45 protein-coding genes, 1 pseudogene and 1 riboswitch are annotated in these 51,186 nt (G+C 68.0%); of the genes and pseudogenes, 23 read left to right on the forward strand and 23 right to left on the reverse strand.

Annotation, left to right across the window (positions count from 1 at the left end; translation table 11 throughout):
- Positions 1–624, forward strand: a pseudogene (locus JHC79_RS08605) (primosomal protein); the annotation flags it as partial.
- A 68-nt stretch (positions 625–692) separates the two neighbouring features.
- Here JHC79_RS08605 and JHC79_RS08610 read toward each other — a convergent pair.
- From JHC79_RS08610 to JHC79_RS08620, 3 genes are read right to left on the reverse strand one after another with little or no spacing between them, the layout of a single operon-like run.
- Positions 693–1,820 carry an adenosine deaminase gene (locus tag JHC79_RS08610; protein WP_296389746.1) on the reverse strand — a complete coding sequence of 376 codons (1,128 nt, stop codon included), beginning with the start codon at positions 1,818–1,820 and terminating at the stop codon, positions 693–695.
- Positions 1,817–3,133 carry a thymidine phosphorylase gene (locus JHC79_RS08615; protein ID WP_296389747.1) on the reverse strand — a complete coding sequence of 439 codons (1,317 nt, stop codon included), beginning with the start codon at positions 3,131–3,133 and terminating at the stop codon, positions 1,817–1,819. The genes JHC79_RS08610 and JHC79_RS08615 overlap by 4 nt, the downstream gene beginning before the upstream one ends.
- Positions 3,130–3,543: a cytidine deaminase gene (locus tag JHC79_RS08620; protein ID WP_296389748.1), complete on the reverse strand. Its 414-nt coding sequence runs from the start codon at positions 3,541–3,543 to the stop codon at positions 3,130–3,132. The genes JHC79_RS08615 and JHC79_RS08620 overlap by 4 nt, the downstream gene beginning before the upstream one ends.
- Positions 3,544–3,763: 220 nt before the next feature.
- On the opposite strand from JHC79_RS08620, the gene sdhC reads away from it, so the two are divergent.
- The 4 genes from sdhC to JHC79_RS08640 are packed head-to-tail and all read left to right on the forward strand — an operon-like array spanning position 3,764 to position 7,217.
- Entirely contained in the window at positions 3,764–4,168 is a 405-nt protein-coding gene (gene sdhC / locus JHC79_RS08625) for a succinate dehydrogenase, cytochrome b556 subunit (RefSeq protein WP_188490732.1), read from the forward strand.
- 12 nt (positions 4,169–4,180) lie between these two features.
- Positions 4,181–4,627, forward strand: coding sequence for a succinate dehydrogenase hydrophobic membrane anchor subunit (locus JHC79_RS08630; protein ID WP_296389749.1), 447 nt, complete (start codon positions 4,181–4,183; stop codon positions 4,625–4,627).
- Between the two features lie 29 nt (positions 4,628–4,656).
- On the forward strand, positions 4,657–6,411 hold the full coding sequence (gene sdhA, locus JHC79_RS08635) for a succinate dehydrogenase flavoprotein subunit (protein ID WP_296389750.1): 1,755 nt from the start codon (positions 4,657–4,659) through the stop codon (positions 6,409–6,411).
- Entirely contained in the window at positions 6,411–7,217 is an 807-nt protein-coding gene (locus JHC79_RS08640; RefSeq protein ID WP_296389751.1) for a succinate dehydrogenase iron-sulfur subunit, read from the forward strand. Before sdhA ends, JHC79_RS08640 begins: the two co-directional genes overlap by 1 nt.
- Positions 7,218–7,254: 37 nt before the next feature.
- Here the strand turns inward: JHC79_RS08640 and JHC79_RS08645 are convergent, their stop codons facing one another.
- Entirely contained in the window at positions 7,255–8,229 is a 975-nt protein-coding gene (locus JHC79_RS08645; protein ID WP_296389752.1) for a YihY/virulence factor BrkB family protein, read from the reverse strand.
- Positions 8,230–8,306: 77 nt separating this feature from the next.
- On the opposite strand from JHC79_RS08645, the gene JHC79_RS08650 reads away from it, so the two are divergent.
- On the forward strand, positions 8,307–9,566 hold the full coding sequence (locus tag JHC79_RS08650) for a glycoside hydrolase family 27 protein (protein WP_296389753.1): 1,260 nt from the start codon (positions 8,307–8,309) through the stop codon (positions 9,564–9,566).
- On the opposite strand, the gene JHC79_RS08655 is transcribed toward JHC79_RS08650, so the two are convergent.
- A complete protein-coding gene (locus JHC79_RS08655) occupies positions 9,560–10,495 on the reverse strand; it encodes a CoA ester lyase (protein WP_296389754.1) in 936 nt (311 codons plus the stop codon). The genes JHC79_RS08650 and JHC79_RS08655 overlap by 7 nt on opposite strands.
- Before the next feature lie 87 nt (positions 10,496–10,582).
- Between JHC79_RS08655 and JHC79_RS08660 the strand changes: the two genes are divergently transcribed.
- Positions 10,583–11,017 (forward strand): thioesterase family protein, encoded by a 435-nt coding sequence (locus JHC79_RS08660; protein WP_296389788.1) that lies wholly within the window; start codon positions 10,583–10,585, stop codon positions 11,015–11,017.
- Positions 11,014–12,129 carry an alcohol dehydrogenase catalytic domain-containing protein gene (locus JHC79_RS08665; RefSeq protein WP_296389755.1) on the forward strand — a complete coding sequence of 372 codons (1,116 nt, stop codon included), beginning with the start codon at positions 11,014–11,016 and terminating at the stop codon, positions 12,127–12,129. The genes JHC79_RS08660 and JHC79_RS08665 overlap by 4 nt, the downstream gene beginning before the upstream one ends.
- On the opposite strand, the gene JHC79_RS08670 is transcribed toward JHC79_RS08665, so the two are convergent.
- Positions 12,120–12,758 (reverse strand): DedA family protein, encoded by a 639-nt coding sequence (locus tag JHC79_RS08670; protein ID WP_296389756.1) that lies wholly within the window; start codon positions 12,756–12,758, stop codon positions 12,120–12,122. The genes JHC79_RS08665 and JHC79_RS08670 overlap by 10 nt on opposite strands.
- Before the next feature lie 156 nt (positions 12,759–12,914).
- Between JHC79_RS08670 and JHC79_RS08675 the strand changes: the two genes are divergently transcribed.
- Both JHC79_RS08675 and JHC79_RS08680 read left to right on the forward strand, forming a co-directional pair.
- Positions 12,915–14,429 (forward strand): APC family permease, encoded by a 1,515-nt coding sequence (locus tag JHC79_RS08675; protein WP_296389757.1) that lies wholly within the window; start codon positions 12,915–12,917, stop codon positions 14,427–14,429.
- Positions 14,419–15,303: a universal stress protein gene (locus JHC79_RS08680; protein WP_296389758.1), complete on the forward strand. Its 885-nt coding sequence runs from the start codon at positions 14,419–14,421 to the stop codon at positions 15,301–15,303. Before JHC79_RS08675 ends, JHC79_RS08680 begins: the two co-directional genes overlap by 11 nt.
- Before the next feature lie 18 nt (positions 15,304–15,321).
- Here the strand turns inward: JHC79_RS08680 and JHC79_RS08685 are convergent, their stop codons facing one another.
- From JHC79_RS08685 to JHC79_RS08695, 3 genes are all read right to left on the reverse strand, one after another.
- Entirely contained in the window at positions 15,322–15,789 is a 468-nt protein-coding gene (locus JHC79_RS08685) for an SRPBCC family protein (RefSeq protein WP_296389759.1), read from the reverse strand.
- An 83-nt stretch (positions 15,790–15,872) separates the two neighbouring features.
- Positions 15,873–17,291, reverse strand: coding sequence for an FAD-dependent oxidoreductase (locus JHC79_RS08690; RefSeq protein ID WP_296389760.1), 1,419 nt, complete (start codon positions 17,289–17,291; stop codon positions 15,873–15,875).
- Between the two features lie 5 nt (positions 17,292–17,296).
- Entirely contained in the window at positions 17,297–18,787 is a 1,491-nt protein-coding gene (locus tag JHC79_RS08695) for a gamma-aminobutyraldehyde dehydrogenase (protein WP_296389761.1), read from the reverse strand.
- A gap of 109 nt (positions 18,788–18,896) precedes the next feature.
- Between JHC79_RS08695 and JHC79_RS08700 the strand changes: the two genes are divergently transcribed.
- From JHC79_RS08700 to JHC79_RS08715, 4 genes are all read left to right on the forward strand, one after another.
- Positions 18,897–19,349 (forward strand): Lrp/AsnC family transcriptional regulator, encoded by a 453-nt coding sequence (locus JHC79_RS08700; RefSeq protein ID WP_296389762.1) that lies wholly within the window; start codon positions 18,897–18,899, stop codon positions 19,347–19,349.
- Entirely contained in the window at positions 19,346–20,743 is a 1,398-nt protein-coding gene (locus JHC79_RS08705) for an aspartate aminotransferase family protein (RefSeq protein WP_296389763.1), read from the forward strand. Before JHC79_RS08700 ends, JHC79_RS08705 begins: the two co-directional genes overlap by 4 nt.
- A gap of 145 nt (positions 20,744–20,888) precedes the next feature.
- Positions 20,889–21,692 carry an alpha/beta fold hydrolase gene (locus JHC79_RS08710; RefSeq protein WP_296389764.1) on the forward strand — a complete coding sequence of 268 codons (804 nt, stop codon included), beginning with the start codon at positions 20,889–20,891 and terminating at the stop codon, positions 21,690–21,692.
- Between the two features lie 42 nt (positions 21,693–21,734).
- Positions 21,735–23,036 (forward strand): D-alanyl-D-alanine carboxypeptidase family protein, encoded by a 1,302-nt coding sequence (locus tag JHC79_RS08715; protein WP_296389765.1) that lies wholly within the window; start codon positions 21,735–21,737, stop codon positions 23,034–23,036.
- Positions 23,037–23,050: 14 nt separating this feature from the next.
- Here the strand turns inward: JHC79_RS08715 and yhjD are convergent, their stop codons facing one another.
- The 5 genes from yhjD to JHC79_RS08740 form a co-directional block, all read right to left on the reverse strand.
- Positions 23,051–24,094 (reverse strand): inner membrane protein YhjD, encoded by a 1,044-nt coding sequence (yhjD, locus tag JHC79_RS08720; RefSeq protein ID WP_296389766.1) that lies wholly within the window; start codon positions 24,092–24,094, stop codon positions 23,051–23,053.
- 45 nt (positions 24,095–24,139) lie between these two features.
- Entirely contained in the window at positions 24,140–25,141 is a 1,002-nt protein-coding gene (gene trpS / locus JHC79_RS08725; RefSeq protein WP_296389767.1) for a tryptophan--tRNA ligase, read from the reverse strand.
- A gap of 36 nt (positions 25,142–25,177) precedes the next feature.
- Complete coding sequence (locus JHC79_RS08730; protein WP_296389768.1) at positions 25,178–26,005, reverse strand: exodeoxyribonuclease III; 828 nt, start codon at positions 26,003–26,005, stop codon at positions 25,178–25,180.
- Positions 26,006–26,015: 10 nt separating this feature from the next.
- A complete protein-coding gene (locus JHC79_RS08735) occupies positions 26,016–27,269 on the reverse strand; it encodes an MFS transporter (RefSeq protein WP_296389769.1) in 1,254 nt (417 codons plus the stop codon).
- A 163-nt stretch (positions 27,270–27,432) separates the two neighbouring features.
- Entirely contained in the window at positions 27,433–28,905 is a 1,473-nt protein-coding gene (locus JHC79_RS08740; RefSeq protein WP_296389770.1) for a PE-PPE domain-containing protein, read from the reverse strand.
- Positions 28,906–29,197: 292 nt separating this feature from the next.
- A riboswitch (SAM riboswitch) is annotated at positions 29,198–29,326 on the forward strand.
- Positions 29,327–29,385: 59 nt separating this feature from the next.
- On the opposite strand from JHC79_RS08740, the gene JHC79_RS08745 reads away from it, so the two are divergent.
- Together JHC79_RS08745 and JHC79_RS08750 are read left to right on the forward strand one after the other, a co-directional pair.
- A complete protein-coding gene (locus JHC79_RS08745; RefSeq protein WP_296389771.1) occupies positions 29,386–30,729 on the forward strand; it encodes a bifunctional o-acetylhomoserine/o-acetylserine sulfhydrylase in 1,344 nt (447 codons plus the stop codon).
- Between the two features lie 23 nt (positions 30,730–30,752).
- Positions 30,753–31,883, forward strand: coding sequence for a homoserine O-acetyltransferase (locus tag JHC79_RS08750; RefSeq protein ID WP_296389772.1), 1,131 nt, complete (start codon positions 30,753–30,755; stop codon positions 31,881–31,883).
- A gap of 22 nt (positions 31,884–31,905) precedes the next feature.
- Here JHC79_RS08750 and JHC79_RS08755 read toward each other — a convergent pair whose 3' ends face one another.
- From JHC79_RS08755 to JHC79_RS08775, 5 genes are all read right to left on the reverse strand, one after another.
- Positions 31,906–33,306 (reverse strand): hypothetical protein, encoded by a 1,401-nt coding sequence (locus JHC79_RS08755; RefSeq protein WP_296389773.1) that lies wholly within the window; start codon positions 33,304–33,306, stop codon positions 31,906–31,908.
- A 143-nt stretch (positions 33,307–33,449) separates the two neighbouring features.
- Positions 33,450–33,791 (reverse strand): DUF3017 domain-containing protein, encoded by a 342-nt coding sequence (locus JHC79_RS08760; RefSeq protein ID WP_296389774.1) that lies wholly within the window; start codon positions 33,789–33,791, stop codon positions 33,450–33,452.
- Positions 33,788–34,660, reverse strand: coding sequence for a bifunctional methylenetetrahydrofolate dehydrogenase/methenyltetrahydrofolate cyclohydrolase (locus JHC79_RS08765; RefSeq protein ID WP_296389775.1), 873 nt, complete (start codon positions 34,658–34,660; stop codon positions 33,788–33,790). The genes JHC79_RS08760 and JHC79_RS08765 overlap by 4 nt, the downstream gene beginning before the upstream one ends.
- A 26-nt stretch (positions 34,661–34,686) precedes the next feature.
- Entirely contained in the window at positions 34,687–35,277 is a 591-nt protein-coding gene (locus tag JHC79_RS08770) for a pentapeptide repeat-containing protein (RefSeq protein ID WP_296389776.1), read from the reverse strand.
- Positions 35,274–36,062, reverse strand: coding sequence for a rhomboid-like protein (locus tag JHC79_RS08775; protein ID WP_296389777.1), 789 nt, complete (start codon positions 36,060–36,062; stop codon positions 35,274–35,276). The genes JHC79_RS08770 and JHC79_RS08775 overlap by 4 nt, the downstream gene beginning before the upstream one ends.
- An 80-nt stretch (positions 36,063–36,142) precedes the next feature.
- Between JHC79_RS08775 and JHC79_RS08780 the strand changes: the two genes are divergently transcribed.
- On the forward strand, positions 36,143–36,607 hold the full coding sequence (locus JHC79_RS08780) for a tRNA (cytidine(34)-2'-O)-methyltransferase (RefSeq protein WP_296389778.1): 465 nt from the start codon (positions 36,143–36,145) through the stop codon (positions 36,605–36,607).
- Between the two features lie 63 nt (positions 36,608–36,670).
- Here the strand turns inward: JHC79_RS08780 and JHC79_RS08785 are convergent, their stop codons facing one another.
- Entirely contained in the window at positions 36,671–37,975 is a 1,305-nt protein-coding gene (locus JHC79_RS08785; RefSeq protein ID WP_296389789.1) for a reverse transcriptase family protein, read from the reverse strand.
- Positions 37,976–38,190: 215 nt separating this feature from the next.
- A complete protein-coding gene (locus JHC79_RS08790; RefSeq protein WP_296389779.1) occupies positions 38,191–41,490 on the reverse strand; it encodes an error-prone DNA polymerase in 3,300 nt (1,099 codons plus the stop codon).
- Between the two features lie 64 nt (positions 41,491–41,554).
- On the opposite strand from JHC79_RS08790, the gene JHC79_RS08795 reads away from it, so the two are divergent.
- The 4 genes from JHC79_RS08795 (at position 41,555) to JHC79_RS08810 (ending at position 47,143) form a co-directional block, all read left to right on the forward strand.
- Positions 41,555–42,535, forward strand: a complete 981-nt coding sequence (locus JHC79_RS08795; RefSeq protein ID WP_296389780.1) for a bile acid:sodium symporter — start codon at positions 41,555–41,557, stop codon at positions 42,533–42,535.
- A gap of 83 nt (positions 42,536–42,618) precedes the next feature.
- Positions 42,619–44,745, forward strand: a complete 2,127-nt coding sequence (locus tag JHC79_RS08800) for an SDR family oxidoreductase (protein ID WP_296389781.1) — start codon at positions 42,619–42,621, stop codon at positions 44,743–44,745.
- Entirely contained in the window at positions 44,742–45,824 is a 1,083-nt protein-coding gene (locus tag JHC79_RS08805; RefSeq protein ID WP_296389782.1) for an alanine racemase, read from the forward strand. Before JHC79_RS08800 ends, JHC79_RS08805 begins: the two co-directional genes overlap by 4 nt.
- Before the next feature lie 35 nt (positions 45,825–45,859).
- A complete protein-coding gene (locus tag JHC79_RS08810; protein WP_296389783.1) occupies positions 45,860–47,143 on the forward strand; it encodes a serpin family protein in 1,284 nt (427 codons plus the stop codon).
- Positions 47,144–47,150: 7 nt separating this feature from the next.
- On the opposite strand, the gene JHC79_RS08815 is transcribed toward JHC79_RS08810, so the two are convergent.
- Both JHC79_RS08815 and JHC79_RS08820 read right to left on the reverse strand, forming a co-directional pair.
- Positions 47,151–48,725, reverse strand: coding sequence for a DNA polymerase Y family protein (locus tag JHC79_RS08815; RefSeq protein ID WP_296389784.1), 1,575 nt, complete (start codon positions 48,723–48,725; stop codon positions 47,151–47,153).
- Between the two features lie 13 nt (positions 48,726–48,738).
- Positions 48,739–49,437: a hypothetical protein gene (locus tag JHC79_RS08820; RefSeq protein ID WP_296389785.1), complete on the reverse strand. Its 699-nt coding sequence runs from the start codon at positions 49,435–49,437 to the stop codon at positions 48,739–48,741.
- A 293-nt stretch (positions 49,438–49,730) separates the two neighbouring features.
- Between JHC79_RS08820 and JHC79_RS08825 the strand changes: the two genes are divergently transcribed.
- Together JHC79_RS08825 and JHC79_RS08830 are read left to right on the forward strand one after the other, a co-directional pair.
- Positions 49,731–49,910 (forward strand): hypothetical protein, encoded by a 180-nt coding sequence (locus tag JHC79_RS08825; protein ID WP_296389786.1) that lies wholly within the window; start codon positions 49,731–49,733, stop codon positions 49,908–49,910.
- A gap of 250 nt (positions 49,911–50,160) precedes the next feature.
- Positions 50,161–50,976: a DUF4241 domain-containing protein gene (locus tag JHC79_RS08830; RefSeq protein WP_296389787.1), complete on the forward strand. Its 816-nt coding sequence runs from the start codon at positions 50,161–50,163 to the stop codon at positions 50,974–50,976.
- The last annotated feature ends 210 nt before the right edge of the window (positions 50,977–51,186 follow it).

The following is a 51,186-nucleotide window of genomic DNA, read 5'->3' on the forward strand; positions in this document are numbered from 1 at the left end:
ACCGGAACCGAGTCCACGCCGACCGACGCGGACGACACCGACGATGACGATGACGGTGACGACGACGATCTCGAGGACGACTTCTGGGCCGGTGTCGGCATCGACCCCATCCGGATCGTCACCGACGCCGCCGAGTACCTCACGCTCCGCTGCTACCTCGGAGATGACCCGATCTTCCTGGGCCGCAACGGGAAGATCTTCGTCTTCACCTCCGAGCGCGCGCTGACCCGCTTCATCGCCGACCACGACGACCACGAACTGTCCGAGGTGAGCACGTTCGAGGAGGTCCGGGTGGCGGCCACCGACGGGTCGCTGGAGGTCGACGTGTTCGAAGAGAACGTCTACGTCCTGCCCGGGTTGGCGGCCGACATCGCCGACGGACCTCGCCGCATCGACCGCAAGCAGTTGGAGCTCGCCGTCGAGTTGCTCAACGACGCAGCCGATTTCGCGGACGACGACTCGGTGAGCGAGGCTCTCGGGTCGACGACCCCGCTGGGCTTCTTCGTCAGTTACGCCGTCAACCCCGACCCGAAGCGGCTCGCGCCCAGCGGGCCGTTCGACAACGAGTCCGAGGCGTGGCGTGCACTTGTCCACGAACTAGAGACGCGCCTGACCAAAAAATAGAGCCGAGGCGTGGCGTGCACTCGTCCACGAACTAGAAGGCCGCCTCACCAAGAAGTAGATTTGCCCCGTCACCCGATCAGGACGGCGTACCCCGGCTTGATCACGTCGTCGATGAGGGCGAGCCGCTCGTCGAAGTGCACGAACGCCGACTTCATCGCGTTGACCGTGAAACGTTCGAAATCGGCCCAGCCGTAGCCGAACTGATCGTGCAGCGTGACGAATTCCTTGCTCATCGACGTGTCGCTCATCAGACGGTTGTCGGTGTTGACCGTCACCCGGAAACGCAACCGCGCGAGCACGTTGAACGGATGGTCGGCGATACTCGCCACCGCACCGGTCTGCACGTTCGAGCTCGGACACAGCTCGAGCGGGATCCGTTTGTCGCGAACGTAGTTCGCGACGTCACCGAGTTCGGCGCCGGCGAAGGCGTGGGCGGCGAGATCGGTTCCCGCGGGCAGCGAGATGTCGTCGATGACCCGCACCCCGTGACCGAGCCGGTCGGTGCCGCAGAAGCTGATGGCCTCGTGGATCGACGGCAATCCGAAGGCCTCGCCCGCGTGGATGGTGAACGGCGCGTTGTTGGCGCGCATGTACTCGAAGGCGTCGAGGTGACGGCTCGGGGGATAACCGGCCTCGGCACCGGCGATGTCGAAGCCGACCACGCCGCGGTGTCGGAACCGGACGGCCAGCTCCGCGATCTCCCGCGACCGGGCCGCATGGCGCATGGCGGTCACCAGGCAGCGCATGACGATCGTCCGGCCGGCCTCCGCGGCGACGCTCACGCCCTCGGCGAAGCCGTCGAGCACCGCCTCGACGACCTCGTCGAGTGACAGTCCCGCGGTGAGGTGTTGTTCGGGGGCGAAGCGCACCTCGGCGTAGACCACGCCGTCGTCGGCGAGATCCTCCGCGCATTCGCGTGCCACCCGTGCCAGCGCGGGCGCGGTCTGCATGACCGCCACGGTGTGGGTGAAGGTCTCGAGGTAGCGCACCAACGATCCGCTGTCGGCCGACTCCCGGAACCAGCGGGCCAGCGAGTCCGCGTCGTCGGCGGGCAGGTCCCCGTAGCCCACCTCGCGGGCGAGGTCGAGGACGGTCGCCGGGCGGAGCCCACCGTCGAGGTGGTCGTGCAGCAACACTTTCGGCGCCAGCCGGAGTGCACCGGGATCGAGGGGCGCCACGTCACGAGGATCGGTCATGTTCCGACGGTAACGCGATCGAGGATCAGAGGCCCCGCCAGATCGCTCACACCGTCGCCCGTGTCGTCGACGATGGTGACCGCGTCGGCCAGCGCCTCGCGCGCCGCGCCGAACCGCTCGGGCGTCTGCGTCGACAGCGTGAACAGCAGATCGCCCGCGCGGACGCGATCGCCGGGGCGGGCATGCCATCGGACCCCGGCCTCGTGTTGGACTGCCTCGCCCTGACGCGCCCGCCCGGCACCGAGACGCCAGGCGGCCACCCCGACGCCCATGGCATCGAGCCGCGAGACGACCCCGTCGCGCTCGGCGGTGATCGTCTCCTGGTGATCGGCCCGGGGCAGCGGCGCGTCGGGATCACCGCCCTGCGCGGCGATCATCGCCCGCCAGCTGTCCATGGCGCGGCCGTTGGCCAGGTTGGTCGCGGGGTCGGCGTCGACCCCGCCGGCAGCGAGCATCTCGGCCGCCAGCGCGAGCGTCAGTTCCACCACGTCGCCGGGACCGCCGCCGGCGAGGACCTCGATCGACTCCTCCACCTCGACGGCGTTGCCCGCCGTGAGTCCCAGTGGCGTCGACATCGCGGTGACCAGAGCGACGGTCTCGACGCCGGCGTCGGCACCGAGCGCGACCATGGTCTCGGCCAGTTCTCGCGCGTCGTCGATTGATTTCATGAACGCGCCGCTGCCGACCTTGACGTCGAGGACCAGCGCGGCGGTGCCCTCGGCGATCTTCTTGCTCATGATCGACGACGCGATCAGGGGGATCGACTCCACGGTGGCGGTGACATCTCGCAGGGCGTAGAGCCGCTTGTCGGCGGGGGCCAGGCCGGATCCGGCGGCGCAGACGATCGCCCCGACCTCGGCGAGCTGGGTCATCATCTCGGCGGCACCGACATCGGCGCGCCACCCCGGGATCGACTCCAGCTTGTCCAGCGTGCCGCCGGTGTGGCCGAGCCCACGGCCGGACAGCTGCGGCACCGCAAGGCCGTACGACGCGACCAACGGTGCGAGCGGCAGCGTGATCTTGTCTCCCACACCGCCGGTCGAGTGTTTGTCGACCGTCCGCAGCGGGCGACCGTCGCGTCGCAGCGCACCGAAGTCCATGCGCTCGCCGGAGGCGATCATCGCCTGGGTCCACCGGGCGATCTCGTGTCGATCCATCCCGCGCAGGACGATCGCCATGGCCAGTGCCGACATCTGCTCGTCGGCCACGGCCCCGGTGGTGAAGGCGTCGACGACCCAGTCGATCTGGGAGTCGGACAGCGCGTGGCCGTCCCGCTTGGCGGCGATCACCGACACCGCGTCGTGAGTGCTCACGCGTCGACGCCCCGAGCGGCGGCGATGTCGTCGGGACCGAATGCGTGCGGCAGGAGCTCCGAGAGCAGCAGCGGACCGTCGCGGTGGTCGATCAGCAGCTCCGGCCCACCGTGCTCGAAGAGGATCTGCCGACACCGGCCGCACGGCATCAGCGCGAGGCCCCGCCGATCGGTCACCGCGAGGGCCAGCAGGCGACCCCCACCGGTGCGCTGCAGATCTCCTGCCAGCGAACACTCGGCGCACAGGCCGAGGCCGTATGAGACATTCTCCACATTGCATCCGAGGACTATCCGTCCATCGTCGACCAGGGCGGCAGCCCCCACCGGAAAGTCGGAGTAGGGCGCATATGCATGGCCCATGATCTCTGTTGCCTTGGCGCGCAACAGGTTCCAGTCGATCGAGGGCGACATACCGGCGTCTCCTCCCGCACGGGGATCCGACGACACCCGCACTGAGCTGCGTTGGAAGTGATGTAAGGCAAACCTAATTCGCGAGAACTGGTACCGATCGAGAACTCGGGCCGGTTCTTGCAACGCTCAGCATAGGTTTAAAGTCGTTGAGGTAGGCATGTCCGAGCCGGAAGAACGCTGGCTCACCGCATCCATCGACGTTGTTGGAGGCCCTTCCCTGATGAGTACTCAAACCGAGGTCGCGCCAGATCCGGTGCGCCGCCGTTCCCTGTACCGCGGGGACCCGGGGATGTGGTCGTGGGTCCTCCACCGCATCACCGGCGTATCGATTTTCTTCTTCCTCTTCGTCCACGTCCTGGACACCGCGATGATCCGCGTCAACCCGGACACGTACGACAAGATCATCGACACGTACAAGACGCCGATCATCGGTCTGATGGAGATCGGTCTCGTCGCCTGCGTGCTCTACCACGCACTCAACGGCGTGCGGATCATCCTGATCGACTTCTGGTCCAAGGGTCCGAAGTACCAGCGTCAGATGCTCTGGACCATTCTCAGCGTCTTCGTGATCGTCTTCGCCGCCGGCGCGATCCGGATGCTCCAGCTGCTGATCCACAACCTGTAGAGGCTCGCGACGATGACCACTTCACAAGCACCCAACATCGCCAAGACCGTCGGCACCGCCCACGACCGCCCGGCGAGCCTGGACAACCCCCGGTCCCCGCGCCGCCCCAAGGGCGGCAACTTCGAGAAGAACGCATGGCTGTTCATGCGCTTCTCCGGACTCGCGCTCATCATCCTCACGCTGGGTCACATGACGATCATGTTGACCCTCGACAACGGCGTGCACCGGATCGACTCGGCGTTCGTCGCGCAGCGCTGGGGACAGCCGTTCTGGCAGGTCTGGGATCTCACCATGCTCTGGCTCGCCCAGCTGCACGGCGGCAACGGCGTACGCACCGTGATCGCGGACTACTCGCGTAAGGACTCCACGCGCTTCTGGCTCAACGTGGTTCTCGCGCTGTCGATGATCCTGACCGTGGGCCTCGGTACGTACGCGATCCTCACGTTCAACTCGAACTAAACACGCCCAGCTCCGGAGGAGAACACCACATGCAGGAACATCGCTACGACGTGTTGATCGTCGGCGCCGGTGGAGCAGGGATGCGCGCAGCCATCGAGGCCGGACCCCGCGCCCGCACCGCCGTGCTCACCAAGCTCTACCCCACCCGCAGCCACACCGGCGCGGCTCAGGGCGGCATGTGCGCCGCGCTGGCCAACGTCGAAGAGGACAACTGGGAGTGGCACACCTTCGACACCGTCAAGGGCGGCGACTACCTCGCCGACCAGGACGCGGTCGAGATCATGTGCAAGGAGGCCATCGACGCCGTCCTCGACCTCGAGAAGATGGGGCTGCCGTTCAACCGCACCCCTGAGGGCAAGATCGACCAGCGTCGCTTCGGCGGACACACACGGGACCACGGCAAGAGCCCGGTCCGCCGTGCGTGTTACGCCGCCGATCGCACCGGCCACATGATCCTGCAGACGCTCTATCAGAACTGCGTCAAGCACGACGTCGAGTTCTTCAACGAGTTCTACGCACTCGACCTGTGCCTGAGCGAGAACGAGGCCGGCGAGCAGGTCGCCACCGGCATCGTGGCCTACGAGCTCGCCACCGGCGAGATCCACGTCTTCCACGCCAAGTCGATCGTCTTCGCGACCGGCGGCTCGGGACGCATGTTCAAGACCACCTCGAACGCGCACACCCTGACCGGCGACGGCATGGGCATCGTGTTCCGCAAGGGCCTGCCGCTCGAGGACATGGAGTTCCACCAGTTCCACCCGACCGGCCTGGCCGGCCTGGGCATCCTGATCTCCGAGGCCGTCCGCGGCGAGGGCGGGATCCTGCGCAACGCCGACGGCGAGCGGTTCATGGAGCGCTACGCCCCCACCATCAAGGACCTCGCGCCGCGTGACATCGTCGCGCGCTCGATGGTGCTCGAGGTGCTCGAGGGTCGCGGCGCCGGACCCAACAAGGACTACGTCTACATCGACGTCACCCACCTGGGTGCCGAGGTGCTCGAGGAGAAGCTCCCCGACATCACCGAGTTCGCCCGCACCTACCTCGGTGTCGACCCGGTGACCGAGTACGTGCCGGTGTTCCCCACCTGCCACTACGTCATGGGCGGCATCCCGACCAACATCCACGGCGAGGTCCTCGCCGACGCCGACACCGTCGTCAAGGGGCTCTACGCCGCCGGCGAGTGTGCCTGCGTGTCGGTGCACGGCTCGAACCGCCTCGGCACCAACTCGCTGCTCGACATCAACGTGTTCGGCCGTCGTGCCGGCATCGCGGCCGCCGACTACGCGACGTCGGCCGAGTTCGTCGAGCTGCCCGAGACCCCCACCAAGATGGTCGACGAGTGGCTCGAGTTGGTGCTCTCCGAGCACGGCCACGAGCGCGTCGCCGACATCCGTACCGAGCTGCAGGCGTCGATGGACGCCAACGCTTCGGTGTTCCGCACCGAGGAGACCCTCAAGCAGGCCCTCACCGATGTGCACGCGCTCAAGGAGCGCTACAACCACATCCGCGTGCACGACAAGGGAACCCGGTTCAACAGCGATCTGCTGGAGGCCATCGAGCTCGGCTTCCTCCTGGAGATGGCCGAGGTCACCGTGGTCGGAGCCCTCAACCGCAAGGAGTCCCGCGGCGGACACGCCCGCGAGGACTACCCCGACCGCGACGACACGAACTACATGCGGCACACGATGGCGTACAAGAAGGGCACCGAGCTCCTCTCCGACATCGAACTGGGCTGGAAGCCCGTCGTGCAGACCCGTTACGAGCCGATGGAGCGCAAGTACTGATGACCACCGCCCCCGACATCGCACGTGATCCGCGGACCGATGATCCGCCGTTGCCCCCCGTCCCCGACGAGGCGACGATGGTCACCCTCAAGATCGCCCGGTTCAACCCGGAGGATCCTGACGCGCAGGGCTGGGAGAGTTTCCGCGTCCCCGCACTGGACACCGATCGGCTCCTGAACCTGCTGCTCTACGTCAAGGGCTACCTCGACGGCACGCTTACCTTCCGCCGTAGCTGCGCACACGGTGTGTGTGGCAGCGACGCGATGCGTGTCAACGGTGTCAACCGTCTGGCCTGCAAGCTGCTGATGAAGGACCTGCTGCCCAAGAACAAGGACGGCTCGGTCAAGGACAAGGAGATCACCATCACGGTGGAGCCCATCAAGGGTCTCCCCGTCGAGAAGGATCTCGTCGTCGACATGGAGCCGTTCTTCGACGCGTACCGCAAGGTCAAGCCCTTCCTGATGACCAGCGGCAACGAGCCGACCCGTGAGCGCATCCAGAGCCAGACCGACCGCGCCCGGTTCGACGACACCACCAAGTGCATCCTGTGTGCGTGCTGCACCACGAGTTGCCCGGTGTTCTGGAACGAGGGCAGCTACTTCGGCCCCGCGGCCATCGTCAACGCGCACCGCTTCATCTTCGACAGCCGTGACGAGGGTGCCGCCGAGCGTCTCGACATCCTCAACGAGGTCGACGGTGTGTGGCGCTGCCGCACCACCTTCAACTGCACCGACGCGTGCCCTCGCGGCATCCAGGTCACGCAGGCCATCCAGGAGGTCAAGCGCGCACTGATGTTCTCGCGCTAGACCGCTTCACCCGTACGACACGAGACGCCGTGGGACATCAGTCCCGCGGCGTCTTCTCGTCGCCGGAGTCGAAACGCACCACGATCTGCTCGAAACCCTTGGCCCGCTGCGCCTTCGCCTGCTGCGTGTAGGCCCGGCGGTCCCCCTTGGTGAGGTCGACCGCGTCGGTGAACGGGGTGAGCAGCGCACGCGGGAAGAGCCGGTTCACCCACACGGCGTTGATCTCGGCGCAGAACACCACCGCCGCCGAGGTGAGGTAGAGGAAGGCCAACAGGCCGAGGACGACGGCGAAGACGCTGTTGGTGGCGCTCGCGTTGCGCACCACGCCGCCGACGTAGACCGCGCCGAAGTTCTGCAGCAGCTGCCAGGCCACGGCCATCACGATGGCGCCGGGCGCGACGTCGCGCAGACGCAGCGAGCGAGCGGTACCGATCCGGTACCCCTGCGAGAAGATGAACGAGTTCAACACGACCGCGGCAATGGTCAGGCCCCAGTTCGACACTGCGCCCAGGGAATCGAAGAAGTTCCCGAGCAGCGACAGCGCGGTCGTCGCGGCGAGGGCCATCACCAGCACGACCACCAGCCGCAGACTGTGCAGCCGGGACAGCAACGGGTTGGGGCGTGAGTTGCGGGGCACCGCCCACACGACGTTCATGGCGTTCTGCGCGGCCTGACCGATACCCGAGGCACCGTAGAGCGCCACGATCACCCCGATGACGACGCCGGCGGTCCCACCTCCGAGCTGTCTGGGCTGACCGAGCTGGTCCCCGATGATGGGGAACTCCCCCAACGCGGAATCGAGGAGGCTCGCCTGCATGGCCGGGTCGTCGGCGAGCAGGAACCCGAGGATCGTGGTCACCAACAGCAGGATCGGGAACAGCGACAGGAACGCGTAGTAGGTGATCAACGCGGCGAGATAGCCGCCCTGGTCGTCGATGAACTTGTAGATCACGCCGATCACATAGCCGACGACGCGATTGCGTCGTTGCAGCGCATCGACGCGAGCCACCATGTGCACAACGCTAGTACACCGACCTCACAGCGTCGCGAGGGGAAAGCTGCCAGGGTCGCTGCCTACACTCGCGGCCTGTGAGGACATCCCGGGCGGCGCAGGCGATCGCGATGACCGCAGCGGTGTGCGTGGCCGTCGGCTGTGCCCCCGCACCCGGCGCCCAGATCGACAGCGCAGCCGTGGCGATCCCCGGCGTCGCGGCGACCCCGCCGATGGGGTGGAACAGCTGGAACTCGTTCGGGTGCGACATCGACGAGACGACCATCCGGGCCCAGGCCGACGCGTTGGTGTCCTCGGGTCTGGCCGCGGCCGGGTATCGGTACGTGGTCGTCGACGACTGCTGGTACTCCCCGCAGCGCGCGGCCGACGGCACCCTGACCGCGTCGTATCAGCGCTTCCCCTCCGGCATGGCCGCACTCGGTGACTACCTGCACGAGCGCGGACTGCGGTTCGGCATCTACGCCGGGGCGAGTGAGCAGACGTGCGCCCAGCTCTCGGGCACCTATCCGGGCAGGACCGGCAGCGCAGGCCACGAGACGGCCGACGCGCGCACGTTCGCATCGTGGGGCGTGGACTTCGTCAAGTACGACTGGTGCTCGGCGAACTCCGATCTCGCCGACCAGAAACGGGCGTTCGTCGCGATGCGCGACGCCATCCGGGCCACCGGGCGGCCGATGGTCTACAGCATCAACCCGAACAGTGGCGTGACAGGTGACGGCGAGGTGCCCGGGGCGCGGTACGACTGGGGCGGCGTCGCGACCATGACCCGTCTGACCAACGACATCAGCCCGCAGTGGACCACCGACACCGGGTCGAGCGGATACCAGGGTGTCGCCGACATCATCGATGCGTCCGCCGACGCCACCACCCGGGTCTCGGCCGGACGGTGGCGTGATCTCGACATGCTCGAGATCGGCGTCGGTACGGATCTGACCGCGGCACAGCAACGCTCGCATCTCGCCTTGTGGGCCATGATGGCCGCCCCGCTCGTCGCAGGCAACGACCTGACCGTCATGGACGCCGCGACCGCGGCGCTACTGCGCACACCGGGTGTCCTGGCGATCGATCAGGACACCGCCGCACGCCCGGCGACATCGGTCGCCGCCGACGGATCGGTGCGTACCCGCGAGCTGACGAGCGGTCGACGCGCGGTGTCCTTGACCAACCGCGGTGCCACCGCGACGACGATGTCGTTCGCGCCGAGCACATCCGGACCGGTGCACGACGTGTGGACCGGTGCGGTGGTCCCGGTCGGATCCGACGGAAGGGTGTCGATCCCCGTCGCCCCCGGCGACACCGCCCTGTTCGAGACCTCACCGGGTCGCGCGGATCAGTAGTGGTAGGTGTCCGACGGTGCCGGGACGTGATCGGGGTCGTCGTGGTCCGGGTGGATCTCGATGCCGTAGGAGCGGGCGAGGTCGACGATCTTCGTGGCTCGTGCGATGCGCGGGAGATCCGATCCGTTACGTATCTCGCCGCCGTCGCGTTCGAACTCGGCGAAGAACTCACGGGCCCAGGCGATCTCCTCCTGCGAGGGTGACAGCCCCTCGTTGACCGCGGCGCACTGGTCCGGGGCCAGACAGATCTTGCCGGTCATGCCGAACTCGGAGCTGACCGCGGTCGCCTCGCTGAGCTTGAGTGCCGACGAACCCACCGTCGGTCCGTCGATCGCACTGGGCAGATGCGCGGCCTTGGCGGCGATGGTGAACCGGGAGCGTGCGTAGGCCAGGGTGGCGGGGTGATCACCGAACCCGGTGTCGCGGCGGAAGTCGCCGATGCCGAACGCGAGGCGGAACGTTCCCTTGGCCGCGGCGATCTCGCTGATGCGCTCCAGACCACGTGCGGTCTCGACGAGGGCGACGATGCGCACGCCGGGGAGCTTCTTGGCGGTCTCGGTGACGTGGTCGACCGACTCGACCATCGCCAGCATCACCCCGCCGACGGTGGCACCGCTCTCCCCGACCGCACGCAGTGCGTCGAGATCGTCGGCCCACCACGGCGTACCGAAGCCGTTGACGCGAACCCAGTCCGAGTTGCCTGCGGCGATCCACTCGATCACGTTGTCGCGGGCGGCGACCTTGTCCTTCGGTGCGACGGCGTCCTCGATGTCGAGGACGACGATGTCGGCCCGGGAGTGCGCGGCCGCCTGGAAACGGTCGGCCGACACACCGTTGACCAGGAGCCAGCTACGGGCGAGCACGGGGTCGATGCGCGAGCCGATATCCTCGGCATCGACATCGCTGTCGGTTTTCGGTGGCGGGTTCATCGCCGACCATCGTCTCCCACCGGGACGGCCAGAGCAATTGAAGGGGCGTCGAACGTGGCAGAGCGAGAGCAGACGTCGGAGCGGGAGCTGACCGCCGCCGACTTCCCGGTGCTGTGGCCGGTGACGACCCGCTGGGCCGACAACGACATGTACGGCCACCTCAACAACGCCGTCTACTACCAGCTGTTCGACACCGCCATCAACGGATGGATCATCGGCGCCACCGGTATCGACCCGGTCAGCGCGCCCGCGCAGGGTGTCGTCGTCGAATCCGGCTGCAAGTACTTCCGTTCCGTGGAGTTCCCCCATGCGCTCACGGTCGGGATCCGCGTCGCGCGGCTGGGGAACTCCAGCGTCACCTACGATCTGGGCCTTTTCGACGCCGAGGGGGACGACGCCACGATCGCCGCCCGGGGCAGCTGGGTGCACGTCTACGTCGACACCGACTCGCGGCGCCCCGTCGGTATCCCCGAATCGATCCGTGAACTGCTCACGACAGCACAGACAGGTGACCCGAGTTGAGAATCGACGCAGCCGTCCTGATCGAGTCCGGCCGGACCCGCCCCTACGCCGAGTCCGAGCCGCTCGTCGTCACCACACTCGAGCTCGACGAGCCGGGACCCGGCGAGATCGGCGTCCGGATCGAGGCCGCGGGCGTCTGCCACTCGGATCTGTCGGTGGTCGACGGCAACCGTCCCCGACCGCTGCCGATGGCGTTGGGCCACGAGGCGGCGGGGATCGTCGAGTCGCTCGGCGAGGGCGTCGACGACATCGAGATCGGGACCCGCGTCGTGATGGCGTTCCTCCCGCGGTGCGGCGAGTGTGCCGAATGCGCCACCGACGGGCGCCTACCCTGCGCACCCGGATCGGCGGCGAACAACGCGGGCACCCTGCTCGGTGGTGACAAGCGGCTGCACGGCACCGACGACTCCGAGGTGTTCCACCACCTCGGGGTGTCCGGGTTCGCGACCCACGTCGTCGTCGACCGGCGCTCGGCGGTCGCCGTCGGCGCGGACGTCCCGCCGGAGGTGGCTGCGGTCCTCGGGTGCGCGGTGCTCACCGGCGGCGGCGCGGTGATCAACGCGGGTAAACCGTCACCGGGTGACACGGTGATGGTGATCGGGCTCGGGGGCGTCGGGATGGCAGCGGTGCTGACCGCGGTGTCCCTGGGAACCGGGGACGTCATCGCCGTCGACTCGCTGCCGGAGAAGCTCGCCGCGGCCACCGCGGCGGGAGCGTCGGCGGTGTACACGCCGGCTGAACTGGTCGATCAGGGCATCACCGCCGCGGTGGTCATCGAGGCGGCGGGCAACGCGCGGGCCTTCGAGACCGCGGTCGCGGCGACCGCGGCGGGTGGGATCACCGTGACCGTGGGTCTGCCCGCACCCGACGCCCGCTCGTCGATCTCGCCGCTGGGGCTGACCGCACAGGCCCGCACGATCGTCGGGAGCTATCTGGGGTCGGCCGTGCCCAGCCGCGACATACCGATCTACGAGCAGTTGTGGCGTGAGGGCCGACTGCCGGTGGAACAGCTCATCTCCTCGCGCATCGCGCTGGGTGACATCAACGCGGCCATGGACTCGCTGGCCGACGGGGCCGCCATCCGCCAGGTGATCGTCTTCGATCAGGACTGATCGAGCGCGGCTGCCGGTGTGCGGTTCTTCTTGATGCGATTGCGGATCACCAGCGCGATGATCGCGACGACGAACAGCCCGATGAAGACGTACGACGTGTAACCGAGATCCTTCTCGACGGTCTTGTACGACTTACCCGCGATGTAGCCCAACGACCCGACGACGCACGCCCAGATGGTGCCGCCGATCGCATTGGCGATGACGAAAGTGCGCAGCCGGACGTCGGACATGCCCGCGAGACCGGGGATGAGAGCGCGCAGCGCAGCGATCCACCGACCGAACAGCACCGCCACGGCGCCGCGTTTGCGCAACGCCTCCCGCCCGCGCTCGACGTGTTCGGGTTTGACCAGTCGCTTCGGGAGTCTCTCGAGCAGAGCCGCGCCCCATCGGCGACCCACCTCGAACCCCACGAAGTCACCGATGACCGCGCCCGCGCACGCCGCGACGAGTACCTGCCACAGCTCCAGACGACCGCCGTTGGCGATCACGCCGGCGATGAGCACAGCGATCTCACCGGGCACCACCACACCGATGAAGATCGAGGCCTCGAGTGCGGGGAACGCGAAGGCCATCAGGAGAGCCACCCACGGCGGGAGGTCCAGGAGCCATTCGACCAGTGCATCGATCACCCGTTGACGATAGCCGCACCATGGTGCGGCACGGTTGATCGAGCCGACCGGCGGTTAGCGCGGGTAAAAACGACTGAATCAGTCGCCGTGTTACCGCATCGAAAACAAATCCGTCGTTCGAGCGCGGACTGGGTGCGGAAATCGTAGTGTCGGCCCATGGCCGTATCAAAGCCGGTGTCCATGCTGCCGGCACCGTCGTCCGACAAAGGACTCCGAGCGGGATCCCTGGGGCTCGTCGGGAACGTGGTGATCGGGCTGTCGGCGGTCGCACCGGCCTACAGCCTCGCCGCCACCCTGGGGTACGTCGTCGCCGAGGTGGGGACCAAAGCCCCGGCGATGTTCGTCCTCGCCTTCATCCCGATGTTGCTCATCGCCTTCGCCTATCGCGAACTCGGTGAGGACACCCCCGACTGCGGCACCACGTTCACGTGGGCGACCAAGGCGTTCGGGCCCTGGATCGGCTGGATGGGCGGGTGGGGCCTCGCGGTCTCGGCGATCATCGTGCTGGCCAACGTGGCCGAGATCGCGGCCATCTACATGTTCAAGTTCCTCGGACTCGAGTCGCTGGCCGACAACCTGCTCGTCAAGGTCGGCGTGGGCTGCATCTTCATCATCGCGATGACGTGGGTCAGCATCCGCGGCATCCTGATCAGCGAACGTATGCAGAACGTCCTGATCGCCGTGCAGTTCGGTGTCCTGATCGTCGCCAGCGTGATCGCACTGGTCAAGGTCGGCTTCGACAAGGCGGGCCCGCAGGCCATCACCCCGAGCTGGGACTGGTTGTGGCCCAGCGGAGTCAGTTCCTCGGAACTGGCCGCGGCCATCATTCTCTGCATCTTCATCTACTGGGGCTGGGATGCGTGTCTGGCCGTCGGTGAGGAGACCAAGGACGCGACGAAGACGCCCGGTCGTGCCGCGGTGCTCACCACCCTGATCCTGGTCTGCACGTACGTCCTGGTGGCCTACGCCGTGCAGTCGTTCGCAGGCTTCGGCGACACCGGCATCGGCCTCAACAACCCGGACAACACCGACGACGTCCTGACGATCCTCGGCGACCCGGTCGCCGGCGTGGTGATGTCGTCTCTGCTGCTGCTCACGGTGTCGATCTCGGCGCTGTCGTCCACGCAGTCCACCATCCTGCCGACCGCTCGCGGCACCCTGTCGATGGCCGTCTACAAGGCGATCCCGCAGCGGTTCGCGCGGGTGCATCCGCGGTACATGACACCGGCGTTCGGCACCGCGGTCATGGGCGCGGCGGCCCTGTTCTTCTATCTGGTCCTGGCCCTCGCCAGCGAGGACACCCTCGGCGACTCCGTGTCGTCACTGGGCCTGGCCGTGGCGTTCTACTACGGGATCACCGCCTACGCGTGCGTCTGGTACTTCCGCCGGACGTTGTTCGCCTCGGCCCGCAACTTCTTCATGCGCGGACTGTTCCCCCTGCTCGGCGCGCTCGCGATGACGTGGGCGTTCGTGCAGAGCTCGATCGACATGATCGCCCCCGATTACGGGTCGACCTCGTTCGGCGGGATCGGCGGGGTGTTCATCCTCGGAGTCGGCATGTTGGTCCTGGGGATCCCGTTGATGCTGCTGTGCGTCGCCGGCGGCAAGGACTTCTTCCGCGGCAAGACCCTCAACGCAACCACCGAGGTCAAGGTCCCCGATGTCTACTGACGCCCGCTCCCGAATCACCGTCGGCTATCTCGCCACGCAGTCCGGCGACGACGGGGTCGCTCTCGCCGTCGCGCTGGCCGAGGCAACCGGCGCCGCGGTCGATCTCGTCTGCGTCGTCCGATCCGAGGAACCCGACGGCACTCCCGGCCGCGCGGCGTACCAGGACATGCTCGTCGCCCGGGCGCAGGAGTGGTTGGCTCAGGGGGCCAAGCTCGTACCCGAGGCCCTCGGCGTGGAACTGCACGCGCCGGTGGCCGAGTCGTTCACGGAGGGATTGATCGATTTCGCCGCCGCCACGGGCGCCGAGATGATCGTCGTGGGCGGGACGCGGGACGGACTGTTCGGTCGACACACCCTCGGTTCGATCAGTTCCGAACTGGTGCACTGCTCCCCGCTGCCGGTCGCTCTGGCCCCGCGGGGTTACTCCGACCGCGCGGACGTCCCGCTGACGTCGGTCACCGTGGCGGTGCCCACGACGACCCGCGGCGACAACCCGCTGCCGTTCGCACTGTCCCTGGCCGAGGAGGCGGGGATGTCGATCCGCCTGGTGTCACTGGTGTCGTTGGACGACGGGCCGCTGGCCGACTCGGAGACCTCGGCACAGACCCGTGCACGCCACGTCGCGGCGGCGACGGCGATCCTCGACGAGGCGCGCGACGGCGCCGAGACGACGCAGAAGATCGAATCCGTTGTCGCCGAGGGTGACACGCTCGACGAGGCGATGGAGATGCTGCGCTGGACCGAGGGTGACATCGTCGCGGTCGGCTCGGCCCGACTCGGACCGCCCAGCCGCGCGTTCCTCGGATCCACCGCCGCACGCATCCTGCGCGGCACCACCGCGCCGATCATCGTGGTCCCGAAGTCGGGCGTATGAGTTCCCGGCGGCGGGGCGCTATGCGCCCGTGGTCGCCGCAGCGAGACGTCCGAGGCTGTCCTCGAGATCTTTCTCGCTGACCAGCGGGAAGGAGATCTGCTTCAGCAGTTCCTTGTCGGTCACGTTCGACCAGTCGTAGGTCTGGCGCACCAGCGTTGCGTCGGGCCCCTGGGGCTCGAGCTCCCACAGCCACTCCCACCCGGGAGGCTCGGTGCCCGCGGGGGCGGTCTTCCACGCGAGCAACTTGTCGTGGGCGTAGCCGCTGACGTGGTTGTCGGTCTTGTACTCGCCGCCCATGTGCGGGCCGTCCATGTTCATGGTGAACACGTCGCCGACCTTGCTGATCCGCTCGCCGTTCTCGTCCCCGCGGACGAAACCGGAGCCGTCGAGTTCGACGTGGCGTTTCGGGTTGGACAGGATCTCGAAGATGTCCTTCGCGGACGCGTCGATGAGACGCTCGACCGTGATACTCGTCTGATTGCTCATGTGATCCACGGTACGCGATGGCGACATTCAGATGTCGAATCCGATCGCGGAGCGGTCAACTGTCGAATCCGATCGCGGAGCGGTCAACTGTCGAATCCCAGTCCGACGGCGTCCATGGCGCGCAGCCACAGTCCGCGCCGCCCCTTCCGTCGGTCCGACCGGGCGAACTCCTTGCGGGTGATGGTTATGCCCAACCACCGCAACGGTTCCGGCGGGAACGGGATGGGACGGCTGCGCACCATGGCGCTACGCGTGCGCTCGGTGTCCCGGCCGTCGATGAGGTCGAGTGCGGTGCGCGCCCCGAAATGCGCTGCGCCGACACCGAGTCCGGTGAAGCCGAGCACCGACACGACACGCCCGCCCATACTTCTGTCCCAGAAGGCCGAGAACCTAGAGCAGGTGTCGATGGCCCCGCCCCAGACGTGGCTGATACCGATGCCGTCGAGCTGCGGGAACATCTGGAGCAGATGGTCGGCGAGCAGTGCGAATTCGGCGTCGTCGTAGGCGTGGCGGGGGTCGTGGTCGGAACCGTAGTGGTAGACCGCGTCCCATCCGCCGAACAGGATGCGGTCGTCGGCGGTGAGGCGGAAGTAGTGGAACCGGGAACCGCTGTCGGCCAGACCTTCCCGACCCGACCATCCGATGGCAGCGCGCTGATCGGCGGTGAGCGGTTCGGTCATCAGGACGTAGTCCCACACCGGGACCATCGCCCACCGGTTGCGCCGGAGCAGCGGTCGTGTGGCCGCGGTCGCCACGATCACGCGGTCGGCGGTGACGGTGCCGGCGGCAGTCCGTGCGCGGATCGAATCCTTCCGTCGCCGCAGCGACAGGATCTCGGTGTTCTCGACGATTCGGACGCCGAGCCGCTCGGCCGCGGTGGCCAGCCCCCAGGCGAGCTTGGCCGGGTCCACCATCATCACGTTCGGATCGTGCGCGGCAGCGGCGACCATCGGCGAGTCGACCTTCGCCCTGGCCTCGTCGCGGTCGTAGAAGGTGGCCGGTTGATCGTGGAGCAGTGCCTCGGTGACGTGTTCGCGGACGTCGTCGACCTGCCAGTCGAAGTTCGCGATGTCGAGTTCGCCGACGCGTTCGGCGTCGGCGTCGATGCCGAGGCGCCCCAGGGTCGTCTCGATGGCGTCGAGGGTCTCGACACCGAGGCGCAGCAGGGTCGGCAACTCGTCGCGGTACCGCGCCACCCCGTTGGCCAGTCCATGCGTGAGGCTTGCCGAGCAGAAGCCACCGTTACGTCCTGATGCGCCGTCGGCGATTCGGGCCCCCTCGACGAGCAGGATCCGTCGGTCCGGGTTCTCCTCCGCGGCCTGCACCGCGGCCCACAACCCGGTGAAGCCACCGCCGACGATGAGCAGGTCGGCGTCGGTGTCGCCGTCGAGACCGGGACGCGCGGTGGGCCGTTCGGGACGGTCCAGCCAGAACGGGGCCCGGATCGCGCCGGACACCATCGCGGCCCCTCGGGTCGTCGAGGTCTCGAGCCATGCCGACATCGCGGTCACTCGTCTCTCGGCAGAGTGAACACCGTGCGGTGCCAGTCCTTGCGGGCCACACCGGTGATGTCGCTCATGACGTGTTTGACGCTGAGGTACTCGTCGAGGGAGTAGGCGGACATGTCCTTGCCGAAACCCGATGCTCCGAACCCGCCGTGCGGCATCTCGCTGACGATGGGGATGTGGTCGTTGATCCAGACGCAGCCTGCGTGGATCTCGCGACCGGCACGCTGCGCGCGGTAGACGTCCGTTGTCCACGCCGATGCCGCCAAGCCGAAATCGGTGTCGTTCGCGCGTCGGATCGCGTCGTCGTCGTCATCGAACGCGCTGACGGTGAGCACCGGCCCGAAGACCTCGTCACGGTAGACCTCTGCGTCCTCGCCGACGTCGGCCAGCAGGGTGGGCGGGTAGAAGGCGCCGGGCCCGTCGGGCACCGATCCCCCGGTGATCACCCGGATCCCGGAATCGGCGGCGCGAGAGACCATCGCGGCGACCTTGTCACGGTGCGCCCGGGAGATCAGCGGCCCCATGTCGGTGGCGGGGTCGGACGGGTCGCCCACGCGGACCCGGGCCATCAGCTCCCCCACCCCGGCGACGAAGTCGTCGTAGCGATCCCGGGCGACGATCGCACGGGTGGCGGCGGTGCAGTCCTGCCCCGAGTTGATCAGCGACCCCGCGACGGCACCGTGCACAGCGGCGGTGAGATCGGCGTCGCCAAACACCACGAAGGGTGCCTTGCCGCCGAGCTCGAGCTGTACGCGCGTGCCGTTCGTGGCCGCCGCCGCCATCACGCGTCGCCCCACTCCGGTCGAGCCGGTGAAGGTGACGACGTCGACGCCGGGATGTCCGGCGAGATGTGCACCCACCTCCGCTCCGGTCCCGGTGAGGACGTTGAACACCCCGTCGGGCACACCGGCCTCGGTCGCGAGACGCGCGAGGGTGATCGTGGTCAACGGGGTCAGCTCAGCGGGCTTGAGCACCACGGTGCAACCGGCGGCCAACGCGGGCATGACCTTCCACACCGCCATGCCGAGCGGATAGTTCCACGGCGTGATCGACGCGACGACACCGATCGCCTCGCGTCGGATCGACGAGGTGTGGTCGGCGGAGTACTCGGCACTGGCCTTGCCGTCGAGATTGCGGGCGATACCGGCGAAGAAGTCGGTGTTGTCGACGGCGCCGGGCAGGTCGAACTCGGTGGCGAGACGGATGGGCTTGCCCGTCTGTGACACCTCCTCGACCGCGAGGGCGTCGGCGTCACGTTCGATGAGCCGCGCGAGGCGCCCGAGCACGGTGCTGCGTTCACCCGGTGTCGCACCGGCCCAGCCGGGGAGGGCGGCCCGCGCAACGGCGACCGCGGCATCGACATCGGCGGTGCTCGCGAGCGCCATGTGTGCCACCGGCCGGTCGGTCGCCGGGTCGATGATGGTGTGCGTGGCGCCGGTGGCGACGAAGGGGGCACCGGACACCCAACCTGCGGGCAGAGTGGTCGACATGGCCTGATGGTAAGCGACCAAAGACGGAATCCGCCACGAAAGCGGGTGTCGAACGACCGAATCAACGGCTTTTCTTGCGGAAAACTACGGAATCCGTCACCATTGCCACGTGACCAAGGACCTTGATCACGTCTCGAAACAGATCATCGAGGCGTTGCAGACCGACGGTCGTCGGTCGTACGCATCGGTGGGCAAGTCGGTCGGTTTGTCCGAGGCGGCAGTACGTAACCGCGTCCAGAAGCTCAGTGACAGTGGCGTTCTGCAGATCGTCGCGGTCACCGATCCCCTGCAGGTGGGGTTCGCCCGGCAGGCGATGATCGGCATCCGCTGCACCGGCGACTCCGTCGTGCTCGCCGAGAAGCTCGCCGAGATCGACGAGATCGACTACGTGGTCCTGACCGCCGGATCGTTCGACATCATGATCGAGGTGGTGTGCGAGGACGACGACGGTCTGCTCGAACTGCTCAACCAGAAGGTGCGCACCCAACCGGGCGTGACCGGCACCGAGACGCTCGTCTACCTGAAACTCGTCAAACAGCAATACAACTGGGGTACCCGATGACAACGACACCACTTCCCGTCAGTTCCGACTCGGATGCGGCCGGAACCGACCTCGGGGCCCGCAGCGCCCGACACCTGTGGGGGCACTTCGCCCGCCATGGCGAGGGCATCACCCCACCGGTCATCACCCGCGGCGAGGGGGTCCGGATCTTCGACGACCGCGGGCGCAGCTACATCGACGGCCTCTCGGGCCTGTTCGTCGTGCAGGTCGGCCACGGCCGCGAGGAACTCGCCCGCGCCGCCGCCGACCAGGCCCAGACCCTGGGGTTCTTCCCGCTGTGGTCCTACGCCACCCCACCCGCGATCGAACTCGCCGAACGCCTGGCCCACTACGCACCCGGCGATCTCAACCGCGTGTTCTTCACCACCGGCGGCGGCGAGGCGGTCGAGAGCGCGTGGAAGCTGGCCAAGAAATACTTCAAGCTGAAGGGAAAGCCGTACAAGCACAAGGTGATCTCACGTGCTGTCGCCTATCACGGCACCCCGCAGGGAGCGCTCGCCATCACCGGGATCCCGGCGATGAAGCAGGACTTCGAGCCCCTGACCCCCGGCGCGTTCCGTGTTCCCAACACGAACATCTACCGCGCCACCGAACACGGTGACGACCCGAAGGCGTTCGGCCGCTGGGCAGCCGACCGCATCGCCGAGGCCATCGAGTTCGAGGGACCCGAGACGGTGGCCGCGGTGTTCCTGGAGCCCGTGCAGAACGCCGGCGGGTGCTTCCCGCCCCCACCCGGGTACTTCGAGAGGGTTCGCGAGATCTGCGACGAATACGACGTGCTGCTGGTCTCCGACGAGGTGATCTGCGCGTTCGGTCGAATCGGCTCGATGTTCGCGTGCGACGACTTCGGCTACGTCCCCGACATCATCACGTGCGCAAAGGGAATGACGTCGGGCTACTCCCCCATCGGCGCCATGATCGCCAGCGATCGTCTGTTCGAGCCGTTCGACGACGGCGTCACCTCGTTCGCACACGGCTACACCTTCGGCGGCCATCCGGTCTCGGCGGCGGTGGCGTTGGCCAACCTCGACATCTTCGAGCGCGAGGGCATCAACGCCAACGTCAAGAACAACGCGGGCGCGTTCCGCTCGACGCTGGAGCGGTTGAAGGATCTGCCGATCGTCGGTGATGTCCGCGGCGAGGGCTATTTCTATGGGATCGAACTGGTCAAGGACCAGGCGACCAAGGAGACGTTCACCGCCGACGAGTCCGAGCGGGTGTTGCGCGGGTTCCTGTCGCACGCCCTGTTCGAGGCGGGGCTGTACTGCCGGGCCGACGACCGGGGCGATCCGGTGGTGCAGCTCGCACCGCCACTCGTGTGTGGTCAGTCGGAGTTCGACGAGATCGAGCAGATCCTGCGGTCGGTGCTCACCGAGGCGTATTCGCTGATCTGAAGTAGGCGACGGTGCCCGCCATTGCGCCTCTCGGCAGAAGGCCGCTCGTGGCGGCAAATGGGGTGGTACCCGGGGCAGTGAATCGGGCACCGTCATGGGTGTACAACCCACGTCCCCGCGTCGGTATTCCGCCTACCCTGAGACCATGTCCGATGCCCAGCTCCCCCTGCCCGGGACGGCCCTCGCGTTCGCCCCGACCCCGACCGGCGACGGCAGGCGCGTGGTCGTCTCCGCCCACGGCCTCACCTCGAGTCGTGCCGACGAGGACGCGAACGGCATCTTCGACTGGTCCCCGGTCGACGGCGGCGACACCATGCTGGTGCGCTACGACGCGCGTGGTCACGGTGAGTCCACCGGCCGCCCGGAGCCGGCCGACTACGCCTGGACGACCCTGGCCGACGACCTCCTGGCCCTGATCGACGCCGTGTCGCCGGACACCCCGGTCGACGCGATCGGTGCGTCGATGGGAACGGCGACCATCGTGTGGGCGGCGCTGCGACGTCCCGACCGGTTCCGACGGCTGGTGTTGGCGATTCCGCCCACCGCGTGGGAGACGCGGGCCGCGCAGGTCGAGGGTTATCTGGCTGCGGCGGCGATCGCGGAGCAGTACGGCATCGACGCGTTCGTCACGGCCATGGCCGAGCAACCGCCGGCAGAGATCCTCACCGCGGGCGGTTGGGCCGACGAACCGAAACGACCCTCGGTGAACATCGACGTGCTGCCGTCGGTGCTGCGGGGCGCCGCCATCTCCGATCTCCCTGACACCGCGGAGCTCGCCGAGCTGACGCATCCGACATTGATCCTGCCGTGGGCCACCGACCCCGGCCATCCGGTGAGCACGGCCGAGGTGCTGGCCGACGCCCTCGCCGCGGCGACCCTCGAGATCGCCGAAGACCCGGCCGCCATCCGTGGCTGGGGCGGGCGGGCCGCGGAGTTCCTACGGTCCTGATATTCCCGGTTTGCGTTCCTTCGCGAGGTACCTTCGACAGCAATGTCCCCGGTCTCGCACCCCCTTCGCGCTCTCGCCGCATCTGTCGTGGTCGCCGCATGCGTCGCGGTCGGGGCACCCGCCCACGCCGACCCGGTTCTGACGACTCCCGGGGTGGCCGCGCCGTCCACCCCGAACACCGAGAGCTGTCCCTACCGATCCCAACCCGCGTCCGCCGTCGACTCCTCGGAGGTACCGCCACCGGGCCAGGCCGCCCCCGCGCCGCTGCCGGTACCCGATCCCACGGTCGGCGGTGACCGACTGGCGGCGTGCGGCGTCGTCACGGCCGGGTCGCCGACCGCGATCCCTCGCGGTATCACCTCGGCCGGGTGGCTCGTCGCCGACGCCGGGTCGGGCGCGGTCCTCGCCGCCAAGGACCCGCACGGCCGCTATCGTCCGGCCAGCACCATCAAGACCCTGCTCGCACTGGTCGCGCTCGACGAACTCGATCTCGACAAGGTCGTCACCGGGACGCGGGCGGACTACGGCATGGAGGGTGATTCGGCCGGCATCGGTCCCGGCGGCACCTACACCGTGCGACAGCTGTTGCAGGGCCTGCTGATGGTGTCGGGCAACGACTGCGCCAACGCCCTCGCCCGCGAACTCGGCGGCTACGACGTCGCCGTGGGCAAGATGAACGAGGCGGCCCACGACCTCGGCGCCGAGGACACCCGCGCCGCGTCGCCGTCGGGCCTGGACGCACCCGGGATGAGCACGTCGCCCTATGACCTGGCCCTCATCTTCCGTGCGGCGCTGAAGAACTCGACCTTCCGCGAGCTCGTGTCGAACGTGAGCGCCCCGTTCCCGGGCTATCCGAAACTCGCCGACGTCCCCGGCGACAAGGACCACCCCGGGTATCTCATGCAGACGCAGAACCGACTGCTGCTCGATCAGTACCCGGGGACGATCGGCGGTAAGACCGGCTACACCGACGACGCCCGCAAGACGTTCGTCGGCGCGGTCGAACGCGACGGCCGGAGTCTGATCGTGGTGCAGATGTACGGGCTCAACGAGGCGGGTGATTCGTACTGGGATCAGGCGAAGGCGTTGCTCGACTACGGATTCGCCACCGGCACGCAGGCGTCGGTGGGCACCCTGGTGTCGGGTCCTGCCGAGGCCGGCTCCTCGAGTACGCCGACGGCGGGGTCCGGATCGGACCGTTCGGGGAACCTGGCCTACCCCTCGTCCCCCGACGGACCCGGCGGTTCGAACTGGACCGATCGACTCCTGTTCGGCGGCATCGGCGTACTCGTGGTCGTCGGGCTGGTCTACGCGGCCGTACGTGTCAACCGCCGCTCTCGCTGAACCACGCCGGGAAGCTACCGCCGGCGCGACCGGAACCGGGAGAACGTCAGCGCCGCAACCGCACCGGCAGCCATCGACGCCGCGACAGTGGTCGGCGACGGCTCCGGCCGGACCACCACGGTCGGCGCGATGGTGACCGGGTCGGGTACCGCCGCCTGCTCGAAGCGCGCGTTCGCCTCGTCGGTGGCCGCCCAGGCCGTGGCGAACAGGATGATGCGGGTGGTGAAGAACGCGAACACCATGATGCCGATGATCGGACCGAACGTCGCGCCCGCGGGACCGCTGGTGACGCCCTTGAGGTAGAAGGTCGCGATGAACTTGAAGACCTCGAAGACGACCGCGGTGAGCAGGCCCGCCTTGACCGCGTTGCGGTACGGCAGCGGGATCCGCGGCAGACGGGCGATGACCCAGGTGAACAGCATCGTCGAGGCGGCGAGGGAGACCACGATCGAGAGCACGCGGACGAGGACCGACACCCCGGGCAGGTGGTCGAGATTCACCAGCTCGAGGATCTTCGTCGTCAGTCCGCTCCCCGCGAGCGCGGACAGTCCGAACGACACCACCAGGGCGACGAACAGACCGAGCAGCGCTCCGAGGTCGCCGAGCTTGGTCTTGACGAACGACGAGGACGGCGGCTCGGTCCCCCACTGCACGGTCAGTGCGTTGCGCAGGTTGGCCATCCACCCGAGGCCCGAGTAGACCGCGAGGACCAGACCGATCACACCGATCGACGCTCGCGACGAGATGGCCTGATCCATCAGGTCCTGCAGCTGGTTGCCCATGTCGCCCTGCACCGAGTCGGCGATCTTGTTCTTTGCGTCGTCGAGCAGACCGGGGCTCGCCACGAACACGAAGCCGGCGGCGGCGAAGCCGATCATCAGCAGCGGGAACAGCGCCAGGATGCTGAAGTACGTGGCACCGGCGGCGAAGAAGTCGCCCTTGCTGTCCTGGTAGCGGCCACCGGCCCGCACGAGATGGTCCAACCACGGGCGCTGAGCCCGCTGTCGCTCGAGGAAGGACGGGCCCTTCTCGGTGTCGGCGTCGGTCGGGTCAGCCACGGTGATCTCCCAGCTGTGGTCGTGGACGTCGGCTCGCTGTGGTCTCTACGAGTTCAGGAATCCAACCTTGTCATAGGCGGTCGCCACCGTCTGCGAGGCGACCTCACGGGCCCGGGCGGCGCCGCGGGCCAGGATCGCATCGATCTCGCCCCGGTCGGACAACAGCTCGGCCACCCGACCGCGCAGGGGCTCGACGAACTCGACGAGCACGTCAGCGGTCTCGACCTTCAGATCGCCGTACCCCTTGCCCTCGTACCCGGCCACCAGATCGGCGATCGGCGTGCCGGTCAGTGCGGACTGGATGGACAGCAGGTTGGACACACCGGGTTTGTTCTCGACGTCGAACCGGATCTCGCGCTCGTTGTCGGTGACCGCGGAGCGGATCTTCTTCGCCGACCGCTTCGGTTCGTCGAGCAGGTTGATCAGCCCGGCATCGCTGTCGGCCGACTTGCTCATCTTCGCGGTCGGGTTCTGCAGGTCGTAGATCTTCGCCGTCTCGGAGACGATGTGCGCGGTCGGCACGACGAACGTCTCGCCGAAGCGGGAGTTGAAGCGTTGCGCCAGATTTCGGGTCAGTTCGAGGTGCTGCCGCTGGTCCTCACCGACCGGCACGCGGTCGACCTGGAACGCCAGGATGTCGGCGGCCATCAGGACCGGATAGGTGAACAGGCCGACACTGGACTGGTCGCTGCCCTGCTTGGCCGACTTGTCCTTGAACTGCGTCATCCGACTGGCCTCACCGAATCCGGTGATGCACTGCAGGATCCAGGTGAGCTGGGCGATCTCGGGGACCTGCGATTGCACGTAGATCGTCGCGCGATCGGGATCGACTCCGACGGCGAGCAGCTGCGCGACGCTCACCCGGGTGCGCTCGCGGAGCGCGGCCGGGTCGTGCGGCGCGGTGATCGCGTGCATGTCCGGGATGAAATAGAACGCCTCGAAGTCGTCCTGGAGCGCGACCCACTGCCGGACCGCACCCAGGTAGTTGCCGAGGTGGAACGAATCACTGGTGGGTTGGATACCGGACAGTACCCGTGCGCTGGTCATGGTTGACGATTCTTTCATCCGTGCACAAACAGGTTTCTACGCGTACTCGACCGTGACCGGGGCGTGGTCGGACCAGCGGCGGTCGTAGGCGTCGGCCCGTTCGACGCGCGCCGAGGTCGCCAGTTTCGCCGCCGTCGAATTGGCCAGGTGGTAGTCGATCCGCCATCCGGAGTCGTTGTCGAAGGCCTTGCCGCGCCATGACCACCACGAATACGGTCCCGGCTCGTCCCCGGACAGGGCGCGGACCACATCGGTCCACCGACCACCCAGCAGATCGGCGACCCACTGGCGCTCCTCGGGGAGGAACCCGGGACTCTTCGTGTTGGTCTTCCACGCCTTGAGGTCACGCTCGGTGTGCGCGATGTTCCAGTCACCGCCCACGACGACCGCTCGGCGCTTGCGCGCGGCGGTGTCGAGGTGCGCCGCGAACGCGTCCATGAAACGGAACTTGTCGTCGCGCTTCGGGCCGTCGGCGGCACCCTTCGGCAGATACAGCGACCCCACGGTGAGCGCGGGCCGGTCGTCGGCGGCGGCGAAATCCGCCTCCAGGTATCGGCCGGTGTGGTCGAACTCGTCGCTGCCGAACCCCCGGCGCACCGCGGCCGGTGCGATGGTGCTCAACACTCCGACCCCGGCGTGCCCCTTCACCGAGGAGTCGTCCATCGACAGGTGCCACCCGGCCTCGAGCGCCGGGGCCAGTGCCTCGCGGGCCTGCTCCTCGGTCGCGCGGATCTCCTGGATCAGCACGAATCGCGAGCCCGTCGGTTCACCCAACCAGGGCAGCATGCCGGGGTTGTGTGGATTGCGTTCCTTGACCGCGGCGCGGACGCCGTTGATGTTCGCTGTGGTGATCGTGAAGGGCACGGCCGCGAGACTAACCGACGCCCACCGGCGTATCGATCTCGGCCGCAACGGAGTTGGCTTTTCCGGTGGTGCGCCTCTGGGCGAACACCGCCACGGCCAGCACCATCAGTCCGGCGACACCGAGCCCGGCCCCGAGCACCGACGGTGCGCGGTAGCCGAACCCGCCCGCGATGACCAGACCACCGAGCCACGCACCGCCGGCATTGGCGACGTTGAGCGCCGAGTGGTTCAGCGCGGCGGCCAGGGTCTGCGCGTCGTCGGCGACATCCATGAGTCGGGTCTGCAGTGCGGGCACCAACGCCGAGCCGGTCACCCCGACGACGAACACCAGGACCAGCGCGGTCCAGGCGTTGCCCGCCACGGCCACGAACACCAGGAGCGCGACGACGATCGAGACCAGTCCGGCCACGAGTGTGCCGACGACGTTGCGGTCGGCGAGTGCGCCGCCGACGATGTTGCCCACGACCATGCCGATCCCGAACAGCATCAGCGCGATCGGGACGAGTCCCCCGGGGAGTCCGGAGACGTCGGTCAGCGTGGTGTGGATGTAGGTGTAGAACGCGAACATCCCGCCGAAGCCGACGATGCCGATCAGCAGGGTGAACCACACCTGCGGACGGGCGAGGGCGCCGAGCTCGGTCATCGGGTTGGTCATCGTCATGCCCGACAGCGTGGGCAGGTAACGGATCAGCGCGGCGATGGTCAGCAGTCCGATGACGACGACGACACCGAATGCGGTGCGCCAGCCGAGGGAGTCGCCGAGCCACGTCGCGGCCGGGACCCCGACGACGTTGGCGACCGACAGACCCATCATCACCTGACCGACGGCCTTGGCGCGGCTGCCCGCACCCGCGAGGTGGGCCGCGACCAACGCCGCGACACCGAAGTAGGCGCCGTGCGGTAACCCGGCGACGAACCGCGCCGCCATCAGCGTCCCGTAGGTGGGTGCGAACACCGTCGCGGCATTGCCCACGACGAAGGCGACCATCAGAGCGATGAGCAGGGTTCGTCGCGACATCCGCGCGGTGGCGGCGGCGATCAGGGGCGCGCCGACGACAACGCCGAGCGCGTAGGCGGAGATGACGTGGCCGGCGGTGGGTTCGCTGATGTCGAGCGAGCCGGCGATGTTGGGGAGCAGTCCCATCGACACGAACTCGGTGGTGCCGATGCCGAAGCCGCCGAGGGCCAGCGCGAGGATCGCGACCCGTCGGGTGCGGGCCACGCTCGCAGACGAGTCGGCGTCGGTGTGCGGCGCGGAGGCCATGGCGCAGTCCTTTCACACGGGGTGAACCATCAGGTCCGCTGGCGATGAGTGGGCGCACACCGGCGGGCGCCACGAGTCACCTCAACGGCCGACCGCGTGTGAAAGATTCCGACGAGGTGGGTGAGTTGCTTCACATGCCACGTGCGTGTCGGGGGGTGGTGGCTCAGTCGCCATCCGGTTCATGTGGGGCCGACGCCTGATCCGATGCCGCGGCGGACGGCGTCGGGGGCGTCGGATCGGGGGCCGCGGTCGCGCTCGGTGTCGTTCCCGATGACGTTGCCGTGCGTGGAGAGGACGTCGACGGAGTGCTGGTCGGCGCCGGAGTCGCGGTGGTCGGGGCGGGTGACGGCCGGAACCCGGCGAGCACGTCTTCGAGGCGCCGCTGCACCGCACCCCGCAGCGGAGCGCCGGGGGTCATACCCGAACGCGACGCCACCGGACGCGGCGTGGTGCTCGACGCAACCGAGCGCGGGGCGGAGGAGCTCGTGGCGCCGGAGTCCGAGACGGTACGCGATGCGACGGGCATCACGGTGCCGGACAGCCGTGCCCGGACGACCGCGGTCCAGTCGGCGACGAACCGGACCGGGAACCGGGCGATCCCACGAAGGGAGACGAGCATCCGCGCCTGCGCTGCCGGGTCGCCCCGGAGCGCGCCACCGATCGTCAGCAGATCGGGAAGCGTGGCCCCGTGTCCCAGCTCCGGGTACTGCGGCCCCCTGGCCTGGAAGAACGCAACCACCGGCGCAAACCGCGCCAGTTCGGGATACCTGAGCGGGATGTAGAAGGTGGGTACACCGTCGAGGGCGTGCACCCCGACGCCGGCCAGCAGAATGGAGATGGCCGTGGGCCGGGCGACCAGGACGGTCCCGGTGGGTGCGGCACCGTGTCCCAGCTCCGTCGGGTCTGCCATGTACGGGGTGTACTCGAAATGTTTTGTCCCGAAGCCGAGCAGGGCGTCGATGGCGCCGAGTGGATCGTGCAGCGGGTCGGGCAGATCGCAGATGGGGTCCCCGTCGACACACACGTCGAGAACGGGGATGTCCCCGTATCCGCCGGGCCCTCGCGGTCCGCGCATACCGAGGCCCGGTATGACGCCGATCATCGACACCTCGACTCCGCGCCCTCGTGCATCCCCGGTGCGACGCGGATCGGAGTACAGCTCACCGGACACGATCGGGGCACCCTGGCTGTCCCGGGTCGCGACGGACGGGTGTGGGTCGGTGGCGAGCGCGTGCAGTTCGTCGCCGGCGATGGCCGCACCCTGCGAGTACCCCACGATGACGACCGGGCTCTCGGCACACCCGGGCGTGGCCCGGTAGGTGACCACACCGTCGTGCACGGCTGTACGGCCGATGGCCGCGCTCGCCGTATAGGAGGTCGCACCCAATGGCCACACCGTGGCGGGATAGGTCACGTGTTCGACGTCGTAACCGGGGTAGCGACTCGCTATGTCTCTGGTGTGGTAATTCGATGGGTCGTCATTTGTCCCGTCGACGATGAACACTTTTCCGGCTGAGGGACAGGTGGAGGCCTGGGCACCCGCTGCGGACGCCACATCGGCCTGGAGCAGGACCAACACCGCTGGTATCGACGCGGACAGAACAACCATCGCGAGTCGCGCCTGCAGGATTCTCACGTCGGAAACCACTTTCATACGGTGCCGGGCACGAACACCCGTGGTTTTCGAGAATATGACTTCGCGTCATTGTGGGAAATCACCCGAACGCGCGAACAATTGTCGCAACAATGCTCATGTGAAAGCTTTTATTGTATTTTCGCTAACATTCTTCTCGACTCGGCGTGAGGTTGTCGCGACCCGCGCCCCCATGACCTCCCCGACCGTCGGAATGCAAGGCGGCGGGCGGTTGGGATCGGGCTGCGTCAGAGCCTTCCAACGGCCGATTCCCGGTGTTATATCCTTGACGCCAGGTCATGAGTGTCAGCGACAAGCCCCGGCTTGCTGATCGGCAACCCTCCAACCGCGGTGGGGTGCTCCGGGTGATTGACCGGGTTGTGGACGTCCACCGCACGCGGTGGGGCCACGGCAAGCGCGGGTCCGAAGGTCGGACCCACACCGGGCACAGTCGCCCGGCCGACCGAAAGAGAGCTTCTTCCGATGTCTGATCTCCCCTACGACGGCACCCTCGAGCCCGAGGATCCCACCCTGAAATGGGCCTTCGAGACCAAGCAGATCCACGCCGGCCAGACCGCAGACGCGGCCACCTCGGCACGCGCACTGCCGATCTACCAGACCACCTCGTACACGTTCCGCGACACCCAGCACGCCGCCGACCTCTTCGGACTCGCCGAGCCGGGCAACATCTACACCCGCATCATGAACCCGACGCAGGACGCCGTCGAACAGCGCATCGCCGCGCTGGAGGGCGGCGTCGCGGCGCTGCTGGTGGCGTCGGGGCAGGCCGCCGAGACGTACTCGATCCTGAACATCGTCGAGACCGGCGGACACGTCGTGTCCAGCCCGCGGCTCTACGGCGGCACCTACAACCTCTTCCACTACACGCTGCCGAAGCTCGGCATCGAGGTCAGTTTCGTCGACGACCCGGAGGACCTCGACTCGTGGCGTGCGGCGGTCAAGCCCAACACCCGCGCGTTCTTCGGTGAGACGATCTCGAACCCCAACAACGAGATCCTCGACCTCCCCGGCGTCTCCGGCGTCGCCCACGAGAACGGGATCCCGCTCATCGTCGACAACACCGTCGCGACGCCGTTCCTCATCCAGCCGCTCAAGCACGGCGCCGACATCGTCGTGCACTCCGCGACGAAGTACCTCGGTGGCCACGGCACCGCGGTCGGCGGCGTGATCGTCGACGGCGGCACGTTCGACTGGCGGGGTCAGCGCGACGGCGCCGACCTGTTCCCCGGGTTCACCACGCCCGACGCGAGCTACCACGGAGCCGTGTTCGCCGACCTCGGCGCCCCGGCCTTCGCGCTCAAGGCCCGCGTGCAGTGGCTGCGTGACACCGGTGCGGCGATCTCGCCGTTCAACGCGTTCCTGATCTCGCAGGGCCTCGAGACCCTGAGCCTGCGGATCGAGCGGCACGTGTCGAACGCACAGGCCGTCGCGACATTCCTCGAAGGCCACGCTCAGGTCGAGAACGTCGCGTACGCGGGACTCGAGTCGTCGAACTGGTACCGGCGTGGCCAGGAGCTGGCCCCGAAGGGTCAGGGCGCGATCGTGGCGTTCGAGATCGTCGGCGGAGTCGACGCCGGCAAGCGGTTCGTCGACGCGTTGACGTTGCACAGCCACGTCGCCAACATCGGAGACGTCCGATCGCTGGTCATCCACCCGGCCTCGACCACGCACTCACAGCTCACCCCTGAGGAGCAGCTCGCCGCGGGTGTGGCCCCGGGACTGGTACGCCTCGCGGTGGGTATCGAGGGGATCGACGACATCATCGCCGATCTGGAGACAGGATTCGGAGCGGCCGGCCAACTGTGAGCATCGACCCACGGACACTCTCGGTGTCTGCGCCCTCTGAGACGACATCCGACTGGGAGACCCTCCCGGACGGTCAGCTCACCGGCGTGTCCGTGGGTCCGCTCTCTCTCGACAACGGGGAGCGCATCGACGACGTCACCCTGGCGTTCCAGCGGTGGGGTCGCCTGTCGCCCGACCGCGACAACGTCGTCCTCGCCCTGCACGCGCTCACCGGCGACAGCCACGTGACCGGCCCGGCCGGTCCCGGTCAACTCTCCCCCGGGTGGTGGGACGGCCTGATCGGTCCCGGCTGCGCGGTCGACACCGACGAGTGGTGTGTCATCGCTGCGAACGTGCTCGGCGGGTGCAACGGCTCCACCGGCCCCTCCTCCCCCGACTCCGAGGGCAACATCTGGGGCTCACGCTTCCCGCACATCACCGTGCTCGACCAGGTCCGGGCCGAGGTCGCCCTGATGGACGCGCTCGGGATCGACTCGGTGGCCGCTGTTCTCGGTGGTTCGATGGGCGGCGCACGGTCACTCGAGTGGGTCATCGGCTACCCCGACCGTGTGCGCAGCGCGCTGATCCTGGCCGTCGGACCGCGGGCCACCGCCGATCAGATCGGAACTCAGACGACGCAGATCGCGGCGATCAAGGCTGATCCGCACTGGCACGGTGGTGATTACCATTCCACGCCGGACCGCCCCACCGCCGGCCTCGGCATCGCCCGCCGGATCGCGCACATGTACTACCGATCCGAACCCGAACTCGACAGCCGCTTCACCAATGAGCCCCAGGGCGAGGAGAACCCACTACTCGGTGGGCGGTACGCCGTACAGAGCTACCTCGAACACCAGGCCGACAAACTCGTCGCACGGTTCGACGCGGGCAGCTATGTGGTGCTCAGCGAGGTACTCAACCACCACGACGTCGGACGCAACCGCGGTGGCACCCGGGCCGCCCTGCAGGGCTGCCACGTCCCGGTGGTCGTCGGCGGTATCACCTCCGACCGGCTCTACCCGCTGCGGACTCAGGCCGAACTGGCCGAACAGATGCCCGGTTGCGTCGGCGGACTGCAGATCGTGCACTCCGACAACGGACACGACGGATTCCTGACCGAGTTCGACGCCATCGCCGATCTCCTCAAGCGCACGTTGGAACTCGCGCGCCGCTGACCTCACGGTCGACTCTGGGGCCTCAGCCCACCGGCGTGGTGGTGGGGGTACCCGGCGCCGACCGCGGAACCGGGTTCAGTGGATTGGGGTACGGGGTCAGCGTGCGCGTCGGTGCGTCCCCCGGTGGTGTCACCGGTCCCGAGTACGGATCCGTCGAACCCGACGGGGAACCCGGCATCGACGGAGGACTCGTCGCCGGCGCGGAGGTCTCCGGTGTGATCGTCGAGGTGGGAACCTGCGACGAGGGCATGGTGGTCGGCAATTCCGTTGTCGCCCAACCGGGTCGGTTCGGCACACGGGGCGACGGTGGCGCGATGGTCTCCACGGGCGCCTCCTCGGTCGTTGTCTCCCGAGCCGTCGTCGACGACACCTCCGGGAGTGCCGGGGCAACAGATCGTGCCGATGAGATCGCGGTCGCCGAGGTCGCGGTGGCGACGTTGACAGTGGGTTCGCCGACGACGGAGGACGCCGGGCCGGTGGGGGTCAACACCTCCGGTGTCGAGTTGCCGGTGAGGGCCGCACCCACGGCGTAGACGGTCAACATCGTGCCCGCGAGCAGGGCTCCGACGATCGCCAGTGGTACCGCGGACAGCCAGTCCCGGTGGCGTCGTCCACCGATGAACGCCAGCCGGAGTGGAGCCGCAGCGGTCGAACCGGCCAGCAGCGCGGCACCGATGGCGCACAGCAGTTCCGGCGACTGCGGACGGATCACCTCGGTCGGTCCGTCGCGGTCGACGACGTCGTGCAGCGCAGGGATGTTGGCGAGCCCGCCGACCAGGACCACGGGCACCGACGATCCGTCGACGAACTCGGTCACCTCGGCGATCATCGACTTGGCCATCGCGTCGATCGCCGCCTCGAGCATCGCCACCGACATCTGGCGGTCGACCCCGGAGACCTGAAAGGTGGTCGAATCACCCTGTGAGAGATCCTCTTTTGCCGTACGACAGCCCGAGACGAGGGCCGCCCACCCGGCCCGCGACGTCATCGGACTGGTCTGCGCGGCCACCTGATCGGCCAGCGCGGCATCGAGGGCGAAGCCGGACATGGCGGTCGAACGGGTGATGTCGGAGATGGCACCGGTCGTGGTGTCGAGACGGAACATGGTCATACCGGTGTCGCCGCAGTCGACGACGACCACATCGGGATGTGCTGCTATCTCACCGGATTCGGCGAGTGCGCGCGCCACCGACTCCGCGTCTCCCACGAGGTGGATCTGGCGGCGCGGACCGACACCGCGGGACGCGATCTCGCGACCCTGCGCGGTGGTGCGGCACGCGACTCCGATCGATCCCACCGCAATGCTGTTGCTGCGTGCGCGGTCGAGCATGAGATCGATGCCGGAGTTGACCCGTCCCGCGCGGTCCAGGCGATCGGTGGGGTCGACGTCGATGACCCGCGAATCGACCGAGCGCTGCCCCACTTCGTCCACCGTGACGAGGGCACAGTGGATCATGCCGTTACCGGCAGAGACACCGAGGGTGGTAGCAGGACCAGAAGTCATATGACGTCAACGGTAACAGTTTGGTCACGGCGAGCACCAATCTTTGTGACGTGAGCAGCGCCTCAGTCGGTTCCCAGGGGGTCGATCGAGGTGGCCAGCCAGAGGATGGCCGCACCTGCCGCGGCCATCGCCCCGACATCGAACACCCGGCTGCGGACCTGCAGCAATCCCACTCGTGACGTGGGCAGGACGGCGCGCAGCAGCGCGGCCAGCACCGCTCCGGCACCGAAGACGAACGCGCCGCGGCGCCAGCGGTCGAGCAGCAGGAACACCACGGCCACCGCGACGAAGACCAGGACGATGACGAACGGGATCTGCACCACGATCGCGCGGATGCGCCGCGCCCGACCGAACGTGACCGCGACGTCGCCTCGGTCGGCGTCGGCGCGACGATCCGGGGTCATCGGGCCTGCGCCCGTGCGGCGGCCAGCTGCTTCTCGGCGCGCTCCACCACGTTGACGAGCAGGAATGCACGGGTCAGCGGTCCGACCCCGCCGGGGTTCGGCGAGACGTGCCCGGCGACCTCCCACACGTCGGGGGCGACGTCGCCGACGAGTCCGGCGTCGGTGCGGCTGACACCGACGTCGAGCACCGCGGCGCCGGGCTTCACCATGTCGGCGGTGATCAGGTGTGGGACACCGGCGGCCGCGACGACGATGTCGGCGCGCGACACCTCCGAGGCCAGGTCGGCGGTTCCGGTGTGGCACAACGTGACCGTCGCGTTCTCGGTGCGTCGGGTCAGCAGGAGACCGATCGGACGACCGATGGTGACGCCGCGACCCACCACCACGACGCGGGCACCTGCGATGGGGACGTCGTAACGGCGGAGCAGGTGCACGACACCGCGCGGGGTGCACGGCAGCGTCGACTCGGTCCCGAGGACCAACCGGCCCAGGTTGATCGGGTGCAGGCCGTCCGCGTCCTTCTCCGGGGCGATGCGCTCGAGTGCGGCGTTGTCGTCGAGGTGCGCGGGCAGCGGCAGCTGGACGATGTAACCGGTGCACGCGGGATCGGCGTTGAGCTCGTCGATGACGGCGTTGAGCTCGTCGGTGGTGGTGTCGGCGGGCAGGTCGCGCCGTAGCGAGGCGATGCCGACCTTCGCGCAGTCGGCGTGCTTACCGCGCACGTACGCCTGTGATCCCGGATCGTCGCCCACGAGGACCGTCCCCAGGCCGGGCGTGATGCCCGCCTCGCCGAGTGCGCGCACCCGTTCGGTCAGGTCGACGAAGATCTCGTCGCGGGTGGCCTTGCCGTCGAGTGCAGTCGCAGTCACCCGACCAGTGTCCCCGACCGGCCCGCTCAGCCCAACCTCAGCCCGTGCGCCACCGCGAAATCGACTGCGTGCGCCGGATCGACGGTGGTCTCGGTCACCGTCGCCTGCAGCCAGAACGTGGCCTCGACCCGCGCGCCCCGCAGATCCGAGCCGGTCACCGTGGCCCCGACCGCACGGGCCCCCGACAGGTCGACACCCGTCAGGTCGGCGTCGGTGAGTCTCGTGCCCGACAGGTTGACCTCGCGCAGGCGGGACCCGCGCAACGTGACTTTGTGCATCTTCAGACCACCCAGCGACACCAGCGTGAGGTCGCAGTCGGTCATGCTCACCGCCCGCATCAGCGACTCGGAGAAGGTCGACCCCATCAGGCTGCAGTCGGAGAACACCGCGGCGGGCATCGGACTGTGTCGGAACGTGCAGTTGCGGAACGCACTCTGGCGGTGTCGTGACTCGGCGAGGTTGGCGCCGGAGAAGTCGCAGTCGGTGAACACGACGGTGTCGGTGTCCAACTCGCGTAGGTCGGCGTCACGGAAGGTGCAGTTCTCGAAGGTGTCGTGGGCGAACTGTCGTTCGCTCAGGTCGGCTTCGTCGAACGATTCGTCGATGTGGTCGGTCACGTCCCCAGTGCATCACGGGGCGGCGACACGGTCTCGCCCGACAGTGTCCGCGCGAGCAGGTGCGGTGAGACCGGCGGCAGGCTCACCTCCGGATCGGTGCGCTCGACGATGTGCGCGGACACCGGGGGCAACTCGACGCGCAGCGGCGTCGACCGGCCGAGACGGGTCAGCGGGAAGCAGAGAAGCCCGATCAGGACGGCACACAGGTGTCCGATGTCGGTGAAGGTGCCGTGGCTGCCGTTGATCAGCGGCCAGACGACCGGGGTCGCGGCGACCACGAGCAATGCGGTCAGGTAGACGTACCGCCAGGGTCTGCGGAGGCGATAGACCAGGATCCCGGCCACCCCGGCGAGTCCGTAACTCACGCCGATGTCGATGACGTTGAGATCGCTCTGTGGCGCGTGGCCGGTGTTGATCGCCCACAGCAGGACCGACTGGCTGATGTAGGTGGCACCGACGTGCGCGATGACGACGACCGCCAGCCAGCGCGCGGTGCCCAGCCACCGTTCGATGGTGGCGTGGATGAGCACGTAGGGCAGCACGTAGACGAACCACCCGTTGCCGTCGATCCAGAAGGCGCTGCGGAAGAGGCTCGGCAACGGATCGTGCATCAGGTGACGCAGGTTCGTCGAACGGTTCTGCAGGATGTGGGTGAGCTGGTCGTGACCGACACGATGCGCGATGACCGTGGTGACGAACAGGATGGCCAACCAGATGAAGGTGCCCGGGGCCGAGCGCACGTACCGCCATGTGGCAGCCGCGCCTGCGCGCGGGACACCGGTCATGATCTTCGCCCCTCACGGGATCGGCCGATCCCTGCCCTGAGCACCCGCGGATGACAGGTGGTCAGGCAATGTAGACGCCTGTGTTCCGACTTTTGTTCCATGAGCCCCGCATACCGCCCAATACGGGCAACGCGATCCGGTTGGCGGCCAACACCGGCTGCGAACTCCACCTGGTCGAGCCCATGGGGTTCGACCTGACCGAGGCGAAGGTCAAGCGCGCGGGCCTGGACTACCACGACATGGCGTCGGTGACCGTCCATGCCGACCTGGAGGCCGCCTGGGCGGCGCTGGCCCCCGAACGCGTCTACGCGTTCACCGCGCACGCCGAGAAGTTCCACACCGAGGTGCGGTACCGACCCGGCGATGTGTTGCTGTTCGGGCCCGAGCCCACCGGGTTGTCGGCCGAGGTGCTCGGCGATCCCCACGTCACCGAGCGGTTGCGCATCCCCATGCTGGCCGGCAGGCGGTCACTGAACCTGGCCAACGCCGCGAGCATCGTCATGTACGAGGCCTGGCGACAGAACGGTTTCGACGGCGCGGTCTGAACACGACGCTCGACCGTGGCGACACGCAGCTCGGCGGGTGACGGTGGTGGACAGCCCGGTGGGTCACCAGTCGACGCGGGATGCCATGTCGAGGAGCTTGTCTCGACGAGCCGCATTCGATGCGCCGATCCAGGCGATCTTTCCGTACACGTGGGCCCGGAAATCGGCGTGCCCATCGCGGTTCTGCGCCTCACCGCCGGTGCGGATCGCGTTGTGCAGCAACGCTCGCAGCGCATCGTGGTCGGCACGCGACACCTGGGGGTGGTCGTTGACGACGAGACCGGCGAGTCGCTGTTGCTGGTGTGCGTACATGACCCGTGTCTTGGCCGGGTGCACGGTGAAGCCCTCGTCGGCGACCACCCGGAGCAGGGTCCACAGCACCCGATCGGCATCCATTCGATCGCCGGAGAGCGCGAGGTCGTCGCCGTAGCGGGTGTATCGCAGGTCGTTGCGTGCGGCGAATCCCGCCAGACGGCGATCGAGTCCGCGCAGAACGAGATTCGCGAGGTGCGGCGATGTCGGCGCACCCTGCGGGAGGTGTCGCTCGCGCAGGAGGCCGGCATGGATCGGGTCGAGCCCGCGCAACGCATCGGGCGGTGTTGCCGTGGTGCACAGTTCGGTGAGGATCCGAGCGATCGCCGAGGAGTACCCGACCCCGGAGAACACGCGTCGGACCCGTCGGGCGTCGATCGACTCGAAGCAGTGCCGCAGATCGACTCGTAGCACCACCGGACGGTCGGTGTGCGGCCACGCGAACGCGGTCGTCGACGATCCGCGCACGAATCCGCGAGCGGCTGGATGCGGAGGGATCCGCTCGACGAGGCGGCGCAACAGTCGTCGCTGGGTCTCGCGCATGCGGGGCTTCGGGGCCTCGATGACCCGGAAGCCGTCCCGCTTCTCTACGCGGAACGTCCGGTAGTGGCGCAACGGTTCTCGCGCGTGGCGTAGCCATCGACCGCGATCGGCGAACCATTCCAGTTCGGGAACCGTGAAGTTCAGCCAGTGCGCCAGGCGTTCGACGTCATAGATGTCGGGGAGATCGTCGAGGACCCGGCCGGTCGACGCGGGTTCGGAGAGCACGAGAACGGCAGGAGCCGGAGGCTGTTCCACCACCGGAGGGGTAACCGTCCAACCGCGCAGTGCCACGACGATCCGGGTCTCGATGTCGTCGCCGGCAGTGCTGAGGACATCGTCGGCGTCGACATCGAACAGTCGTTGCCCCACCGAGTCGGCGAGTTCCGCCGTCAAGCCCGCGCCGATCAGGGCCCGCTGCATCTCCGGCCAGGTCCACCCGGTGAGATGGGCATCGACATACGAGGCGATCTCGGCGGCCTCGTCGACCGAGAACTCCGGCTCCTCCACCCTCAGAACCCCACCACGATCGTCGATGGCGTGGTGATGGACCGCGGACGAGGTGACCGGCAACTCGTGAAGCGGCGCCGCGAAGCACGCGCAGCGTGCCCGACGGCGTCGGACGCAGGGACCAACTGTGAGGTGTACCCAGGGGTTACCCCTGAGACGGGTCGTGACGACCCACTCTCACCTCGCCCGCCGTCCATCGCCACCGATGGTGCCACGGCCGATCACTGCCAGTCGCGGGATCGGGTACCGACCTTGAGGTCGAGTCGCTGCAGATGTTCGGCCACCACGGTGACCGCACCCTCGGCGTTCTGCACCGTTCCGCGGATCATCAGGGCCGTCGCACTCTGGGCGAGCTTGCGATACCGCTTCCACAATCCGACCGAACAGACGACATTGACCATGCCGGTCTCATCCTCGAGGTTGATGAACGTGACCCCCGACGCGGTGGCGGGCCGCTGGCGATGGGTGACCGCTCCGGCGACCAGGACCCGCGATCCGTCGCGCACCGACAGCAACCCGTCGGCCGGGATCACCCCCATCGCCGACAGCCGGGGTCGCAGGAACTGCGTCGGGTAGACCGTCGGCGTCACCCCGGTCGCCCAGGCATCGGCCGCGGCGAGTTCGACATCGGTCATCCCGGGGAGCGTCGGCGCCACACCCGACGCCTGCAGCGCCAGGTGATCGGCCCGCTCCAGCGACGCCGCCCCCGCGTCCCACAGCGCTTGGCGTCGGGTTCCGCCGAAGCAGTCGAAGGCGCCGGCGGTGGCGAGCGCCTCGAGCTGGCGTTCGCTCAGTTCGGCGCGGCGGGCGAGATCGGCCGGGCTGCGGTACGGGCCGTCGGCCACCCGACGGTCGACGATGAGCTGCGCCAATTCGTCACCGATGTGCCGGACCGAACCGAGCGCCATCCGGACCTCGAGCCCGTCGTTCTCCAGGTTCGCGTGGGCCAGGGAGATGTTGATGTCGGGGCCGTGTACGCGGACGCCGTGCCGTCGGGCGTCGGCCACCAGCGACTGCGGCGAATAGAAACCCATCGGCTGTGCCCGCAGCAGCGCGGCACAGAACGCCGCGGGATGGTGCAGCTTGAACCACGACGAATAGAACACCAGCGCGGCGAAGCTCTGCGAATGACTCTCCGGAAAGCCGAAATTGGCGAACGCCGCCATCTTCTCGAACACGCGGTCGGCCACATCGCCGACGATCCCGTGGGTCTCCTTCATCCCGGCGTAGAACCGCTCCTTGAGGAGCGCCATCTTCTCCGGCGAACGCTTCGACCCCATCGCACGACGCAGCTGATCGGCCTCGGCCGCGTCGAAACCGGCGACGTCGACGGCCAGCTGCATCAGCTGTTCCTGGAACAGCGGCACCCCCAGCGTGCGTTCCAACGCGGTCTTCATCGACGGGTGCTCGTAACTGGTGACCTCGAGCCCGTTGCGTCGGCGGATGTAGGGGTGCACCGACCCGCCCTGGATGGGACCTGGGCGGATCAGCGCGACCTCCACCACGAGGTCGTAGAACCGTCTCGGTTTGAGCCGTGGCAGCGTCGCCATCTGCGCCCGTGACTCCACCTGGAACACACCGACCGAGTCGGCGGCGCAGAGCATGTCGTACACCGCGGTCTCCGCGAGGTCGATCCGCGCGAGGTCGACGTGGATGCCCTTGTGCTCGGCGACGAGGTCGATGGCGTAGTGCAGCGCCGAGAGCATGCCGAGACCGAGCAGATCGAATTTCACCAGACCGATTGCGGCACAGTCATCCTTGTCCCACTGCAGCACACTGCGGCCGGCCATCCGTGCCCATTCGGTGGGACACACGTCGGCGATGGGGCGATCACAGATGACCATCCCGCCGGAGTGGATGCCGAGGTGTCGCGGCATCCCCGCGATCTGCCCGGCCAGGTCCATGACGTCGTCGGGGACATCGTGCTCCGGGTTCTCCTCCTCGTCGACGGTGCGTCCCCACCGACTCACCTGCTTGCTCCACGCATCCTGTTGACCGATCGAATACCCCAGTGCGCGGGCCATGTCCCGCACCGACGACCGGCCACGGTAGGTGATGACATTGGCGACCTGGGCGCTGTACTCGCGGCCGTAGGTGGCGTAGACGTGCTGGATGGCCTCCTCACGACGGTCGGACTCGATGTCGACGTCGATGTCGGGCGGGCCGTCCCGCTCCGGGGACAGAAAGCGTTCGAACAGCAGACTGTTGCGCACGGGGTCGACGTTGGTGACCCCGAGCGCGTAACAGACCGCGGAGTTGGCGGCACTCCCCCGTCCCTGACAGAGGATGTCGGAGCGTTTGCAGAAGTCGACGATGTCGTGGACGACGAGGAAGTAACCGGGGAAGTTCAGCGAGTTGATGACCGCGAGCTCGTGCTCGATCTGCCGGTAGGCCTTGGGATTCGACGTCGGCGGTCCGTAGCGGTTCGCGGCGCCGGTCATCGTGAGCTCGCGCAGCCATGACTTCTCGGTGTGTCCGTTCGGGACATCGAACGGCGGGAGTTCCGGTGCGATCAGGCGTAACTCGAAGGCACAGTCCCTGCCTATCTGTGCCGAGTTGTCGATGGCCTCGGGGTGGGCGGCGAGCAACCGGGCCATCTCGTCGCCGCTGCGCAGGTGGGCACCACCGACCGGGCCGAGCCAGCCGGCGATGTCGTCGAGACTGGCCCGGGCGCGCACCGCGGCCATGGCCATCGCGAGTCGGCGACGGTCGGGGCCCGCGAAGTGGGCGCCGGTGGTGGCGACGGTGACGAGACCATGTACCGCAGCCAGTTCGGCGAGGGCCGCATTGCGTTCGTCGTCCGTCGGCATGGACTGGGTGGTGAGTTCGACGGCGACGTTGTCGTGGCCGAATCGATCGACCAGCATCCGCAGTTCGTGTGCGGCCGCGTCGGGTCCCCGGGTGGCCAGGGCCTGTCGCACGGTCCCCTTGCGGCAGCCGGTGAGGATGAGCCACGACCCGTCGGCGGCGTCGGCCAACTCGTCCATGTCGTAGCGCAGCAGCCCCTTCTCACCGGCCGCCATGTGCGCGGCGGCCATCTGCCGCGACAGTCGTCGATACCCGTCCTGCCCCCTGGCCAGCACGAGCAGATGGCTGCCCTCCGGGTCGTTGACGCCGGTGCGGGCCGCGTCGTGCTGCATCGACAGCTCTGCACCGAACACCGTCGGCAGTCGCCACTCGCGGGCCGCCTCGGCGAACCGCACCACCCCGTAGAAACCGTCGTGATCGGTGACGGCGAGCGCCTCGAGTCCGAGTCGGTGCGCCTCGGTGACCATGTCCTCGGGTGAACTGGCGCCGTCGAGGAAGCTGTAGGAGGTGTGCGCGTGCAGCTCGGCGTAGCGCGTCGAGCTGCGCCCCCGCGCACTGTCGTCGGCCTGGAACGGGTCGCGTTTGCGGGACCAGGCGGGGCTGTCACCGCCGTCGCCGGGGAACGTCTCGCCCGGCCGACCACCGTTGTTCGGGCGCCCGGACAGCACCCGTTCCATCTCCGCCCAGGTGGGCGGGCCCTCGTTCCAGCCCACACCCGATGGTAGCGGGATTCGAACACATATTCGACCCCGGTCGGTTCGGTTTAGTCTGGGCCTCATGCCTGCGCCGCCGCCCGGACGGAGCGTCGTCGCCACCCTCGAGCGGTTCCAGATCGCGTTCTATCTGCTCGCCCTGGCCGCGGGCGCGGCCATCGGCCTGGCCGCCCCCGGCGCGGCTCCGACCCTCGAACACGCGATCAACCCCGTGTTGATCGTCCTGCTCTACGCCACCTTCCTCGCCGTGCCGTTCGCGCGGATCGGCGCCGCACTGCGCGACCTCCGCTTCCTCGGCAGCGCGGTGATCCTGAACTTCGTCCTCGTCCCGATCGTGGTGTTCGCGCTCACGCGATTCGTGGCGGACGACAGGGCCGTCCTCGTCGGTGCCGTCCTCGTGCTGTGTGCGCCGTGCATCGACTACGTGATCGTCTTCAGTGGGCTCGCGGGTGCCGCGTCCGAGCGGCTCCTCGCCGGCGCACCGGTACTGATGCTGCTGCAGATCGTGCTGCTCCCGCTCTACCTCTGGGTGTTCGTGGGTGCGGATGTGGTGGACACGATCGAGATCGCGCCGTTCGTCGAGGCCTTCGTGATCCTGATCGTCGTGCCGATGGCCCTCGCCGCCGCCACCCAGACGCTCGCGCGCCGGCATCGTCTCGCCACCACTCTCACCGACGCCATGGCGGCGGCCATGGTCCCGATCATGATGACGACGCTGGCCGTCGTCGTCGCCTCGCAGATCGACGCCGTCCGGACGCGATGGACCGACCTCGCCGGCGCCGCCGGTGTCTTCGCCGCTTTCCTCGTGGTCATGGCCGTGGTCGGACGCATCGCAGCAGGCGTCGCTCGACTCGACATCCCCGCCGGACGTGCACTCGTGTTCTCCGGCGCCACCCGCAACTCGCTGGTGGTGCTCCCGCTCGCACTCGCCCTGCCGCCGACCCTGGCCCTCGCGCCGGTCGTCGTGGTCACGCAGACACTGGTCGAGTTGATCGGCATGATCGCCTACGTTCGTCTGGTCCCCCGCCTGATCCCGGCTGACTGAGCCGGTCGCCGTACAAAAGTTACTGTTACTCTCGTAACACAAACACGGGGCCAGCCCCGCTCATGACGTCGTCAGGATGTGCCATGACCAGCTACTTCATCACCGGTGCGACCGGTTTCATCGGGCGTCGCGTACTACCGCGCCTCCTCGAAACGCAGCCCGACGCGACCGTGTACGCACTGGTACGCCCGCAGTCGATCGAGGGCTTCGCCGACATCGTCGCCGGGTGGGACGGGGCGGATCGACTCCATCTGGTGCCCGGCGATCTGACGAGCGACGCCCTGGGCATCGCCGCCGACGCCGAGATCCCCGACCACGTCGATCATGTGCTGCACCTCGGCGCCATCTACGACATGGCCGCCGACGCGGCGAGTCAACAGGCCGCCAACGTCGAGGGCACCTCCCGGGTCGCCGACTTCGCGCTGGCGCACGACGCGATGCTGCATCACGTCTCGTCGATCGCGGTGTCGGGCGACCATCGGGGCGACTTCAGCGAGGACGATTTCGACATCGGGCAGCGCTTCCCCACGCCCTATCACCGCACCAAGTTCGAGGCCGAGAAGGTCGTCCGCGAACGGTCCGGGTTGCGATGGCGTGTCTACCGCCCGTCGATCGTGGTCGGCGACTCGACGACCGGCGAGATGGACAAGATCGACGGTCCCTACTACTTCTTCGGCCATCTGCGTCGCCTGGGCGCACTTCCCTCTCGCGCAACGGTTCCCATGCCCGACCTCGGGAACACCAACGTCGTGCCGGTCGACTTCGTGGCCGACGCGATCGTCGCGTTGCTCGGACACCGCCCGGAGGAGACCGGCCAGGTGTACCACCTCGTCGATCCGGAGTGCCGGTCGATCACCGACCTGTACAACGCACTGGCGCCGGCGTTCGGCGGCCCCCACGGGCGCGACGTCCTCTCCCGGCGCATCGTCGCCCCGGTGGTGGCGGGCAGCAGTCGCGGGGTGTTCCGGACGGCACGCGATCTCGTCGCGCTGCAGCAGAAGGTCCCGCCCGCGGTGCTCGACACGACCGAGCTGCCCGCCGTGTTCACCACCGCGACAACCACACCGGTGTTGCATCAGTACGGTGTCTCGGTGCCCGACCTCACCGAGTACGGTCGGAGACTCTTCACCTACTGGGCCGATCATCTCGACCCGAACCGTTTCTCCCGCAACGATCCTCGCGGACCGCTCGTCGGTAAACACGTCCTGATCACCGGCGGATCGGCCGGTATCGGACTGGAGACCGCCCGAATCTGTGTACGCAAGGGCGCCACGGTGTTCGTCCTCGCCCGCAAACAGGACGACCTCGACGCCGCCGTGCGCGACATCGGTTCCGACCTGCGCACCGCGGCGTCGGACTCCGACGTGCCGACCGGATCGGTACACGCCTACGTCTGCGACATCACCGACGCCGAGGCCGTGGCGGTGACCGTGAAGACGATCCTGGCCGACCACGACCACGTCGACGTGCTGGTGAACAACGCCGGGCGGTCCATCCGCCGAGCCACCATCAACGCCACCGACCGCTCGCACGACTATCACCGCACCATGGCGGTCAACTACTTCGGCGCGGTCGAGATGGTACTGGCGTTGCTCCCCCACATGACCGGTCGTCGCACGGGCCACATCGTCAACGTGTCCAGCATCGGCGTGCAGGCCCGCGGCCCACGGTTTGCCGCCTACGTCGCGTCGAAGTCGGCGCTGGAGGCGTTCAGCGACATCACCGCGGCGGAGACGCTGTCCGATCACGTCACGTTCACCAACATCCACATGCCGCTGACCAGGACCCGGATGATCGCGCCCACCGATTCCTACGACAAGGCCCTGGCGCTGACGGTCGAGAAGGCCGCCGCGATCGTGGTCCGCGGCATCGTGGAGAAGCCCAAACGGATCGACACACCGCTGGGCACCCTGGCGCAGGTCGGCCAGTTCCTCCTGCCCGGCCTGACCGCGCGAGTTCAGCATCAGGGTTTCCTGCTGTTCGGTGAATCGACTGCGGCCCAGGGCAAGAGCGAGTCCGTGGATACAGCGCGCGCGGCCGGATCCACCGCCGTGTCGCCATCGCCGGTCTCACCGACGATGTCGATCGTGCACGGCGTGCGCGACCGCGCGCAGGCCGTCGCCCACCCGGTGAAGTCCGCGGTGGTCGACAGCGGCGCGCGCCGGGTTGTTCGCCGCTCGCTCAACCTGATCCCCGGGGTGCACTGGTGACCGACGCGTTCTCCGACAACACACCGGACACCCCGTACGTGGCGGTCGACGTCGACGTTCTCGACGCCAACATCGCCGCGCTGGCCGCGCAGACCGCCGGATCGGGCATGGCGATTCGTCCGCACGGCAAGACCCACAAGTGCGCGCAGATCGCTCGACGCCAGATGGCCGCGGGAGCTGTCGGGCTCACCGTCGCGACGATCGGCGAGGCCGAGGCATTCGCCCGATCGGGGATCGACGACCTGTTCATCGCCTATCCGCTCTGGCTCACCGAGAACAAGGGCGCGCGACTGCGCGAACTGTCCGAGCGGACAGCGCTGCGTCTGGCCGTCGATTCCGGCGCCGGAGCAGAAGCGATGGCACACGCACTCGGCGATGCGCGGGACGCCGTGGAGGTCCTGGTCGAGGTCGACAGCGGTCAGCACCGCACCGGGTGCGATCCCACGGAAGCGGGTTCGGTTGCCGCACGAGCGTTCTCGGCCGGTCTTCGGGTGGTGGGGGTCTTCACGTTCCCGGGCCACGGCTATCGGCCCGGCCATCGCGAGGAGACGGCGCATCAGGAATCCGCGGCACTCTCGACCGCTGCGGACGCGTTGGCGTCGGTCGGGATCGACCCCGTGGTCCGCAGCGGTGGGTCGACCCCCACGGTGGAGTTCGCCGACCCCGGCGTCCTCACCGAGGTGCGTCCCGGTGTGTACCCGTTCAACGACGCCCAGCAGGTCGCGTTGGGACGGGCCGGCATCACCGACGTCTCACTGGCGGCGATGGCGACCGTGGTGCATCGCGAGCCGGGGCGGTTCGTCCTCGACTGTGGCAGCAAGATCCTGGGGACCGAGCGACCCGAGTGGGTGAGCGGGTTCGGGCTCCTGCTCGATCACCCCGATGCGCAGGTGGTGGCGCTGTCGGAGCATCACGCGACCGTGGTCATCGACGCCCCGGTCCCCGAACTCGGTTCGGTGTTGCGGGTGGCACCGAATCACGTGTGCATCACCGTCAACCTCGTCGACGACCTCGTCGTGACGGCGGGCGGTGCGGTCGTCGACCGGTGGCCGGTCCTGGCGCGGGGTGCCAACACCTGATCGGACACCGATCGGTTGTCGGGCACACTGTGGGCATGTCATCTCGTCGCCGGCTCGGTGTGTCGGTGGGCGTCGCCAGCGTGCTGTTGTTCAGCGGGTGTGCCACCGATCCGGTGCCCCCGTCCACTGCACAGCTCACGAAGGCACCCAGTGTGACGTTCCAACAGATCGGTGTCGACCAGGTACGCGCGGGAGCGTCACAGGTGGTGACGGCCACCCGGGATCTCGGGGTCGCCCTCACACGTGCGAGATCCGAGAACGCCGGCGCCAACCGGGTGGTGTCGCCGTGGAGTGCGATGACCGCGCTCGCGATGGTGCGGGCCGGGGCCGGTGGTACCACCGCCGACGAGATGGACCGGGTCCTCGGGCCGTATCAACCCGCCGCCCTGGCCGCGCTGATCGGGCAGCTCGACACCGTGGGTGGCGACCCCGGCACGGTCGACGAGAACAATCCGCCGACCCCTCCGGTGTATCGGCAGGGCACCGGTCTGTTCGCGCAGAAGTCGTTCCCCCTGGGCAAGCAGTATCTCGTGGAGCTGAGCAAGCGATTCGACACCGGTGTCTACCCGGTTGACTTCGCCACCCCGCAGGCCGCGGAGGCGATCAACGAGTGGATCACGGTCAACACCGGCGGCCAGATCACCCAGGCACCGGTTCCGCCGGACCCGAGGACCGCAATGAGTCTGTTGAGCAGCGTCTACCTCGGTGCCGCCTGGGAGCGTCCCTTCACCCAGACCGTCGACGACGGCGTCTTCACGACCGCGCCGGGTCGGACGGTCTCCACGGCCATGATGACGCAGACCGACGATTTCCGGCTGATGCGGGGAGCGGGGTGGAGCGCACTCGAACTCCCCTACGGCGGTGGAGGTCTGGCGATGCAGGTGGTACTGCCGAACGAGGGCACCTCGGTGGACTCGGTGCTGTCGGACGCGGTGATGGGTGCGGTGTCCGACGGGTTGAAGCAGGCCCGGCCACGCGAGGTGTCGGTGACGATGCCGCGCTGGAAGACCGCGCAGTCACTCGATCTGCAGTCGGTGCTCGAAGATCTCGGCGTCCGGAAGATCTTCACCGACGACGCCGATCTGACGGCGATCAGCAAGGACGTCTCGGTGTCCGGCGCCGCACAGTCGGCGACGATCACCGTCGGCGAGAAGGGCACGGTCGCTGCCGCGGTCACGCAGATCCCCACGATCACCGGTCTGCCGGGTGCCCCGCCGGAGTCGTTCGACGCCGACCGTCCGTTCGTCTACCAGATCGTGGACACCTCGACATCGCTGCCACTGTTCCTCGGTGTGGTGGCGAACCCGACGGCCAACTGACCTCGACTCATTCGTAGACGCCCTCGACGGTCCAGTTCTGCTGCTGGTACCGCAGCAGCAGCGCACGCGAATCATCCAGCAGGACCTGAGCTCTCGCGTGTGTGCCCACCTGCTCGGACGGACTGGCCCACCAGCGCTCGTCGGCGGGCCACGGACCGGCCCACCACCGCAGCTCCCAGGTACGCGATCCCCAGATCACCGTGGTCGGCTCGGCGCTGAACACCCCGCGTCGGGTGACCTGCACCGGCTCGTCGTGCATGTCGCACACCCGGACCGGTGCGCTGAGCAACACCGACGGGGCCGGCTCGGGAACCCGCCCCGGCCAGGGCGCGTCCGGGTCGGAACGCGGGGTCAGCTCGTCGCCCAGCGGGATCAGGGTGATCCGCTCGGCCGTACCCCGACCTCCGCTGCGCACCGGCACCCGCACCGCCTCGCCGCCGAGCAGTCCCTGCACCCGGACCAGTGCGCGTCGGGCCCGGTCGGCCACCTCACCATCCCCGCCGGGGATACCCGCGCCGCGGAAACCGAATTGCAGCGCCCCGGAATCCACCAGTTCGACCGGTTCCAGACGCAACGATGCGATAGGGGAATCCGGACGGTCTCCGGCCTTGCCGCTGAGCCATCCGTCGAGTTGCCAGCGGATGCGGTCGGCGGTGGCCTCCGGGGTCAGCGGCTCGGCGCAGCGCCATGTGCGTGAGGAATGCTGCCCGCTGGTGGTCGTCGCGTGCACGGTGAGTCGGGTGCAGGCCACCGCGGCCGCCATCAGCGCCCGGTGCAGCTCGTCGGCCAACCGGCGACCCACGAACGCGGCCGCGTCGACCCGGTCGATCGGCGGATCGCACTCGTGGGAGATGACGACGTCGGTCGCCGACAGACGCCCCGAGGGCGCTCGGCCCGGCAACCCACGGGCGGCACGATGGGCCACCGTGGCGTCGGAACCGAAACGTGTCGCGACATCGCTCGACGCCAACTGCGCGAACGCGCCCACGGTGCGCACCCCGAGCCGCCACAGCAGGTCGATCAACTGATCGCGGTCGTCGGCGGACAGACTCGGCTCCGCACCGAGTTCCGAGATCGGCAGGTCGGCAAGGAATTCCGCATCGGAACCGGTCGGCACGATCTGTCCGTGCCGGGCGGCGGCGACGCTGGTGAACAGCTCGTCGGCGATCCCCGTCTGCGACTCCACCCCACAGGCGGAGATCACGTCGATCAGCTTCTCGGCGGCCACCTCCTCACCGTCGAAATAGCGGGCCGCCCCGGCTGCGGGCAACACCATCAACCCCGGTCGCAGCACCTCGACCGTCGGGATCACCTCGGCCACCGCCGCGACCAGCGGGTCGAAGTACCGACCGTCGCGGCCGGCGTCGACGGTCACCACGTGCAGGCTCGGACACCGGGCCTGCGACTCCCGCTTGCGCATCCCGCGTCGGACGCCCATCGCGCGGGCGGTGGCCGAGCAGGTGACCACCCGGTTGGCCGAGATCACCGCCACGGGCTGGTCCGGGGACATGTCGGCGTCGGCCGCGGCGGCCACCGCCGGCCAGTCGGGGCACCACACCGCGAGGGTGCGTCGGCCGGCCATCAGTTGGCCCCCATCAGTTCACCACCGACAGTGAGACCGGCTGCACCGCGGGGGAATCCACCGGCGTGGTCGTCGACGAACCGGCCGCGACCAGTTGCACGCGGTCGTCGAGGTGCACCACGTCGACGCGGGCATGTGAGCCCCGTGTCCCCCGCCCGCGCGCCTCGACCGACAGCGACATCCCCGCGATGCGGCCGTGCCCGAGATGGCGGAACGGCAGGTGTCGGTAGTCGGCGACCTGTGCGGTCAGCGACGCCTGTACGCCGGACCACCGTCCGTCGGTGACCACCAGGGCGGCCCCCTTGGCCCGTGCCCGGGCCATCACCGCCCGCGATCGGGACGGCGGGACCGAGACGCCGCCGAGCCCGACCACGACCAGATCCAGGCCGTCGAGCAACACCGCGGCCACCTCCACGGGGTCATATCCGGGCGCTCCGTCGACGGTCGCGATGCGGGACAGATCGGCCCCCATCTCGGCCGCGGCGTGCAGGCTCAGATGCGGCTGACCGACCACCGCGACATAGCCGCCCGCGGCCGTGATGGCCGCGATCATCGACAGCAACATCGACCGTGCGCCGTCGACCGAGACCACCGATCCGCGGGCCAGACCACCACCGGGCAACAGCTCCGCGAGCACCTCCGGGATGGGCAGCAACTCCCGCGTGCGCTGCTCCGACGCGGACACCGTGACCGTCTGTTGGTTCTGGGGCACAACCGATTTCGTACGTCCGGCCGATGCCGCCGCCAGTCGAGCTCGCAGCATCGCAACAGTGTCCTCAACCGTCTCTCCGGTATCAACTTTCCCAACATTCACAGGCGACATGGCACTTCCTCAACCGACTCAGGGCCGCGTGGAAGGTGTGCACAGGGAAGGTGCGAACACTCACGACAGTTCGAACATGTTTTCGATTCTGATCGTAGGTCCGGGGTCCGACAACCGTCAATCGGCGGGGCAGAAGGACCGAAATTCGCGTCTCACGACCCAGGCGATGCCACGATGTCCCAATGCTGATCACCCTCGACATCGACGACCGCGTGCTGGCCGCAGCACGCGCGCGAGGCCGCAGCGGAATCGATCTCCATGGGCCAGCGGTCTCGCTACTGGCGTTCAAGACCCCCGAACAGAAGCCGTATCGCTCGGACGGGTTCCCCGTCTTCGACCTGGCCCACGGGCACGATCACTGACACGTTGATCTTTGAGCGCCGTATGTCTGGGCTTGATTTGCGGACACTCAATCACGCCGACTGAACCGGACGTTCCGCGCATAGGATAGTTACTCTAGCTTCAGCGCCGTAGGACATGGAGTTTGGGACGACAGTGCAACGGCCAACGTTGGCTAACGAATCAATTAGTAAGCCTAATGAAATCTACTCACGTGTCATCCACGCATGCGAGCCTCAACCTGATTGACCAATTTCCTCGAGAGGAGCGACCTTGTCATCATGGGTCAAGTCATCCGTTGACGTACTGCAGCTACTGGTAAACGTCGGCGCATTGGTTGGCGGTGCTGTCATTTGGAAGCTCTACGTCGACAAACTGCAAGCCGCCTTAACTTCCAAGGACGCGGAAATTTCCAGCGTTGAAAAAAACCGTGATATGTGGAAGGACATGGCACAAGAACTGGAAAAGCGATCACCGGAGCACATGGAAAAGATTCTTAGCGAACGCATAAGTATTCGAGAGCAAGAAATCGAACGCTTGATAGAAGACAAAGACCGTAACGCCGAGAATCTCGCCCGTCTTCGCAACGAACAATCGGCACTGCAATCAGATTTGTCACGCACCCGCGGTTTCCGGCTCATGCTAGCCCTAGAAGAGGGTTACCTTGACGAGCAAGATGAAGTTCTCGAAACTGACGAAGTCTCGCCTGAGCTGACGGCAAGTGACATCGAAGTGGTCCTATTGGGCGCCGTCGGAGTTGATAGCGGCCAGCTCATGATTACTGATCCGTGCTACATCGATGGCGAATGGATTGATGACGCCGACGACATTGCTAAGGTGACGGGAAGGGGGTCGCATCTGCAAGTAGCGAATGAACAGAACCAAGCTGCAGCGCAAGGACCATTTTCGTTCTCCTATTCCGGCGCGGTCAACGCAACGTTAACAGCGGGCTACGGGGAATTGGCGTATAGGAAAGGTCATGCGGGCGCAGGAGTTGTTTTTTCTACGGCTTGGGGCGACGGATTTTATCCCGTATATGGAGAAATGCATGATGGGCGGATAGTTCGCGTGTACATCACCTCAGAATAATAGCCGGGTTGGCACTACCCCCAAATGCGCCGCTAGACAAAGGGTCCACAGACGATGCAGTCACCAAGACAGCAATTAAAGTGATGCGATCTCTATCGCACAGCATCTTTTCGCAAAAACTCAGCCCCCAAATCATTCTGCGAGGACGACCGCCTCACGCCGCGCCGCGACCGCATCGGCGATGTCCTGTTCGAGCAGACTCCCGTGTAC

Source organism: Williamsia sp. (assembly GCF_016462415.1).
Classification (GTDB): Bacteria; Actinomycetota; Actinomycetes; order Mycobacteriales; family Mycobacteriaceae; genus Williamsia_A.

Coding starts and splice junctions, on each gene's coding strand:
- JHC79_RS08610 (WP_296389746.1), bottom strand. CDS start 1,820: ATGACCGATCCTCGTGACGTGGCGCCCCTCGATCCCGGTGCACTCCGG.
- JHC79_RS08620 (WP_296389748.1), bottom strand. CDS start 3,543: ATGTCGCCCTCGATCGACTGGAACCTGTTGCGCGCCAAGGCAACAGAG.
- sdhC (WP_188490732.1), top strand. CDS start 3,764: ATGAGTACTCAAACCGAGGTCGCGCCAGATCCGGTGCGCCGCCGTTCC.
- JHC79_RS08630 (WP_296389749.1), top strand. CDS start 4,181: ATGACCACTTCACAAGCACCCAACATCGCCAAGACCGTCGGCACCGCC.
- sdhA (WP_296389750.1), top strand. CDS start 4,657: ATGCAGGAACATCGCTACGACGTGTTGATCGTCGGCGCCGGTGGAGCA.
- JHC79_RS08640 (WP_296389751.1), top strand. CDS start 6,411: ATGACCACCGCCCCCGACATCGCACGTGATCCGCGGACCGATGATCCG.
- JHC79_RS08645 (WP_296389752.1), bottom strand. CDS start 8,229: ATGGTGGCTCGCGTCGATGCGCTGCAACGACGCAATCGCGTCGTCGGC.
- JHC79_RS08655 (WP_296389754.1), bottom strand. CDS start 10,495: ATGAACCCGCCACCGAAAACCGACAGCGATGTCGATGCCGAGGATATC.
- JHC79_RS08675 (WP_296389757.1), top strand. CDS start 12,915: ATGGCCGTATCAAAGCCGGTGTCCATGCTGCCGGCACCGTCGTCCGAC.
- JHC79_RS08680 (WP_296389758.1), top strand. CDS start 14,419: ATGTCTACTGACGCCCGCTCCCGAATCACCGTCGGCTATCTCGCCACG.
- JHC79_RS08685 (WP_296389759.1), bottom strand. CDS start 15,789: ATGAGCAATCAGACGAGTATCACGGTCGAGCGTCTCATCGACGCGTCC.
- JHC79_RS08690 (WP_296389760.1), bottom strand. CDS start 17,291: ATGTCGGCATGGCTCGAGACCTCGACGACCCGAGGGGCCGCGATGGTG.
- JHC79_RS08695 (WP_296389761.1), bottom strand. CDS start 18,787: ATGTCGACCACTCTGCCCGCAGGTTGGGTGTCCGGTGCCCCCTTCGTC.
- JHC79_RS08705 (WP_296389763.1), top strand. CDS start 19,346: ATGACAACGACACCACTTCCCGTCAGTTCCGACTCGGATGCGGCCGGA.
- JHC79_RS08710 (WP_296389764.1), top strand. CDS start 20,889: ATGTCCGATGCCCAGCTCCCCCTGCCCGGGACGGCCCTCGCGTTCGCC.
- JHC79_RS08715 (WP_296389765.1), top strand. CDS start 21,735: ATGTCCCCGGTCTCGCACCCCCTTCGCGCTCTCGCCGCATCTGTCGTG.
- trpS (WP_296389767.1), bottom strand. CDS start 25,141: ATGACCAGCGCACGGGTACTGTCCGGTATCCAACCCACCAGTGATTCG.
- JHC79_RS08735 (WP_296389769.1), bottom strand. CDS start 27,269: ATGGCCTCCGCGCCGCACACCGACGCCGACTCGTCTGCGAGCGTGGCC.
- JHC79_RS08745 (WP_296389771.1), top strand. CDS start 29,386: ATGTCTGATCTCCCCTACGACGGCACCCTCGAGCCCGAGGATCCCACC.
- JHC79_RS08760 (WP_296389774.1), bottom strand. CDS start 33,791: ATGACCCCGGATCGTCGCGCCGACGCCGACCGAGGCGACGTCGCGGTC.
- JHC79_RS08775 (WP_296389777.1), bottom strand. CDS start 36,062: ATGACCGGTGTCCCGCGCGCAGGCGCGGCTGCCACATGGCGGTACGTG.
- JHC79_RS08795 (WP_296389780.1), top strand. CDS start 41,555: ATGCCTGCGCCGCCGCCCGGACGGAGCGTCGTCGCCACCCTCGAGCGG.
- JHC79_RS08800 (WP_296389781.1), top strand. CDS start 42,619: ATGACCAGCTACTTCATCACCGGTGCGACCGGTTTCATCGGGCGTCGC.
- JHC79_RS08810 (WP_296389783.1), top strand. CDS start 45,860: ATGTCATCTCGTCGCCGGCTCGGTGTGTCGGTGGGCGTCGCCAGCGTG.
- JHC79_RS08815 (WP_296389784.1), bottom strand. CDS start 48,725: ATGGCCGGCCGACGCACCCTCGCGGTGTGGTGCCCCGACTGGCCGGCG.
- JHC79_RS08825 (WP_296389786.1), top strand. CDS start 49,731: ATGCTGATCACCCTCGACATCGACGACCGCGTGCTGGCCGCAGCACGC.